46 protein-coding genes and 1 pseudogene (1 of these 47 running past the window's edge) are annotated in these 57,671 nt (G+C 39.4%); 19 read left to right on the top strand and 28 right to left on the bottom strand.

Translation table 11 applies throughout. From position 1 onward, the window contains the following. Both upp and I6E78_RS08720 read right to left on the bottom strand, forming a co-directional pair. Positions 1 to 5, bottom strand: partial view of a uracil phosphoribosyltransferase gene (upp, locus tag I6E78_RS08725; RefSeq protein WP_011330005.1) — the start only. The gene continues 625 nt to the left of window position 1, outside the view; only the first 5 of its 630 coding nucleotides appear in the window; its start codon is at positions 3 to 5; its stop codon lies off the left edge, out of view. A gap of 145 nt (positions 6 to 150) precedes the next feature. Beyond that, on the bottom strand, positions 151 to 1,107 hold the full coding sequence (locus I6E78_RS08720; RefSeq protein ID WP_197182304.1) for a phosphotransferase: 957 nt from the start codon (positions 1,105 to 1,107) through the stop codon (positions 151 to 153). A gap of 456 nt (positions 1,108 to 1,563) precedes the next feature. Here I6E78_RS08720 and I6E78_RS08715 point away from each other — a divergent pair, with 456 nt between their 5' ends. Then, entirely contained in the window at positions 1,564 to 2,115 is a 552-nt protein-coding gene (locus I6E78_RS08715) for an outer membrane beta-barrel protein (RefSeq protein WP_089369233.1), read from the top strand. Positions 2,116 to 2,235: 120 nt separating this feature from the next. On the opposite strand, the gene I6E78_RS08710 is transcribed toward I6E78_RS08715, so the two are convergent. The 5 genes from I6E78_RS08710 to I6E78_RS08690 form a co-directional block, all read right to left on the bottom strand. Continuing rightward, on the bottom strand, positions 2,236 to 4,491 hold the full coding sequence (locus tag I6E78_RS08710) for an acyl-CoA dehydrogenase (RefSeq protein WP_011330002.1): 2,256 nt from the start codon (positions 4,489 to 4,491) through the stop codon (positions 2,236 to 2,238). A gap of 302 nt (positions 4,492 to 4,793) precedes the next feature. Continuing rightward, positions 4,794 to 5,822 (bottom strand): zinc-binding dehydrogenase, encoded by a 1,029-nt coding sequence (locus I6E78_RS08705; RefSeq protein ID WP_193038590.1) that lies wholly within the window; start codon positions 5,820 to 5,822, stop codon positions 4,794 to 4,796. Positions 5,823 to 5,831: 9 nt separating this feature from the next. Further along, positions 5,832 to 7,244, bottom strand: a complete 1,413-nt coding sequence (locus I6E78_RS08700; RefSeq protein ID WP_197182303.1) for a TolC family protein — start codon at positions 7,242 to 7,244, stop codon at positions 5,832 to 5,834. Then, a complete protein-coding gene (locus I6E78_RS08695; RefSeq protein WP_089369231.1) occupies positions 7,237 to 10,389 on the bottom strand; it encodes an efflux RND transporter permease subunit in 3,153 nt (1,050 codons plus the stop codon). Before I6E78_RS08695 ends, I6E78_RS08700 begins: the two co-directional genes overlap by 8 nt. A gap of 9 nt (positions 10,390 to 10,398) precedes the next feature. Then, positions 10,399 to 11,568 (bottom strand): efflux RND transporter periplasmic adaptor subunit, encoded by a 1,170-nt coding sequence (locus tag I6E78_RS08690; protein WP_197182302.1) that lies wholly within the window; start codon positions 11,566 to 11,568, stop codon positions 10,399 to 10,401. Between the two features lie 118 nt (positions 11,569 to 11,686). Between I6E78_RS08690 and I6E78_RS08685 the strand changes: the two genes are divergently transcribed. After that, positions 11,687 to 12,625, top strand: a complete 939-nt coding sequence (locus I6E78_RS08685; RefSeq protein ID WP_011329997.1) for a LysR family transcriptional regulator — start codon at positions 11,687 to 11,689, stop codon at positions 12,623 to 12,625. A 3-nt stretch (positions 12,626 to 12,628) separates the two neighbouring features. Here I6E78_RS08685 and I6E78_RS08680 read toward each other — a convergent pair whose 3' ends face one another. Together I6E78_RS08680 and I6E78_RS08675 are read right to left on the bottom strand one after the other, a co-directional pair. After that, entirely contained in the window at positions 12,629 to 13,660 is a 1,032-nt protein-coding gene (locus I6E78_RS08680) for a GGDEF domain-containing protein (protein ID WP_192532311.1), read from the bottom strand. Positions 13,661 to 13,791: 131 nt separating this feature from the next. Then, positions 13,792 to 14,655 carry a DUF6279 family lipoprotein gene (locus I6E78_RS08675; protein ID WP_197182301.1) on the bottom strand — a complete coding sequence of 288 codons (864 nt, stop codon included), beginning with the start codon at positions 14,653 to 14,655 and terminating at the stop codon, positions 13,792 to 13,794. Between the two features lie 512 nt (positions 14,656 to 15,167). Here I6E78_RS08675 and I6E78_RS08670 point away from each other — a divergent pair. Then, positions 15,168 to 15,893, top strand: a complete 726-nt coding sequence (locus tag I6E78_RS08670) for a tetratricopeptide repeat protein (protein ID WP_193038794.1) — start codon at positions 15,168 to 15,170, stop codon at positions 15,891 to 15,893. Between the two features lie 118 nt (positions 15,894 to 16,011). Here I6E78_RS08670 and I6E78_RS08665 read toward each other — a convergent pair whose 3' ends face one another. From I6E78_RS08665 to dnaK, 10 genes are all read right to left on the bottom strand, one after another. After that, positions 16,012 to 17,433, bottom strand: coding sequence for a coniferyl aldehyde dehydrogenase (locus tag I6E78_RS08665; RefSeq protein WP_197182300.1), 1,422 nt, complete (start codon positions 17,431 to 17,433; stop codon positions 16,012 to 16,014). Between the two features lie 178 nt (positions 17,434 to 17,611). Continuing rightward, complete coding sequence (locus I6E78_RS08660; protein ID WP_197182299.1) at positions 17,612 to 19,087, bottom strand: SLC13 family permease; 1,476 nt, start codon at positions 19,085 to 19,087, stop codon at positions 17,612 to 17,614. A gap of 11 nt (positions 19,088 to 19,098) precedes the next feature. Beyond that, positions 19,099 to 20,058, bottom strand: a complete 960-nt coding sequence (locus I6E78_RS08655; protein WP_197182332.1) for a porin — start codon at positions 20,056 to 20,058, stop codon at positions 19,099 to 19,101. A gap of 188 nt (positions 20,059 to 20,246) precedes the next feature. After that, complete coding sequence (locus I6E78_RS08650) at positions 20,247 to 21,611, bottom strand: sigma-54-dependent transcriptional regulator (RefSeq protein WP_011329990.1); 1,365 nt, start codon at positions 21,609 to 21,611, stop codon at positions 20,247 to 20,249. Further along, positions 21,604 to 23,334 carry a sensor histidine kinase gene (locus tag I6E78_RS08645; RefSeq protein ID WP_011329989.1) on the bottom strand — a complete coding sequence of 577 codons (1,731 nt, stop codon included), beginning with the start codon at positions 23,332 to 23,334 and terminating at the stop codon, positions 21,604 to 21,606. The genes I6E78_RS08650 and I6E78_RS08645 overlap by 8 nt, the downstream gene beginning before the upstream one ends. 149 nt (positions 23,335 to 23,483) lie before the next feature. After that, positions 23,484 to 23,747 carry a CBU_0592 family membrane protein gene (locus I6E78_RS08640; protein WP_041454922.1) on the bottom strand — a complete coding sequence of 88 codons (264 nt, stop codon included), beginning with the start codon at positions 23,745 to 23,747 and terminating at the stop codon, positions 23,484 to 23,486. A 164-nt stretch (positions 23,748 to 23,911) separates the two neighbouring features. Then, a complete protein-coding gene (locus tag I6E78_RS08635; protein ID WP_041454920.1) occupies positions 23,912 to 24,163 on the bottom strand; it encodes a hypothetical protein in 252 nt (83 codons plus the stop codon). A 56-nt stretch (positions 24,164 to 24,219) separates the two neighbouring features. Continuing rightward, positions 24,220 to 24,681 (bottom strand): Cys-tRNA(Pro) deacylase, encoded by a 462-nt coding sequence (gene ybaK, locus I6E78_RS08630; RefSeq protein WP_086995751.1) that lies wholly within the window; start codon positions 24,679 to 24,681, stop codon positions 24,220 to 24,222. Positions 24,682 to 24,758: 77 nt separating this feature from the next. Continuing rightward, positions 24,759 to 25,901, bottom strand: a complete 1,143-nt coding sequence (gene dnaJ / locus I6E78_RS08625; RefSeq protein WP_182677957.1) for a molecular chaperone DnaJ — start codon at positions 25,899 to 25,901, stop codon at positions 24,759 to 24,761. A 189-nt stretch (positions 25,902 to 26,090) separates the two neighbouring features. Next, complete coding sequence (gene dnaK, locus I6E78_RS08620; protein ID WP_197182298.1) at positions 26,091 to 28,007, bottom strand: molecular chaperone DnaK; 1,917 nt, start codon at positions 28,005 to 28,007, stop codon at positions 26,091 to 26,093. Positions 28,008 to 28,261: 254 nt separating this feature from the next. Between dnaK and I6E78_RS08615 the strand changes: the two genes are divergently transcribed. The 4 genes from I6E78_RS08615 to I6E78_RS08600 all read left to right on the top strand — a co-directional run bounded on the left by I6E78_RS08615 (position 28,262) and on the right by I6E78_RS08600 (position 32,730). Then, positions 28,262 to 29,077 carry an acyl-CoA thioesterase gene (locus tag I6E78_RS08615; protein WP_011329984.1) on the top strand — a complete coding sequence of 272 codons (816 nt, stop codon included), beginning with the start codon at positions 28,262 to 28,264 and terminating at the stop codon, positions 29,075 to 29,077. Positions 29,078 to 29,234: 157 nt separating this feature from the next. Next, positions 29,235 to 30,464 (top strand): paraquat-inducible protein A, encoded by a 1,230-nt coding sequence (locus I6E78_RS08610; RefSeq protein ID WP_197182297.1) that lies wholly within the window; start codon positions 29,235 to 29,237, stop codon positions 30,462 to 30,464. Then, complete coding sequence (gene pqiB, locus I6E78_RS08605) at positions 30,461 to 32,116, top strand: intermembrane transport protein PqiB (RefSeq protein WP_179807142.1); 1,656 nt, start codon at positions 30,461 to 30,463, stop codon at positions 32,114 to 32,116. The genes I6E78_RS08610 and pqiB overlap by 4 nt, the downstream gene beginning before the upstream one ends. Beyond that, positions 32,116 to 32,730, top strand: a complete 615-nt coding sequence (locus I6E78_RS08600; RefSeq protein ID WP_011329981.1) for a PqiC family protein — start codon at positions 32,116 to 32,118, stop codon at positions 32,728 to 32,730. The genes pqiB and I6E78_RS08600 overlap by 1 nt, the downstream gene beginning before the upstream one ends. Positions 32,731 to 32,746: 16 nt before the next feature. Here I6E78_RS08600 and I6E78_RS08595 read toward each other — a convergent pair whose 3' ends face one another. After that, on the bottom strand, positions 32,747 to 33,253 hold the full coding sequence (locus tag I6E78_RS08595) for a GNAT family N-acetyltransferase (RefSeq protein WP_089369217.1): 507 nt from the start codon (positions 33,251 to 33,253) through the stop codon (positions 32,747 to 32,749). 334 nt (positions 33,254 to 33,587) lie between these two features. On the opposite strand from I6E78_RS08595, the gene I6E78_RS08590 reads away from it, so the two are divergent. Next, positions 33,588 to 34,970, top strand: a complete 1,383-nt coding sequence (locus I6E78_RS08590; protein ID WP_011329979.1) for a Na+/H+ antiporter NhaC family protein — start codon at positions 33,588 to 33,590, stop codon at positions 34,968 to 34,970. Between the two features lie 89 nt (positions 34,971 to 35,059). Here the strand turns inward: I6E78_RS08590 and I6E78_RS08585 are convergent, their stop codons facing one another. Further along, positions 35,060 to 37,942: an insulinase family protein gene (locus I6E78_RS08585; protein ID WP_197182296.1), complete on the bottom strand. Its 2,883-nt coding sequence runs from the start codon at positions 37,940 to 37,942 to the stop codon at positions 35,060 to 35,062. Between the two features lie 176 nt (positions 37,943 to 38,118). On the opposite strand from I6E78_RS08585, the gene I6E78_RS08580 reads away from it, so the two are divergent. After that, a complete protein-coding gene (locus I6E78_RS08580) occupies positions 38,119 to 38,538 on the top strand; it encodes an MAPEG family protein (RefSeq protein ID WP_086995727.1) in 420 nt (139 codons plus the stop codon). A gap of 71 nt (positions 38,539 to 38,609) precedes the next feature. On the opposite strand, the gene I6E78_RS08575 is transcribed toward I6E78_RS08580, so the two are convergent. Further along, the gene (locus I6E78_RS08575) at positions 38,610 to 39,332 is read right to left on the bottom strand and encodes a peptidylprolyl isomerase (RefSeq protein WP_197182295.1); all 723 of its coding nucleotides are present in this window, start codon (positions 39,330 to 39,332) and stop codon (positions 38,610 to 38,612) included. A gap of 249 nt (positions 39,333 to 39,581) precedes the next feature. Here I6E78_RS08575 and I6E78_RS08570 point away from each other — a divergent pair, with 249 nt between their 5' ends. Further along, entirely contained in the window at positions 39,582 to 39,761 is a 180-nt protein-coding gene (locus tag I6E78_RS08570) for a hypothetical protein (protein ID WP_041454917.1), read from the top strand. Positions 39,762 to 39,843: 82 nt separating this feature from the next. Beyond that, positions 39,844 to 41,460, top strand: coding sequence for a bifunctional UDP-sugar hydrolase/5'-nucleotidase UshA (gene ushA / locus I6E78_RS08565; RefSeq protein ID WP_197182294.1), 1,617 nt, complete (start codon positions 39,844 to 39,846; stop codon positions 41,458 to 41,460). 393 nt (positions 41,461 to 41,853) lie between these two features. Here the strand turns inward: ushA and I6E78_RS08560 are convergent, their stop codons facing one another. After that, positions 41,854 to 42,801, bottom strand: coding sequence for a hypothetical protein (locus I6E78_RS08560; protein ID WP_197182293.1), 948 nt, complete (start codon positions 42,799 to 42,801; stop codon positions 41,854 to 41,856). Further along, on the bottom strand, positions 42,798 to 43,688 hold the full coding sequence (locus tag I6E78_RS08555) for a hypothetical protein (RefSeq protein ID WP_231617964.1): 891 nt from the start codon (positions 43,686 to 43,688) through the stop codon (positions 42,798 to 42,800). The genes I6E78_RS08560 and I6E78_RS08555 overlap by 4 nt, the downstream gene beginning before the upstream one ends. Positions 43,689 to 43,900: 212 nt before the next feature. On the opposite strand from I6E78_RS08555, the gene I6E78_RS08550 reads away from it, so the two are divergent. The 3 genes from I6E78_RS08550 to I6E78_RS08540 all read left to right on the top strand — a co-directional run bounded on the left by I6E78_RS08550 (position 43,901) and on the right by I6E78_RS08540 (position 51,437). Then, complete coding sequence (locus I6E78_RS08550; protein WP_197182291.1) at positions 43,901 to 44,767, top strand: S1/P1 nuclease; 867 nt, start codon at positions 43,901 to 43,903, stop codon at positions 44,765 to 44,767. Between the two features lie 28 nt (positions 44,768 to 44,795). Beyond that, entirely contained in the window at positions 44,796 to 48,002 is a 3,207-nt protein-coding gene (locus I6E78_RS08545; protein ID WP_197182290.1) for a TonB-dependent receptor, read from the top strand. Between the two features lie 321 nt (positions 48,003 to 48,323). Next, positions 48,324 to 51,437 (top strand): TonB-dependent receptor, encoded by a 3,114-nt coding sequence (locus I6E78_RS08540; RefSeq protein ID WP_197182289.1) that lies wholly within the window; start codon positions 48,324 to 48,326, stop codon positions 51,435 to 51,437. 55 nt (positions 51,438 to 51,492) lie between these two features. Here the strand turns inward: I6E78_RS08540 and I6E78_RS08535 are convergent, their stop codons facing one another. Further along, positions 51,493 to 51,924, bottom strand: coding sequence for a MarR family winged helix-turn-helix transcriptional regulator (locus I6E78_RS08535; protein ID WP_197182288.1), 432 nt, complete (start codon positions 51,922 to 51,924; stop codon positions 51,493 to 51,495). Positions 51,925 to 52,090: 166 nt separating this feature from the next. Between I6E78_RS08535 and hmgA the strand changes: the two genes are divergently transcribed. Beyond that, complete coding sequence (gene hmgA, locus I6E78_RS08530; RefSeq protein WP_193038806.1) at positions 52,091 to 53,392, top strand: homogentisate 1,2-dioxygenase; 1,302 nt, start codon at positions 52,091 to 52,093, stop codon at positions 53,390 to 53,392. Between the two features lie 6 nt (positions 53,393 to 53,398). After that, complete coding sequence (maiA, locus tag I6E78_RS08525; protein WP_086995698.1) at positions 53,399 to 54,031, top strand: maleylacetoacetate isomerase; 633 nt, start codon at positions 53,399 to 53,401, stop codon at positions 54,029 to 54,031. Positions 54,032 to 54,066: 35 nt separating this feature from the next. Here the strand turns inward: maiA and I6E78_RS08520 are convergent, their stop codons facing one another. Then, positions 54,067 to 54,300, bottom strand: a complete 234-nt coding sequence (locus I6E78_RS08520) for a TIGR02647 family protein (RefSeq protein ID WP_011329965.1) — start codon at positions 54,298 to 54,300, stop codon at positions 54,067 to 54,069. A 206-nt stretch (positions 54,301 to 54,506) separates the two neighbouring features. On the opposite strand from I6E78_RS08520, the gene I6E78_RS08515 reads away from it, so the two are divergent. Next, entirely contained in the window at positions 54,507 to 54,809 is a 303-nt protein-coding gene (locus I6E78_RS08515; RefSeq protein WP_011329964.1) for a YnjH family protein, read from the top strand. Positions 54,810 to 54,863: 54 nt separating this feature from the next. After that, positions 54,864 to 55,172, top strand: coding sequence for a VF530 family DNA-binding protein (locus I6E78_RS08510; protein ID WP_011329963.1), 309 nt, complete (start codon positions 54,864 to 54,866; stop codon positions 55,170 to 55,172). A 42-nt stretch (positions 55,173 to 55,214) separates the two neighbouring features. Here I6E78_RS08510 and I6E78_RS08505 read toward each other — a convergent pair whose 3' ends face one another. After that, complete coding sequence (locus I6E78_RS08505; RefSeq protein ID WP_197182287.1) at positions 55,215 to 56,843, bottom strand: diacylglycerol kinase family protein; 1,629 nt, start codon at positions 56,841 to 56,843, stop codon at positions 55,215 to 55,217. Positions 56,844 to 57,152: 309 nt separating this feature from the next. On the opposite strand from I6E78_RS08505, the pseudogene I6E78_RS08500 reads away from it, so the two are divergent. Then, positions 57,153 to 57,359: pseudogene (locus I6E78_RS08500) on the top strand (HupE/UreJ family protein); the annotation flags it as partial. Between the two features lie 51 nt (positions 57,360 to 57,410). On the opposite strand, the gene I6E78_RS08495 reads toward I6E78_RS08500, so the two are convergent. Then, the coding region (locus I6E78_RS08495) for a zinc ribbon domain-containing protein (RefSeq protein WP_197182286.1) at positions 57,411 to 57,671 on the bottom strand (261 nt) is incomplete at its 5' end.

Genomic DNA, 57,671 nt, shown 5'->3' with positions numbered 1-57,671 from the left:
GCCATATTAAAAAAACCTAGTGATAAAATTTGCGATATTTTATAGTAAAAAAGTGCATTTGGCCTGCAGTTTTCGTTAAGTTTTCACAATTGCTGCCAAATAACATTATTTTGCCTGATATTAAGGCAATATACCTAATTCAAGCGTTAATTAAATGTGTTTTTTTAACTCACTCTTTACGTGAAGCAACATGTAACTGTTTATTTTTTTATGCTCTGGACTCCACCCTGCTAAAAAACGATAAAAATCGGCCCATGCAACACTCCATAAATTGCGCCAATCGTTAATCACTTTACTTGCCTCTACCTTAGGATGATAAACGCCTAATGCTAACTTCAATTCGCTAAAATACCACTCTAAACAACTATCAGCATGCTGATGCAATTGTGTTTCGTTAAAGCAGCTTGTCATAAAATACATCACGTCTATAACCCCAACACCAGCACCTACATATTGAAAGTCGTACCCTAGCACGTGCTGCTGTTTGTTTATGGCAAAATTTGCCAGCTTGGCATCACCATGAATTACTGTTTTATATGCACTATTGCATAATGTCGTATTTAGCTTAGCTGCAACCTGCTTAATAGCTGATTGCTGGAGCTTTGTAAGCTCATCGGGACGCGTACTTAAATGCCAATAATTGCCCTGTGGCCATAACTTTTCAGCCGCGTGAGTAACAGCTTCAATTGTTAGATTAAACGCATGAAAATGCGCTAACCATTTAATAACCTCGCGATAGTCTTGAGGCAAAGCTTGTACATAGCCCTGCTGGGTAAAATCGTTAAACGCCAGCACATATTGCTGATCATTTTGGATTGCGGCTAAACAGCCAATAGCAGCAGCGTTATTAGGTAACTGCTGGCTGCAATCATTATAAAAGTGGTATTCAACATTATAAGATTTACGCTTACGATTAACAGCAAACGCCGTTTGTTTAATCTTTGGGTGATTTATAACCTCAGGAATATTCACCGCCTTTATAACACACGCCTGACCATCAAGCTCACAAGCCACTATGCTGCCACAACCACTCCACAAAGAAGTCAGCGTAGCCCCCACTTTTATCTGTTTAAACTGTTGCTGTAATAAAGAAAGGTAAAAAGCCATAGCCGCACTTAATATTAATAAATTTTAGTTAGTTTAACGCAAAGCGTTGTTATTATAAAAAGTGTTATTTAATAGTAAAAACTACTTAAGTGACAAAGAACAATTTTATTTATAAATTTATTTTCATTAACGTTAGCTATTACCTCTATTCATCTTTAAATCAAAAAACAGAAAACAATTAGCAGCATTGCTCAATACACGCTCACATACCGCTCACAATTAGTATGATAAGTATCCCAACCACACCACCATTGCAAATAACAAAACAAATACAACAACTTAACATTAGACACTTGCTTTTGTATGCGCTATTCTCTCGCCGATTTCATCTCTATAACATCATACATGCTGCTTACTTGGTGTAACGGGCTAAATTTTTTAGTCGTTAAAACCTGAATATGCTTTATGAGAATTATCTTTAAATCGTACTTTTAAAATATCAAAATAGGAAAAATAATGAAAAAAACATTCCAGGGAACTTTGCTGCTATCTTCTTTATTACTAGGCTCTTTTGTACAAGCGAATGAGCTAGAACCAGTACCTCAAAAACATTGGAGTATTGGAGCGGGTGCTTACGCGTTCACATTAGCCAATGACAATAGCTCAAGCGAAGATTTGGATTTTAGTGGTTTTAATATAGCTGCTGGTTATGCTGTTAATAATCACTTTCAAATTAGAGCTACCTACTTCTCATTAGAAAATGACGATTTTTCAGCGATAGAAAGTGATGGATTCGACCTAATGGCTTACGGGGGTGTGGGTTTGTCTAAAAAAGGCTTTAGGGGCTATGGCGGTGCTGGTTTCTTTTCAGATAAGTGGAGTGCCTTGGGTGAAAATGAAACTATGTCAGGCTTTCAACTTGGTGGCGGCTTAGGCTACAACTGGGGCCCTGCGGCTTTAGATTTTGTTTTAACTCTACGCCAAGCTGATGAATATGAAGATTTTATGTACCGCACAGGCACCTACGTTGCTGTATCGGGTAACTTAACTATTTCTTATTTATTTTAAATAGCTCCTCATTAAGTTACAAAAAGCCCCCTCAATTAACTTTTGGGGGCTTTCTTTAAAAACGTAAAAAGCGCCCAAACTACAGGCGCTTACATTGTTGAATTTATTTACACCGGGTGATTACTGGTTTACAACACTTTTAAGTGGGTTAACCGGTTGTGCGTTGTCGTCAAGTAAGTTCATATCAAAATCGAACTCATCTACACGAATCGCTTTTTCGCGCTTAGTGTTGTAATCAATAAGCTGAGTATGTTCAGCTGCTGTAATTACATTAGCCGCAAGTGCGTTATCAAGTGTGATTGAAAAACGAATACCCGCTTTAATTGTTTTAGCACGCAGTGCTTTTTTAACTTTAGCCAACTCACCAAGCGATGCCATTTTAGCTTTGTACGCTTGCTCGTTAATGTAATGTCCGTCACCTTTAACTGGCTTAACTAAATGCGTAATTTGCGCTTTAAAGGCCGTATCTAGCTGAGCTTGCTTAGCTAGTTCACGAATTAAGTCGTCGCTAATTTTTGGCATTTTAGTTGAGTAATTCATGGTAATAAAACGCATGAACTTACGCGTGCCACTTGCAGGGAAGTTATCTAAAAACTTGTGCAGCGCTTCTTCAGCACTTTGTAGTGCAAAGCGAGTAGCATAATGAAAATACGGTGCTGCTTGCTCACGTTCACTACTTGATACTTTTTGCTCGTAGTATTTAATTGACGCCATTGCCGCGTATAAAAAGCTCATTACATCACCTAAACGTGCCGACAACATTTCTGCTTGCTTAAGCTTACCGCCAAGTACAAGTAGCGAGAAATCTGCATATACAGCTAATTTAGCTGACAGTTTATGTGCTGCTTTTTCGTATTCACGTACTTCTGGTAACGTTGAACTTGCACCTGCTGTAAATGGTAATACACCCAAGCGGAACGCACGTAAGCTGTTTGCTACGCTGTAACTTACTGTTTTACGTAAAATACGGTTAAATTCTTTATCTGCATTTTTATCTTCGCTATGAATTGATTCAACCATAGATTGTAAGTATGGATGACAACGCATTACACCTTGACCAAAGATCATCAGGTTACGAGTAAGAATATTCGCGCCTTCTACCGTAATAGCAATTGGCTGTGCTACATAACCGCTTGCTAGCGTGTTTTGTGGGCCATTTTGAATTGCTTTACCCGCTTGAATATCCATTGCAGAGTCGAGTACATCACGGCCCAACTCAGTCATGTGGTATTTAGCAATTGCAGTTACTACCGATGGTTTTAAGCCCATGCCTAAGCCTTCCGTTGTAAGCACTCGCATTGCTTCTTGTAGGTATGTTTTACCTGCAATATCGGCAAGCTTTTCTTGAATACCTTCAAACTGGCCTATTGCTAAACCAAATTGCTCGCGCACAGCAGCGTACTCAGACGCTGATTTAAATGCAACTTGCGCCGTACTTACACCCAGTGCTGGTAATGAAATACCACGCCCTGCGCCTAAACAACTAACTAGCATTTGCCAACCGCGACCAATGTTTTTCTGGCCACCAATGATAAAGTCCATAGGTACAAATACTTTGTTACCACGCGTAGTACCGTTATAAAAACGAATATTCATAGGATCATGGCGATTACCTAACTCTACACCCGGGTGCTCTTTAGGAATAAGCGCACAGGTAATACCTAGGTTTTCTTTGCCGCCAAGCAAACCATCAGGGTCAACAACTTTAAATGCTAAGCCTAATACAGTCGCAATAGGCGCCAGTGTAATGTAACGCTTGTCCCACGTAATTTCTAAACCTAGTACTTCTTCGCCGTTGTACATGCCTTTAGTAACTGTACCTAAATCTGGAATGCCACCTGCGTCAGAACCCGCTTCTGGGCTAGTTAATGCAAAACATGGAATGTCTGTACCATTTGCTAAACGTGGTAGGTAGTGTGCTTGTTGCTCTTGCGTACCAAAATGCAGTAATAGCTCACCTGGGCCTAACGAGTTAGGTACCATTACTGTTACCGCTACTGCAGAGCTTTTAGTGGCAATAGTGGCTACAATTGTTGAGTTAGCGTATGGGCTGAACTCTAAACCGCCAAACGATTTAGGAATGATCAGCGAGAAGAAACGCTCTTTCTTTAAAAAGTCTAAAATGTAATCCGGTAAATGAATGCCATTTTGAATTTCGGTGTCATCAATCATACCCAACAAGTCTTGCAGTGGGCCATCAATAAAGGCTTTTTCGTCTGCGCTTAATACTGCAGCTGGCACGGCGCGTAGTGCACTAAAGTCAGGTTTACCTTGATAGATAGACCCTTCTAACCATACATCGCCGGCGTCTAGCGCTTCTTGTTCAGTAATTGAAATACTTGGTAATACTTTTTTTAATTTTGTACGTAAACTCATGATTGAACTCATCCGACCAGATAATAATAACTACATTACGTCATAAAAATTCGATTAGATCAATTACTCTATGCAAATAATTAACAGTTTTTTCAATTTATTTTCTTTACGTGAACGTAAACTGTTTAAACACAAGGGCTTACGGCTATGCGCTGAAAAACATTATTTTTCTTCATTTGGCTAATTAAACAACAAAACTTAGCTAAATCACGCCTTAAAGATAAAGCGACTTTAACGGGCATAAAAAAACGCAGCATAATTATATGCTGCGTTAATTAGTATCCGCTCAATTATAAAATTAACTAAGTGCTTATTTTAACCACTTGTTTGCCGGTAAAACCGCCGTCTAATTGTTTATGCAGTGCTGCTGATACTGCTTGTGCGTTAAAGTCGACAGCTGTAATTTCGGGTGTTTTAATGTCACCACTCAAAGCACCTTCTATCAATAAGTTACCCATAAAACTTAAACGTTGCTGGGCACATAAACTATTTGCTAACCAAGCACCTCCTAAGGATACAACACCAATATTGGGTGCTCGACGATACATTAGCTCTTGTTCAAAATGTGGCAATGGGTTTAAACAAGCAATTCGCCCACAAAAACGCATTAGTTCTATATTGCGTATTGTAGAGGCGCCACCAACGGTGTCTATTACCGCATCAAAGCCTTGTGGGCCAAGCTCTCGGCGAATTTTTTCGCATAAGTCTTTATCGTGGTAAGCAAATACCACATCGGCGCCTAATTGTTTTACCAATTTATGATTACGCTTAGCTGCTGTGGTAAATACGTCGGCACCGCGCTGCTTTGCAAACTGAATGGCAAACTGCCCTACAGCCCCTGCGCCGCCGTCAATTAATACGGTATCGCCCTCGGTAATATTAATTTTATCTAGGCTTATAAGTGCAGCCATACCGGCACAAGGTAAAGTAGCCGCCATATCGCCTGCAAGCTCAGCAGGAACAACCGATACAGCGTAGTTAGCTACTTTGGTATATTCACTCAACGCCCCTTGATCGCCAATACTGGCATGCCACATTACACGCGTGCCAACACCCGGAAAAACACCTTTACCAGCCTTTACCACTACGCCAACGGCATCAAGCCCTAAAATATGTGGATATTGCCACTTACAAAAACCCGATTTAGCAAACAAGCCATCAACTGGGTTTAAGCCAACATATTCAACTTTAATAAGCAGCTCGTTGTCTGCACACTCAGGAACAGCGTACTCAACATCGGCTAAACAAATTTTTTCATTAGGCTCAGGCAATACAATTGCTCGCATAGTCTGCGGTAGCGTGTATTGCGGTGAAATATCAGTATCAGACATCAAAAAACTCTACTGGTTAGTATTATTTAACGCATAACTCCATCGCCCGTTAAATGATTGGTAAGCATTTACTTTAGCGAGCAGTGATGAAATCGTTGAATCAACAGCATTTTCTTGAGCTATTAGAACATCCCGACGCGCATCTAACAACTCTAAGTAAGGAATTTGCCCTTCTTCGTACATTGCTTGCGCTTGTAAAAATGCATTATTCGCAAACTGATAACGCTGCTCAGCAAAGCTCTTTTGCTGAGCTTGGTTGACCAACAATTGCAAAGAAAGTTCACTTTCGCTCAGCGCTTGGAGTATCACTTGTTGATAATCGCTATAAGCCGCTTGGGTTAAAAACTGCTGTGCGTCGCGCTGCGCTAACAATGCCGGGTAGCTCAGTATTGACCACTGAATTTGCGGAGCCACCTGCCATTGCTGCTGTGTATCACTAAAGCTATTACTACCAATACTAAGCACGCCTGCAAAACCACTTAAGCTTATATCTGGTAATAACGCTTTACTTGCAGCAACACTTAAACTATTTGCTTGGCTAAATGCATAAAGTGCTTGGCTAATATCGGGCCTAAGTGCGATAGATTCATTAGCATCATTTAACGATACGGTAAATTTATGATCTAAAATGGCTTGCTCATTAGTGAGTTTAACATTTTGTGCTAGTCGTCCGCTAAGCACAGCCAGTGTAGATAAATCGCGATACTTAGCGTATTCAATTGCCGGCATTAGTGCTTGTTGTTGCTTAAGTTGTGCCATAGTACGGTTTAAATCAAGCTCGTTTGCTACGCCTTCATCAACCTGGGCTTGAAGTACCGCAATACTTTGCTCTAGTGCGTCTATTTGCAACGTAACAATGTGCTGCTTTTGTACATTACCTTGATAGCTCACAAAGCCTTTAACAACCGACGAAACCACTTCAATTTGCAATAAACGCACTTGCTCGGCTTGGCTCATGGCCGATGCATTCGCTGCATCAACCAATGCCGTAATACGACCAAATAAATCGAGCTGCCAATTAAGTGCTAAATTAGCACTCGATTGACGACTGTTAGTATCGCCTAAACCACTGCGCTGCGCGCCAATTTCTACCCCGCCTTGCGGTAAATACTGCGCTTGTTGCTCACCTAAGCGCGCCAAGGCGCTTTTAAGTACTAACTGACTGGTTTGTAAATTGTGGTTATTGGCTAATGCGTCTGTAACCAACTGATTTAACTGAGCTGATTCTAGCTTTTGCCACCAGTTTGTCTCATCAATATTATTAAGCTCGCTGGCTATATTGGCACTAGCTATAAACTCACTAACCACGTTTTGCTCGCTGGCAGCGTCAATTTTAGCGGCGCAACCCGATAACATAGCAGCAATCAATATAGCGCTTGTGGTAAGCGACGTTTTAAGGTTTTTTTGCACTAATTTAATCATGTGATACCTGCTGTGCTTTTTGCTTTTTATTGGCTACTAACATATAAAATACCGGGGTAAATAATAAGCCGAATACGGTTACTCCTATCATGCCTGCAAATACAGCATTACCCATAGCGTGGCGCATCTCGGCTCCCGCACCCGTTGCTAATACTAATGGTACAACGCCCGCGGTAAAGGCTATTGAGGTCATTAATATGGGGCGTAAGCGCATTCGACATGCCGCTAACATGGCATCTAAATGTGATAAACCGGTTTCGTGTTGATCTTTGGCAAACTCCACCATAAGTATCGCGTTTTTAGAGGCCAAAGCCACCAGCACAATTAATGCAATTTGCGTAAATATGTTGTTGTCTGAGCCCACAAACCACACCCCAATTAGCGCCGAAAATATGGTCATAGGTACAATCATTATAATTGCCAATGGTAAACGTAGGCTTTCGTATTGTGCAGCCAGCACCATAAATACCAGTAGTACCACTAACGGAAATACATACACCATAGTATTACCCGCAAGTACTTGCTGATAGGTTACTTCGGTCCACTCGTATTCAATACCTGAAGGTAGCGTATCGGCAAGTACTTTTTCAATCGCAACTTGCGCTTGGTCTGAGCTATAACCTGGCGCTGGGCTGCCATTAAGTTCTGCACTTGGGTAGCCGTTGTAATGCATTACTCTGTCTGGGCCTATGGTAGGAGTTACCGTTAACACTGATCCTAATGGCACCATATTACCCGCACGATTTCGTACTTTTAAATGCAATATTTGTTCTGGATCAACGCGATAATCGGCGTCAGCTTGCGCATTGACTTGGTAAGTACGGCCAAATAAGTTGAAGTCGTTTACATACACTGAGCCTAAATATATCTGTAGCGCATTAAACACTTCATCCAGTGGTATGCCTTGAATAAGCGCTTGTTCACGGTCTATATCTATATCCATTTGTGGTACTTGAATACGAAAACTTGAGTACAGGCCAACTAATGCAGGGTCTTGTTGCGCTTTGGCTATTACCGCCTGTAGGCTATTAAATAATGCTTCAAAGCCTTTGTTTGCTCTATCTTCAATTTGTAATTTAAAGCCACCTGTGGTGCCTAAACCTTGAATAGGCGGCGGCGGAAATACCGCTACAAATGCTTCGTCAATTGCTGCAAAGCGCTGATTAAGTTGCGCTGCAATTGCCATGGCAGATAGGCTAGGATCAGTCCGCTCACTAAAAGGAGCTAAAGGCGTAAATACAATACCGCTGTTAGGGCTGTTGGTAAAACCGTTAACCGATAACCCCGGAAAGGCAACCGTATGGGCAACGCCGGGCACTTCTAGCGCTATTTGTTGCATTTGTTTAATAACCGCTTCGGTACGATCTAGGCTCGCAGCATCAGGGAGCTGTGCAATCGCCACTAAATACTGTTTATCTTGCTGAGGAATAAAGCCACCGGGTACAGAGTCAAATAACTTAATAGTACCGCCCACTAAAGCAACGTAAGCAACCATGACCACCACGCTCATGCGGATCAGCTTTTGTACCAGTTTTTCGTAGCCTTTAGCGCCACGATTAAACACGCGATTAAAGGGTGCAAATAACCAACGGCCAAATAGTTTATTTAACAACCGCGTAAAAGCGTCTGGCTTTGCGTCATGGGGTTTTAATAATAATGCAGCGAGTGCTGGGGATAAAGTCAGCGAGTTAAAAGCTGAAATAATAGTAGAAATAGTAATGGTTAAGGCAAATTGCTTATAAAACTGCCCAGACAACCCGGTAATAAATGCTGTAGGAATAAATACCGCACTAAGTACCAAGGCAATTGCAATAATAGGGCCGGTTACTTCACTCATGGCAACGCGGGTTGCTTCAAGTGGCGACAGACCTTTTTCAATATTACGCTCAACGTTTTCTACCACTACTATGGCATCATCTACCACAATACCTATGGCCAATACTAAACCAAACAGCGACAAGGTATTAATAGACACTCCCAGCAACTGCATCACTGCAAAAGTACCAATGAGTGAAACAGGCACCGCAATCAATGGAATTATAGATGCACGCCATGTTTGTAAAAATACAATCACCACAATAACAACCAATGCGATTGCTTCTAGCAAGGTAGTAATTACCGCATCGATAGAGCCGCGTACAAATACTGTAGGGTCGTACACTATGTCGTATTCAACACCGGTAGGAAAGTCTTTCGCTAAACGCGCCATGGTTTCGCGTACTTGATCAGAGAGCTCAATTGCATTAGAACCCGGGCGTTGGAATATTGGCATAGCCAGTGCTGGTTGATTATCAAGCTCAGCGCGCAGTGCATAAGTGTCTTGCCCTAAATCTACACGAGCTATATCAGATAAACGGGTTAACTGCCCTTGCTCACCTACTTTAATAATAACTTGTTCAAATTCTTCAATACTGTTTAAACGACCTTTAACATTTAACAATATTTGAAACTGGCTGTCGTTCGAAATTGGCTGAGCGCCTAAGCTACCCGCAGCAACCTGCTGGTTTTGTGAGCGCAGTGCACTTACTACATCCGATGCGGTTAACTCGCGCGATGCTAAAGCATCGGGATTAAGCCACACACGCATAGAGTATTTACCGCCACCAAACAGGCGAATATCACCTACGCCCGATAAGCGTGCAATTTCATCTTTAATATTTAAATCGGCATAATTTGATAGATACGCCGTATCGTGGGTGTTTTCAGGAGAATATAAATGCACCACCATGGTTAAGTCGGGCGATGACTTTTCGGCTACCACGCCTAAGCGCTGTACTTCTTGTGGTAAACGCGGCAATGCGCTATTTACTCGGTTTTGTACTTGTACTTGTGCTCGGTCTAAATCGGTGCCAAGCGCAAACGTCACCGTTAAGGTCATACGACCATCACTAGTGGCTTGTGAAAACATATACAACATGTTTTCGGTGCCATTAATTTCTTGCTCTAATGGCGTTGCTACCGTTTGTGCAATAACGGTTGGGTTTGCCCCCGGGTAACTGGCTGTTACCACTACGGTAGGTGGAACAACTTCTGGGTATTCACTTACTGGCAGTTGAAATAATGAAATTCCCCCTGCTATTAAAATGATTAACGACAACATCGCCGCAAATATTGGGCGCTGGATAAAAAAGTGCGAAAACTTCATCAATAAACCTTATTGTTTAGCGACTAACTGGTTGTTGCTATTACCTAAAGTAAATGCAATTCCACTGGTATCAATAGTGACGGTATTAGGAGAAATTGGCATACCAGGTCCGACGCGAGCGGGGCCATTTACAGCAATCACATCACCCTCTGTAAGGCCTGCAGTAATCGCGCGTAATGAGCCATAACGCTCTCCAACGGTTACTAATTTATATTGCAGAATATTGTTTTCGCCGACCGTAAGTACAAAGCGATTTTTTAAATCTGTACCTATTGCTCTATCTGGCACTATCACTGTTTCAGTAATTGCATTAGCGGCTAACTTAATACGCGCAAACGAGCCTGCACGTAACTGCCCGCTATTATCTGCAAACACTGCTCGCACGCGTAAAGTACCCGTAGCGGCGTTAATTTGGTTGTCAATAAAGTTGATGTAACCTGAATAAGCAAAATCATCTTGACCTACCTTTTGCATTACCACAGGTTGGCGGCTTGCTGCACTAACATCATTAAACGATGAATTCCAAGTGCGCTCGTCTATATCAAAATAAGCGTACATTTTTTCATTTGAAACAATCGACGTTAATACGCTTTGCCCCGCTAAAATATTATTACCTTTAGTAATATTAGCGCGCGAAATAATGCCATCTATAGGCGATACAACTGAGGTAAATTCTAAATCAAGCTGCGCCGATGTTAACTGTGCTTGTAGCGCCGCTAGTTGCGCTTCGCGTTGGCGCAGTGTTGAAGTACGTGCTTGTGCTTGCTCAGTTGAAATAGCTTTACGCTGCGTTAAGCGTACCGCACGGGTTGCTTCACTGCTTGCTTGTTCAAGCGCTGCTTTTGCACTGTTAACTTGCGCCTCAAGGCTGGCAACCTTGGCTGTAAATGAACGGTTATCTAATTGAAATAACACGTCGCCCTTATTTACCAACTCGCCTTCGTTAAACTCGATGCTGTCGATAACACCCGATACTCGTGGCATTAAAGCAACTTCTTGAGGCGATTCTAAGCGAGTTGTGTAGGTGTGCCAGCTTTGTACCGGTTTAACAATAACCTTGGCAACATCTATTGGCTGATGTTGCGCTGTTGGAGCCGACTGAGTCGTGCTTTCATCGGCACAACTTGTAAGTGTTAAGGATGCTGTAGCCAGTGCTACAGCAATTAAATGTTTGTTCATTACGACGCTCCTTTATAATTAGCGTTGCATGGTACGGAACAATCGTGCTGACAAAAATAATAGATTTCTAAATTCATTAATGCCAAAATGGCATCAATGAACTATTTTAGGTAATATTATGGATACAACTAGTCGACTTTTAATGTTACTTGAAGTGGTTGAACAAGGCTCATTTGCCAAAGCAGCTGAAATACGTAATATTGACCGCTCCGTTATATCAAAACAAATTAGCCGTTTAGAAGATGAGCTTGGCGTGAGGTTGTTAAACAGAACAACACGTTCTTTTTCGCTTACTGCAGCGGGCGCCGAAATGATAAAAAAAGCAGCCGACCTTAGAGAGCTGCTAGGTGAAACCCTGCGCATGGCCGAAAACTATCACCAAGAGCCGCGTGGATTATTAAAAATAACAGCGTCAACCATTATTGGTCGCCGTTATTTACAACCTGTTATTAATGATTTTCAAAAACGCTTTCCACAAGTAGAAGTAGAATTACGTTTAGATGACCGCTTGGTCGATATAGTATCTGAAGGGTTTGATTTAGCATTTAGAATTGGCGAGCCAAAAGATTCATCGCTCATTGCGCGTAAAATTGCCCGTAATCGTTTATTAATATTAGCAACACCTGAATTTGTAAAAACCTATGGCATGCCTAAAACTATGAGCGATCTGGCTCAATTACCGGCGGCAAGCTATAAAAGCAATGCATTTAGAGTGGATGCAATAAATTACTATAACGATAAAGGTGAGGCTTGCGAGCAAAAAATAAGGAGTGTGTTTCGGGCTAACGACGCTGAAGTATTGCTAATGAAAACACTCTCTGGCACCAGTTACTTTTTGGCGCCTGCATTTTTACTCGATAACGAAGTTATTGATGGCGAGTTAGTGCCATTACTTACCAATATAAAAATAATGGACCACAGTGCTATGTATGCGTTATATCCGCATCGCGACTTGCCGGTCAGAACGCGACTATTTTTTGATGCTGTGCGCGAGTATTTAGGCAAAGATAAACCGATTTGGGAAAACAGTATCCCAAATTTTGATCACATGTATTAATCGTTATATAAGCGCTGTTTTGTCACTTTTAACCGCTGGATAATAAACGCTATTGCGCCCTAAATCTTTGGCTTTATAAAGCTGTTTATCGGCTGCTTTAAGCAATTCATTGAGTGATTGTTGGGGTTTATAATTTGCAACGCCAATACTTGCTGTTAGGTTTATTTTATAGTTATCAACGTTTATGTATTTATTTTCCAGTGCAGCTCTTACTTTTTCGGCAACAGCAAGCGCTGCATGCTCACTATTAAACGAGCTTATAAGTGCAAACTCCTCGCCCCCGACCCTAAAAACATAACCTTTAGCAAAAGTAACTTTTAATAGCGTGGCTACTTCTATCAATACTTTATCGCCCACATCGTGGCCGTATTTATCATTTATTTGCTTAAAATAATCTAAATCAACTAAAAACAAGTAAAGCTGGGCACGCTCACGTAACTCAACCGAAAAATAATGATTCATTGCCAAACGATTACCCGCTCCGGTCAGAGGATCAAGCATGGCAAGGTTTTTAAGTCTTTTTGAAAACTGCGAGCGGCTACTTTCAAATGTATGTGAAATAGCCCAAATAACAATATAAGCAAATAATATATTTAAACATAAATTAAGAGAAGTAAAAGGAGCTAACGAGGATTTATTAATTAATACAATACTTTGCAAGCTGAGCAAAACAATGGAAAAAATAAATCCATAGTTTTTTCCTAGTAATAAATAATACAAAGTAGGCAGCACAAACGCCCAAACAAACACCCCATTACTAGGTGCGGCTATATAAGCTCCAAAAACCACAATAAAAGAAATAAAGGCACACATAACAACAGACTGCCAAACTTGCACCGGGTGTTTACCCAAACGAAAATAAATGCAAAAACAATACAGCGAAAAAACAACTTCAAAATAACCAAGCACACTTAAATTATTCACAGTAAGATTAAAACCTGCAAATACCAACGCCAAGCAACCAAAGCATAAGCTGACCCATTTGAGAACATTTTTCCTTAAAAACTCTGTACTATTAAGTGCTGCTATATCCATTTATGAAACTTGATAAAAAATAAAAAATTAGTTTAACGTGAAACATAAATATAACAAAACAGCATGCCCATAACATTAGGCATATTAGTAAATAATTATATACAAATTCGTTACTGTACTGCGTAAAAAACCTAATCAGCAATAAGATCGTCCACCGTCTCTATCAACTCAGCAAAGTGCTTATTTACGTGGCGGCGTTGTTTATCCGATAAAGTACTATTTAAACTAACAAGCAAATTTACATGAGCCATTAAATTAGCTTGGTTTTTGGCCGCTAATTCTTCACTAATAAAATATTCACGATCGGTAATTATAATGCTCATTTGCTGCTCAAACTGCTCAACATTACGCAACTCATAATTAAAAGCCTGTTGCAGTGCGTTTAACCTATTTTGCTTATAACGCTGCCAAAGCACAAAGGTATTAATATGCTGCTCGTTAGCTACTGTTATAAGCTGTGTTTGCTGCTTAGTTAATTTCCCTAACCAATCTTTATAATAACTAAGCTGCTCTTTTAGGCGCTCTTCGCTAAGTTGTTGCGTCGTTTGCTCTTGATACTGTTTTAACTCGTCAGCTAAGTTAGCTTGTATGTTAGTTACAAGCTCTTGTTGTTGCTTGGTACTGAGTGTTTTAGCCAATTCTATTAAAGGCGCTTTAACCTGTACTAATAAATTGCTCCAATGCAATTTAGCTACAGTAACCTGCTGTGTTAAATCGCTGATATTAAACTCACTATTAAATGTTTTTTGTAACTTGATAAGATCTTGCTTGTACTTAGGCAGCTCTACCTGACGATGCCAATTACGGGTTTGTTTAATTATAATTTTAAGCTGTTTTGCTTGGCTACTGTTTAGGTCTATGTAGTCATCTACCCAAAATGATGATAGCCAAGGTAAATTGTTATAAGCAAAAGAAGTAGAGCAGCTAGCTAAAAGTACAAAGCTGATGACTACCATTGCATGTATTATTTTTTTTGTATTTATTTTAATTAACATAACTCTCCTGCGCACACACAAACTTGATAATAGTTTTTATTTGCATTTGACTTTAATTTAAATCTAACTGATAATCACTCGCATAAGTTAAATGTACCGACCTCAGTGCCCAAGGATGAACTTTAAGCACGGATGCTGTTATTTTATTTAAGCACGTAATACTTATGTAGCTCAGGTTTTAATAAACAAAGTTTAGCTTACATCTTCATTTTTCATATTAGTGACGGTTGATATGACCCAAAAGCCCGAAAGGGCTTTTTTTACTGCTTTAAATTTTTTGTAATATCTGTATCTTACACTGCTAAAACAACTCTGCTCGGCTTTAAGCTATAATAAGCGTACTTTGCATTTGCTAATGCGGTGCTTAATACTAAAGCCAGCGTAATGCATAACAAGCAATAAACTTTGCACTTAATTTTTAAACGTTGCATTACCTCATTTAGCGCAAAATTTTAAATAGAATAATGTTTAAATAGTACACATTGCAACTATCACTTATTGGAGACATTCTTATGTCACAGTTTAATTTTAAAACCTTACTCCTAGCTGGCATTTTACTTAGTAGCCCTTTCGCTCATGCTGGGTTAGAGGAAGGGATCAAAGCCGCTAATGAAGGCGAATTTGCACAAGCACTAAAAGAGTTTAATTACCTAGCAGATAAAGGCTTTGCCCCTGGTATTTATGAGCTGGGTAAATTGTATGAAGGTGGGTATGGTGTAACGCGTGACTACCGTAAAGCTGCTCAACTTTATCAACAAGGGGTAGCAAAAAATCACCCCGATTCTATGTTTGCTTTAGCCGTTTTATACGATGAAGGCAACGGGGTAAAACTCGACAAACAAATGGCAATAAAGTTATTTGAACAAGCGGCAAACAAAAACCTACCCGCTGCACAATTTAACCTAGGCGTTATGTATGCCAATGGTGATGGCGTAAGCGTAGATTATGAACTTGCTAAAACGTGGTATGAAAAAGCTGCAGCCAATAATTATACTTTGGCGCAATTTAATTTAGCTTTAATGTACTTTGAAGGCTTAGGCATGCCTAAGAATTTAGAAAAGTCATATATTTGGAACACCATTGCCGAGTATAACGGCAATATGCAAGCAAGCCATAGTCGCAAGCTCGACGAGCAAAAAATGCTGCCCAAAGAAGTGGAAGAAGCAAAAGAAAAAGCCGACGCTATTTATACCAGAATTTTAGCCGGCACTTACGCTGGTGAAGGGCGGTTGTTTTAATAAACTGCTTTAAACGCTGTTTTAATTAATTGCTCTAAAACAGCGTTTAAATAACAAGGCTAAGCTCGCTAATACTAACTAATACAGTAAGATGAGTTTAGCCTTTTTGTTATATTCACTACTTTTTAATATAAAGCCACTTTAATAACTTAATTAGTACTTTGCTTTGTTTAAGTAGCATGCCGATACGTGGATTGAATGATCCAGAAACCAGCGTGTTTTTAGCATGGCTAAAGGTTAAAAACCCTTCATCAGCATGATAATGCCCCATTCCAGAATGCCCCACTCCACCAAACGGCGCATCATCGGCAGTTACTTGCACTAAGGTGTCGTTAACCGCAACAGTACCACTTAGTGTTTGCTTTATAATATATTCTTGAATTTGTTTATTTTGCCCTAAAATATACAAGGCTAATGGGTGATGATGCTGCTTTATATAACTTATTGCGTGCTCTAAGTTGGTGTAACTCATTACAGGTAATATTGGGCCAAATAGCTCATCTTTCATTAATTGCATGTCATCGGTTACTTGGGTGACAATATGTAGCCCCATTCGATGTTTATCTGGGTCTTGCTGGTTATCTTCAAGAGGTTTAATTATGGTTGCGCCTAGCTGCTGTGCTTGTTCTAAATAACCAGATAAGCGTGCATAGTGAGCGTCGCTTACAATAGAGGTTAAATTTTTACCTTCTACCCCTTGTTTGTAGTGTTTTTTATATAATTCACACAAGTGTTGCACCAATTGATGCTCAAGCTCTTTGGGTACAAATACATAATCGGGGGCAACACAAATTTGCCCAGCATTGGCCATTTTACCAAAGAGTATTGCTTGCGCCGCTTTTTTAATATCTGCTTTTTCAGTAATAATAACAGGCGATTTACCGCCAAGCTCTAAGGTAACTGGCGTTAAATTAGCACTTGCAGCGCCCATTACTAACTTACCTACCGCAATTGAGCCTGTAAAAAACAGGTGTGCAAATGGCAGCGATGAAAACTCACTAGCAACGTCACTCCCCCCTTGTATTAATTTACAATGCTGCTCTAGTTCACCACTAAATAGCTTTTCAAGCACTTGATTGGTGTGGGGGGTAAACTCACTGAGCTTCAACATTGTACGATTACCCGCTGCCAATGCGGTAATAACAGGCACAATGGCAAGCTGTATTGGGTAATTCCAAGGCGCTATAATGCCAACCACGCCTTTAGGCTGGTATGTTACGCTCACCTTTGAAGGCCATAAGCTTAAACCTACTGATCGCTTGCTTGGTTTAGACCACTTTGGTAGTTTTTTTATAGTGTGCGCTAAGGCTTGCATGGTGGGTAATATATCGCCTAGCAAGGTGTCAAATGCGGTGCGATAACCAAAGTCTTTTGATACTGCGTCTATCAGCTCTTGCTCAAACTCTACAATACGACTGCGCAATTGCTTTAACACTGTGATGCGTTTATTAATCGACAAGTAAGGAGTTTTTATAAAGTACTGTTGTAACTCATCAAATTGTGTAGTTAACGAAGGTGTTTGCGGTGCGTCGATAGTCAAAATAGATTACTCAAATTTTAAAGTTATTTGAGACTATAACCTTGTTCTGTAATACGAGCAATAAAGAGTAATTTTGCATAGTATTGAACTATATACAAAACTACTCTGGTTTTGGTTGGAACTAAGTGGTAACTGTTGCAGCTATTGGCTGTTGTTTAGCAGCCAATAGCTGCGTAATTTAAAAGCCAAATACTTGCGCTGCAATTGTCATTGTTACTAAGGTAATTAAAACAATTGCCACAATATTAAGCACAAAGCCTGCGCGTATCATGTCGCGCATTTGTATTTGCCCTGAGCCAAACACAATTGCGTTTGGCGGGGTGGCTACTGGCATCATAAATGCACAACTACAGGCAATCGCCGCCGGAATAACCCACACAAGTGGTGAGCCTGCAATGGATTCTGCAACGGGGCCAAGTAAGGGTAAAAAACCAGCCGCGGTGGCGGTGTTACTGGTGATTTCGGTTAAAAATGTTATTAATGCAACGACCACTAAAATACTCATAACGAGAGGAATAGCACTCGCGCCTTGAATCATTTGTGCAATATATTGCGCCAAGCCCGATGACTTTATTTGCGAGGCAAGTGTTAAGCCACCACCAAACAATAATAATACGCCCCATGGCACTCTAGCAGCACTTTCCCAATCTAAAATACGCTCGTTAGTGCCTTTATTTGCAGGCAATACAAATAATAATAACGCCGCTGCAATCGCAATAGTGGTGTCAGAAATACTCAAACCACTAAACTCGCCTAGCATAGGTCTAAATATCCAACACGCGGCAGCAAGCACAAATACAAATAACACGCCTTTTTCGGCGCGTTGCATTTCACCAAGTGCTTTTAATTGTTCAGTAAATACAGCTTTGGTGTCTATTTTTTGATTATTTTTAATACCTGCGTCTACTTTATATGCAAACTTTGTAAGCCAAATCCAACTAATAAACAGCATACTTACCGCCAGTGGTACACCGACTAGCATCCACTGTGCAAAGCCAATTTCTATTTGGTAGCTATCGGACAAGTAAGCTGCCATTAATGCATTAGGCGGAGTACCGATTAATGTTGCAATACCACCAATACTGGCACCATAAGCAATAGAGAGTAGTAAAGCTTTACCAAATCCTTCATTGCTAGGATCTGACTGCTTTACTAAATGTGTAATAGACAAAGCTATTGGTAGCATCATCACTGCAGTGGCTGTATTTGACATCCACATAGATAAAAAAGCCGTAACCAGCATCATAGCTAATATTTGTAAGCTAGGCTTAGTGCCTGCATACAACATGGTGCTCAGTGCTATGCGTTTATGTAACCCCCAGCGCTCCATTGCGATAGAAATTAAAAACCCACCTAAAAATAAAAATATTAATGGATGAGCATAAGGCGCGGCTACACTTTTCATACCTGCTATACCAGCCAGTGGCGATATAACAAGTGGCAATAAAGCAGTCGCCGGAATAGGCACTACTTCGCTTACCCACCACGACGCCATCCAAAATGCTAACCCAGCAGTTTTAAACGCTGCACTGGACATGCCCGTAGGGGGATCGAGTAAACAGGTCAATAGCATTATGCTTGGCCCAAGTAGCAGTAATAACCATTGCTTAAATTGGTTTTTAGGCGCGTTATTTTGCAAAATTTGTTGTGTCATTTATCTAAACCTTAAAATTTGTACCTAAGACCAAGCGCTAAGCTGCTATCGGCGTTTTCTTCTAAGTCTAAGTCTGTATATAAAAGATAAGCCGTGGTTTGTTTATCAAATATATAGTCTAAACCTGTACTCCACTGAGTGGCTTCTGACTCTTGACGCAGTGCTGAGTCATCTTTTGCAAACTGTAATTTAGGAACCCATTTATCTAATGTATAGCTTGCACTTAGTACATAGCCATTGCCTGATTTAGTGCCATCTATTGACTCTGAGTGTTGATACAAAGCACCTAGCTGTAACTGCTCAAACTTATAAACACCTGCAATCCGACTCGCTTTAATATTATTAAGTGAGTCAACATGGCTTAAAGAAATATAATATGGCGTATTGTTTAAATTACGATCACCGTAAATAAGTGTAGCGGCAAAACCCGCTTGGTTATCTTTATTATCGTCTTTGGGGGCATAAGTAAATGAAAACTGAGCATTATGCCAATAGTTTGATGTGTAAGTTATGGTATCGCCAAGGCGGTCTTGCCCAGCAATAACTTGTGCTATATCGGCTTGTGTTTCGTTAAAATTATCCAGCTTACCTTCTGAGTATTTAAAGCGGGTATCGTTTCTACCGACAACTATTTCACCAAACGCACCTTTTAAACCTAAATAGGTATTACGCGCTGCAAACGGCTCGTTAGTATCGTCATGTTCAAAGCCCTTTACTTGTACTTCGTATTTAAATACTGCGCTAACGTACTCGTTAAGTGTGTGTTGTCCTTTGATCCCTATGCGTGAAAATGGCGCATCTATTTGTGTGCCTTCATCGGCGTAGCGCATAACGCCTGTATCGGTTTTAGCTATTTGTACTTCTGCTTTACCATACACAGAATATTCAGCAGCTAATACCATATTAGGTAAGGCAGTTATGCTACACAATAAAGCAAGCGCAGAGCGTTTAACGTGTGTGTTGTTTATCATCATGTGTCCTAAAAATTAGAATCTACTTATTGTTGTACACCCATTAAAGCAAAATGGTGGCCAACTACTAAATAAACATAAATTTCAGCAAGTTAAATGATTAACACTGTTTTTAAAGCAAAAAAGTGTGCGGATATCCGCACACTTTTATTTAAAAACATCACCTTTATCACACACTACTACATGCCCTAATCAGTAAACATATCCCGATTTAGACCATATTTACTCATTTTGTCATACAAGGTTTTACGCGCAATTTGCAGCGTGCCCATGGTGTTTTTTATACTGCCATGGTTACGCTCTAACGCTTCTTCTATTAAAGATTGCTCATAATAACTGACCTTTTCGGCCAAACTTAAATCTTGTGATAACACTTGTTGATCAGCTGAATCACTTTGCGCAAATGCTAATTCAGGCCCTAACAATACTGCTCGTTCTGCTTGGTTTCTTAGTTCACGCACGTTACCTGGCCAGTCATAGGCTAATAAACGTTGTTCTAACTCTACATTTAATGCCCCAAGTGGTTTATAAAACCGCGTTGCCGCAATTGAGCTAAAATGCTTAAATAATAAAGGAATATCAGCTTTTCGATCGCGCAGCGCTGGAATGCTTACTTTGACCAAACTAAGGCGATAATATAAATCGGCTCTAAACCCACCTTCATTCACCAATGCCAGCAAATCAACTTTAGTAGCAGCAACAATGCGAATATCTAAGTTAACGGTATGATTAGCGCCAACCGGCGTTACCTTTCGCTCCTCTAGTACACGCAGTAACTTTACTTGTAACGACAACGGGGTGCTTTCTATTTCATCTAAAAAAACAGTGCCACCTTGGGCAAATTCAAATTTACCCTTTCTATTTTTTGTGGCCCCAGTGTATGCACCGCTTACAGCACCAAACAGTTCACTTTCTATGAGCTGCTCTGGCACAGCACCACAGTTAATCGCCACAAATTGACAGCTTGAACGGTTACTGTGGTCGTGTAAGTAACGTGCAACCAGCTCTTTGCCAGTCCCAGTTTCACCTTCAATTAATATATCTGCAGGAGTATCTATCACAGTATTAAGCAGCTTCATCATGTGCTGCATTTTAGGCGTATCACCTAAAATACGCACACCCGGCGCTGAGGTTTTTTCTACCGCGCGTTTAAGAGCGCGGTTTTCCATTACCAGGCTGCGTTTATCGCACGCTCTAGCAATACAATCTATTAAATGCTCGTTAAGGGGTTTTTCAAATAAATCATAAGCGCCTAACTGCATCGCTTTTACCGCCACCGACACATCGGCATACCCAGTTAAAAATATAACCGGTAACTCACTATCAAACGCTTTTATTTGCTCAAGTAACGTAAGCCCGTCCATTGCTGGCATATTAATGTCGCTAAGGACCACGCCGCTATAGCCTCGGCTTAAGCGACTAAGCGCCGTTGCCCCATCACTAAAACATTGAACTTGGTAGCCTTCCAAAGTGAGTAATTGATTTAACGAATCGCGGATCATCGCCTCATCATCAATAACCATTACCTGTTTACAAAGCAGTGGCTCAATCATGTTGTGACTCCGCAGTACTCCAAAGACAAATAATAAACTGCGCCCCCCCTTCTGGGCGATTATGCGCACTTAAACGACCATCAAACGAGTCGATGATTTGCTTAGATATTGATAAACCAAGGCCTAAACCGGTACTCGACTTGGTACTATAAAATGGTTCAAAAATAGAGCCTAAAGTATGGTGTTCTATGCCAGATCCTGTATCTAATATCGACAGTTTTACGCGTCCATCAAAGCATTCAACTTCAAAACTTAATTGCCGCGTTGCGCAGTTACTCATTGCCTGCGATGCATTAGTAATAACGTTAACTAATACTTGTTCAAACTTAAGCGAATCGACCAAAACGGTAATATTTTGCTCAAACTGCGGAGGAATAACGCTAATATCATCTTGTTTTAGTTGTGAATGAGTGATCATTAAAGCGTTATTTAATAATGCCGACAAGGGGTGCGGCCTTAGTTGCATTTTTGAAGGTTTACTAAAGTGTTTTAATTGCGCAACAATTTTATGCACCCGCTCTACTAAGCCCTCAATAATGACTAAGTTCTCGTTTAATGCTGTTAACTTACCTTTATTTAGCAATATTTTTGCACTGGCTAAATAAGCGTTCATGGCACACAAAGGCTGGTTAATTTCATGGTTTATGCCTGCGCTTAATTGCCCTATGGTGGCAAGTTTTGCAGACTGTACTAAAGCGGTTTGAGCTTTTTCAAGTGCTTGGGTACGCTCAATCACTTTTTGCTCTAAACTGTGCCTAGAATAAAGTAGTTTTTTATAACCAGCAAAACGTGCAAGTAAGCTATAAACGATAAAAATAAACACACAATAAAAAATCATCAACCATAACAACCGAGGTAGCTGCATGGCTGCTATGTTAGAAACATCTACTAATACGTTCATTTGGGCATTAAAGTGTTTTAATGGCTTAGAGGCCACTACATATAAACGCTTAGCAATTTTAAATTGTGCAATGTTTTGGCTATTAAATTGTTGTAAAGGAATAAGACCCGGCTGGTAGTCTAAATAAGCACGACGTTGATTTATTTCCCGCCTGGCTGCAATATCCAGCTCTTGAAAACTGTTTAAACGCCAATTAGGCTCATCCGACATAGCAATAACATTATCTGCTAATTGTAAATAAAAATGACTACCTGCTGCCGTATTAAGCAGCGATCTGTCGTCTTCAAATTTAGCAACATTTACTTTTAGCGCCACAACCCCAATTGCTTTACCTTCATGATAAATAGCCTGCGAAAAATATAATCCACGCTCTTTTGAACGCTGACCAAGCGCAAAATAAGCTACCTTTTCACCCGCAAATGCTTGTTTAAAATACGGTCGAAATGAAAAGTTACTACCTAAAAAAGTATAATCGGCCTGCCAATTGCTGCTCGCAACAACCTCGCCCTGAGTATTAAGTATATAAATATCAGATGCGCCACTGGCTTTTTGTATATCCGCTAAGTAGTTGTTAATAGCGCTATAATGCTCTTCTTCGTTATTAGTAAAGCGAATGAGTAAGTTGTTATTGGTGAGTAATTGCGGGATCGCAGCAAATCGAGCAAGCTCATTATCAATGTAGTTATTTAATTGGCTTACTTGTTGGTCGGCTTGTTTTTTTGCTTGCTCTAAGTCATGTATTCGACCAAACCAAAAAGTGACTGTTAACAACAAGAGTAGCAATAAAAATGCGAAAATAATTTTTTTAGGAATGAAGAACATAAACGCCTATAAAACGGGTAATGTTAGCTATTAATAATGGGGTATAGTTTATCTGCATAATGCAAAGAGAGATATAAACTTTTTGTTAACAATTGTATTAAAAACATAAAAACCGTGAAATAAGGCAATTTCACGGTATAAAAGTATAATTAAGCTTTGCCTAGCTTTGGTTTATTTTTAACATATTTATATAAACCAATTAAAGAGGCTGCAATCCAAAATATTTCAATTACAAAACTGGCTAAATTAAAGTTATAACAAAGACTAATAAGCAGCAATATAGCGCCGGTTAAGTTCATCATGTTATAAAGCAAACTCGCTGGTGATACTTTATTTAGTTGTAACAAAAAAAATGAACCCACTACTAAAGCAGTACCCGTCATACCTACAATATCAAATAAAAGTGCAATCACACGTCTATCCTTTTCCATTTTAAAAACCCAATTGACTGGCCCGATCCGTGGGGAGGGTATTTTTCAATCATTGAAACAGCAAAACCGGTTAAGTTTATCAATGTAGCAAATTCAATCAAGGGCTTATGTCCGCCCTAATCGGAATATTGAAATAAACAGATGCCTTATTTAAAAGTAACTTTTCCACCAATCATTTTATACGCAGCAGTGCCTTTAATAATCGCGGGCCGCGCAAATGGGCGTTCGCATTTTGGGCAAATACAAGGCTGCTTAGTATAATCTTGGCTAATGCGCTCAATAAAACATTTAACTAACGCACCTTTTCCCCCTTTACGATACTTAAATAAAGGTGCCCTGCAGCTTGAGCAAAATATATCGACCGTTTTGGTTGGCCCTTTTTTATTTGGCTTTGCCATTTGTCCTCCATTTTTGCAGTAATTTAATTAACTAAGCGTTATAAAATCAATGCTGATTAAAACTCCCCCAACACTGCTGCTGTTAATTTGGCTAACTCATGGGGGTTAATTGCAATGTCTAAGCCTCGTTTACCGGCACTTACATAAATACATGCAAATTGTGCAGCGCTGCTGTGCAAAAAAGTAGCAAGACGTTTTTTTTGTCCCAATGGGCTCACGCCTCCTAATACATAACCTGTGCTTGCTTGCACTTTTTTTGCCGCAGCCATAGCTACCTTTTTAGCGCCACACAATGAGGCAAGCAGCTTTAAGTTAACTTGCTGAGAAACAGGTGTAATGGCGACTATGAGCTGTCCATCTTGGTTTTCCAGCACTATGGTTTTAAACACCTGATCCCTATTAAGGTTGAGCTTTTGGGCTGCTTCAAGGCCAAAGTTAGTGGTGTTTGGATCGTGCTCATAGCTTAATAATTCAAAACCAATTTTTTGTTTTTTCAGTAACTCTATTGCTGGTGTCATATGTTGCTACGCTATTATTTTAAGCAAAAAAAAACGACGCTCTAAAAAGCGCCGTTTAATATTATAAAACACATTAATTATTTAGTTAAATCATCAAAAAACTTTTTAACACCATCAAAAAAGCCTTGCTCTTTAGGACGGTTTTTTGAGCTATCTTTGCCCATGCTTTCTTCTAATTCTTTTAATAATTCACGCTGACGTTCGTTCAGGTTTATTGGTGTTTCAATAACCACTTTACAAATTAAGTCGCCTATTGCACCACTGCGAACAGATTTAACGCCTTTGCCACGCATACGGAACATTTTGCCCGTTTGTGTTTCAGAAGGAATTTTAAGCTTAGCGCGACCATCAAGTGTTGGCACTTCAATTTCGCCACCAAGACCCGCTGTAGTAAAGCTAATAGGAACTTCACAATGTAAGTTATTTGCGTCACGTACAAAAATACGGTGTTCACGAACAGATACTTGCACGTACAAGTCGCCAGAAGGCGCACCATGCATTCCCGCTTCGCCTTCGCCAGTTAAGCGAATACGATCGCCGGTATCAACACCCGCAGGAATTTTAACCGATAAGGTTTTCGTTTTTTCTACGCGGCCTTGTCCATGACAGCTGTCACAAGGGTTAGATATAATCTGACCTTGCCCCTGACACGTAGGACACGTTTGCTGAACAGCAAAAAAGCCTTGGCGCATTTGTACTTGCCCAGCACCATGACACGTAGTACATGTTTTAGGCTTAGAGCCAGCCTTTGCACCGCTGCCATCACATGGATCACAACCTACCCAGGTTGGTATTTTAATTTCGACTTCTTTACCACGAACCGCTTCTTCTAAGCTTAAGTCCATGTTGTAACGCAAATCAGATCCACGTTGCTGACGAGATTGACGTCGACCACCGCCGCCACCAAAAATATCGCCAAAAACATCACCAAAAACATCGCCAAAGTCGCCATGACCGCCGCCAAAACCACCATGACCACCACCGCCGCCACCTTGCTCAAAAGCTGCATGGCCGTATTGGTCGTAAGTTTGACGTTTTTGCGCGTCAGTTAATATCTCGTAAGCTTCTTTTACTTCTTTAAACTTTGTTTCAAGCTCTTTGTCGCCTGAAGTACGATCTGGATGATATTTCATCGCTAAGCGTTTATACGCTTTTTTAATGTCTCGCTCACTCGCATCTTTGCTTACGCCGAGGACTTCGTAATAATCGCGTTTTGACATATCTACCACACTACTCTTTTCTATTTGCAGCTAGGCTGCTTGATAAACCGATAAATCGTATCGATTTACCACCTAATTCTCATGCAAAAGGCGCGTCAAGCTATTGCCTGCGCGCCTCAATCGTTCATTCTAACTTAAACACTTAACTAAGTTACAGTGCTTTGTGTTAGCTAGAAGCGTAAGCAACAATTACTTGTCGTCTTTAACTTCTTCAAACTCTGCATCAACTACGTCGTCATCTTGCTTAGCAGATTGTTGTTGCTCGCCTGCGTCAGCTGAACCTTGTTGAGCTTTAGCTTGTGCAATTTCCATAAGCTTTTGAGACTTTTCAGCAAGCGCTTGAGTTTTAGCTTCAATTTCGTCTTTCTTGTCACTCTTAATAGCAGTTTCAAGGTCAACTACAGCCGCTTCAATCGCTTCTTTGTCTTCACTTGGAAGTGCATCGCCAGCTTCTTCAATTTGCTTGCGTGTACCGTGAACCATTGCATCTGCTTGGTTACGAGTCGCTACTAGCTCTTCGAATTTTTTGTCATCTTCAGCATGCGCTTCAGCATCACGAATCATTTGTTCAACTTCTTCATCACTTAAGCCTGAAGATGCTTGAATCGTAATTTTTTGCTCTTTACCTGTATCTTTATCTTTAGCAGATACATGTAAGATACCATCGGCATCCACATCGAATGTTACTTCGATTTGTGGTGTACCACGTTGTGCTGGACGAATACCTTCTAGGTTAAATTGACCTAGAGATTTGTTGTCGCTTGAACGCTTACGCTCACCTTGCAGTACATGAATTGTTACTGCAGACTGATTATCTTCAGCTGTTGAGAAAGTTTGCGATTTCTTAGTAGGAATCGTGGTGTTCTTCTCAATTAGTGCTGTCATTACCGAGCCCATTGTCTCAATACCTAGAGATAATGGAGAAACGTCTAGTAATAGTACGTCTTTAACGTCACCAGCTAGTACACCACCTTGAATTGCCGCGCCTACTGCAACAGCTTCATCAGGGTTAACATCTTTACGTGGCTCTTTACCAAAGAACTCAGCAACTGTTTTTTGTACAAAAGGCATACGTGTTTGGCCACCAACAAGAATAATGTCGTTGATGTCGCTTACTGATAAATCAGCATCAGCAAGTGCACGTTTTAATGGTTCAATTGACTTAGTTACTAAGTCTTCAACAAGTGACTCAAGCTTAGCACGTGTTAGTTTCACGTTCATGTGCTTAGGACCTGTCGCATCTGCAGTTACATACGGAAGGTTTACTTCTGTAGATTGTGCAGAAGATAGTTCAATCTTCGCTTTTTCAGCTGCTTCTTTAACACGTTGCATTGCAAGTGGGTCAGTTTTTAAGTCTAGACCTTGGTCTTTCTTAAATTCAGCTACTAGGTAGTTGATTACGCGGTTATCGAAATCTTCACCACCTAAGTGCGTGTCACCATTTGTAGCAAGTACTTCAAACGTGTGCTCGCCTTCAACTTCATCAATTTCAATAATTGATAAATCGAAAGTACCGCCACCTAAGTCGTATACTGCAACAATGTTTTCACCACGGTTTTTGTCCATGCCGTAAGCAAGTGCTGCAGCAGTTGGCTCGTTGATGATACGTTTAACTTCAAGGCCAGCAATACGACCCGCATCTTTTGTAGCTTGACGCTGTGAATCGTTAAAGTATGCCGGTACTGTGATAACTGCTTCAGTTACTGCTTCACCTAAGAAGTCTTCAGCCGTTTTCTTCATTTTTTTCAGGATTTCAGCAGAGATTTGTGGTGCAGCGCGTTTTTCGCCGCCCGCTTCAACCCATGCATCACCGTTATCGGCTTTAACAATTTTAAATGGCATGATGCCGATATCGCGCTGTACTTCTTCGTCTTCAAAACGACGACCAATTAAACGCTTAATAGCAAATACTGTGTTTGTTGGGTTAGTAACCGCTTGACGTTTAGCTGGCTGACCAACTAAAGTTTCACCGTCTTGCGTATAAGCAATAACAGACGGGGTTGTGCGATCGCCTTCCGCGTTTTCAATAACACGTGCTTTGCCACCATCAAGTACTGCAACACAAGAGTTTGTAGTACCTAAGTCTATTCCAATAATTCTACCCATGAAATTTCTCCAACTTCAATATTCGTTAATACGTTCGATGACTAGTTAATAGGGATGCTGCAAACTTAATTCAACTGTAAAAATGAAAAAAATATCATTTTTTTTGATTTTTTTACAAAATAAGCTAAATAAAGTGCAATATTTGCTAGCAACGCTGGTTTTTACGCCGTTTGTATTGAACTTTAATTGCTGGTCTGACAAGTTTGGCTGTGTTATATATTTAGTAATTCGTACTTTTAAGGACACGCTAACTAATGAATTTCGATCATTTACTGCAACAAGCCGCTAATATTAATAATCAAGACGACACTAATAATGTGGCAAACACCATGCAGTTTGAAGCTAATTGGTGCCAAGGGCGCACCGCTTTTGGTGGGTTATCTGCAGCACTTTTATATCAAGCAATGAGAGCTCAAGTAAATAGTGAGCGCCGGTTATTATCTTTAAGTACTAACTTTGTTGGCCCGCTGCTTGCCGATACGCCATTTTCTTTATCTGTAGAAATACTGCGTGAAGGCAAAAGTAGTACTCAAGTACTGGCCAAAGCAATTCAAAATGAACAAGTGTGTGTCATTGTACAAGCCTGCTTTGCTAGTAACCGCAACTCAGCTATTAATGTACCCGTTGCAAAGTCGTTAGGCTTACAAGAAGTTAATGAGCGCCATACATTGCCATTTATACAAGGGCAAATGCCGGAGTTTTTTCAACATGTTGATTTATGCCCACAACAAGGTGCTATGCCTTTTAGCAGTGCAGAAACCTCCCATTTAGGTGGGTGGATGCGCTTTAAAGAAACTCCAGCGGCCATTACAGAAGCACATGTTATAGCGCTAACCGATGCATGGCCTCCTACCTTATTACAAATGTTTAAACAACCAGCGCCTGCTAGTAGTATGTCGTGGTATTTAGAGTTTGTGCAAGCGCCTAACTTAACTCCTGGTCAATGGTTGGGCTTTGAAGCAATTACCCATCATGCAAAAGGTGGTTACGGCTTAGAAGACGGCTGTATTTGGTCGCAATCGGGTGAGCTGATTGCCCTTACTCGCCAAACAGTGGCATTATTTGATTGATGTATAAGCAGTGGTATTAGCTATATATAATGTAGCGAGTGCCACTGCAATGCACTCTTAACTAATAATTAATTACGCTCAACAACAGTTATAACATTTGTATTTAGGCGATAATTATAGCAAAATTTAACTCTTTGTTTAATTCTAAGCGAACACTTTGCAAATAGCGTGTCCTTGTTGCGACTATATTATTGAGGTCCCCCTGGTTGAGGCTAAAAATGTCGCAACGTGCCCCCATTGCGGGCATAAGGTTTCTGACTCAGATACAGATCACGACAGCCGAGTTGTAGCCCTGAGCTTTAGTGCCTTGTTAATGCTACTCAGCAGCATGTTTTATCCTTTTATTTCGTTTAGCAGCAGCGGTATTACGCAAACTATAACCTTGCCCGATGCCGCGCGTATTTTATTTAATTACGATAGTAACTTGTTAGGGCTATTTATTGATTTAAGTATTATAGCCCTGCCTATGAGCTTACTTATTATACTAATACCATTACATTTAGGCGCGCTTAGAGCGCTACCTCAAGGTATTGCTCGACGATTATTAAAATTTACCCTAGCGCTTGAACCTTGGATTATGTCGGAGATTTTTCTCATTGGCGTACTTGTCAGTATGGTTAAAATAATGTCTCTCGCGGATATTAGTTTTGGGGTGAGCTTTTGGGCTTATGTGGGCTTTGTTATTTTATATATTAGTGCGTTAACACATTTAAACCGCCCCCGCTTGTGGGCACAAATTGGCCCAGTAGAAAAACTTGAAAATATAAACCTTACTCACCGCGCCATTGATAACGATATAAAAGCTTGCCATGTGTGCCATCAACTATGCACGCAAAGTGTTTGTAATCGTTGCCATAGTAAAACCTATCTTAGAAACCCCAACAGTGTACAAAAAGCTACGGCTTGGTTAATTACCTCTATTATTTGCTATATTCCAGCCAATGTTTTACCCATTATGTATACCACCAGTTTAGGTGATGAAAGCCCTTCAACCTTAATTGCTGGTGTTATTGCACTGTGGCAAAATGGCTCATACCCTATTGCCATGATTATATTTATTGCCAGTGTTGTAGTCCCACTTGCAAAGGCTTTAGTATTGAGCTTTTTGTGCTTTATGGTTGCCAAACCCGCAAATGATCACACCATAGGGTATACACGTATTTATCAACTAACTGAATTTATTGGGAAATGGTCTATGATTGATGTGTTTGTTGTGGCCATTTTAGTTGCTTTGGTACAATTGGGTAACTTAATGTCGGTAACGCCCGGCTTAGGCGTTGCCTTTTTTACTGTTATGGTACTATGTCAAATGATGGCAGCTCACGCCTTTGACCCACGTTTGCTATGGGATTCACCTAAAAATAATAACGCAGAGAATAATGCATGACCGAAACCGCTAATATTACACAAAAATCAAAAATTTCTGCAATTTGGATTATTCCCGTTATTGCCCTGTTTGTGGGTGTTTGGATGCTTTATCAATACCAAACTAATTTAGGCCCCACTATTTATATAACCATGCCACAAGCGGAGGGGATAGTTGCGGGAAAAACCGAGATTAAAGTACGCAGTGTTAAAATTGGCCAAATAGATCATGTGCGTTTATCCGACTCGCAAGACAGTGTTATTGCCCGCGCTCAAATAGATAAAAACTACGATAACTTACTCACCGAAGATGCCAAAATTTGGGTGGTAAAACCGCGTATAGATGAAACCGGCATTAGTGGCATGAGTACGCTTTTATCAGGTGTATATTTAGAGTTTTCGCCTGGAGAAAGTAAAAAGAAAAAAGAAAAGTTTGAACTACAAGACGAGCCTGCCTTAATTGGTAAAGATGTTAAAGGCGGACGCTTTAAGTTATTGAGCTACAACGCTGAGGTACTTGAAGTAAGTACCGGTATATTTTTCAAAAACTATAAAATTGGGCAAATAGAAACCGCGACATTTGATTGGAAAAACCAAGCCATGAAGTACGGTATTTTTATTAAAGCACCCTACGAAAACCTGATCACCTTAAATTCTATTTTTTGGGTTAACTCTGGTATAGAAATTGACCTTTCTGCTGATGGCATAAACATTAATACCGGATCGCTTAGTAAACTTTTAAAAGGCGGTATATCGGTGGGCTTACCCGATCAACAAGCACCTGGCGATATTGCCCAAAATGAGCATAGCTTTTCGCTTAGTCAAAGCTATAAAGAAGCACTAGAAGAGCGCTTTTACGACTTTGACTACTATCTTATTGAGTTTGAGCAATCAATTCGCGGCCTGCGCGCTGGCGCTCCGGTTGAATACCGAGGAACTCGAATTGGTACAGTAGTAGAAGCCCCTGCCAATGTGATTATTAACGGCAAACCAGCTCACTTTAAAAACCAAAATACGGCTGTACCTGTGCTTATTAAAATAGAATATGGGCGCCTATACCACGATAACGATTTAGCTAAAGAGTATTGGCAAACGAGTTTAAATGGCTGGGTAAACAATGGTATGCGCGCTTCGCTTAAACCGGGTAATTTACTTACCGGTGCTGTGTATGTCGACTTTGATATTTATACAGATGCGCCTGATGCAAAACTAGAAAAACTGGCTCAATATGATGTTTTTCCAAGTATATCTAGCGGTATTACTGTATTAGCCGATCAGGTTTCTGATGTACTTAATAAGGTAAACGAGCTAAAAATCGAAGATAGCTTAGCACAAATGCAAGCCACTTTTAGCGACTACCAAGGGTTGGCCAACGACATGCGCGATTTGCTAAACCAAAAAGACACACAAAATTTACCGGGTGACTTTAATCAAAACTTCAAAAAAATGACCAAGAGTATGGAACAATTTGAAGTCACTATGCGCCAATTTGATAAAACCATGGCCAGCTACCAAGCAGGTTCGCAGTTTAATAATCAGCTACAGCAAACCTTGCAAGAGTTTAAACGTTTAAGTGAGCAGCTACAGCCGCTAACTAAAGGCCTAAATGAGCAGCCTAATATGTTTATATTTGATAAAGCATTACCCGCAGACCCAAAACCAAGGAAGCAATAATGGTTAAATCATCTTTTTTTGTTATTTTACTCGTTTTACTGCTTAGTGGTTGCAGTTCATCAATTCAAACTGCCATCGCGTATTATCAGTTTGAACAACCTATTGTTGCCTCCTCAAGAGATGTAAGTGCAACTGATGCGCAATTAAGAGTACAAACAGTTGTACTGAGGGGCGCCTTAAATAATCGCGGCATTGCTATGAAAATAGATCACAATCAAATTCATGCTGCAAACTATCACTTATGGGGTGAGTCACCTGATTCGATGCTCACCGTAAGTGCCCAACAAACACTCTTTAATGCCCTACCTAACTGGATGGTAATAAAAGGTTTACCGGTGATCACCGAGCTAGATCAACAAACTTTTTATGAATTAGAATATGAAATTCATCATTTTAATGGCGACCTACAAGGCAACGCAGATATATCTGGGCTATGGCGTTTATATTATACCCATCCCGAAACAGGCCGACGCTTATTAAGTTTGCACAATTTTGCTAATGTAACGCAACTCGACGGTGACGGCTATGATGCGCTGGTAGCAACGCTTGAAAAAACCTGGCAAGAAATCAACCTAGCAGTAGCCAAGCAAATTGAACAAACGCGGTTTAAATAATCATTACTAAAATTATTTAATGATATAAAAATAAAGAAACAACGCTGCGGCTTTCTTTATCTATTATTACTTGCCCTTGTGGCTTAAAGCCAAGCTTAATTAACACATTTTGTGATGCGCTATTATCTATTGAGGTAATGGCGCATAATTTATTAATGCCATATATACTTTTATTTTCAACTAACGCTTTTGCAGCTTCGTAAATATACCCTTGTTTTTCAAATGCTGTTAATAACGCAAATCCTATATCGGGGTGCTGCAACATTGCACGGCTATAAAAACCAACAACCCCCACTAACTGCTGATTTTTTAAAGTGATCACATAAGGGCCAAACCCTTGCGATTGGTGCGCCTCACTAAAAGCTTGCTTAATATAGGTTATAGCATCCTCAAGGGTATAAATTTTTTTATCCCCAATGTATTTTATAAAACTTTTTTGATTTACTAACTTTAATAAATCGCCAGCATCTGCTTCAACAGCATGGCGAATAATTAATCGCTCGGTATTAAATTGCCTTCGCATGTATTGTTATCCTTCTGGTTTGTAGCGTTATATTCAGCCAAATAATAAAAATGAGTCAATTAAAGCATTTATTTGTTGACTGAAGATGTAAAGCAGATTACTTTTGCGCCGATGTTTTTATAGGCATAACAAAAGCGGTTGCACTCCTTGCACCGTCTGGCGCCAAGCCAACGCATATTACTGCTGATTATTAATTTAAAATAACAGTTCCCTAGTAATATCGCGTGCAAAAGCAGTGACTTGGAAAGTGATAAGATAACTAACTTATCATCTTCTTTGTTTTTGTTAAGCAGTTTAAATTTTTAAATATGCTTTTAATTTTGTGAATACTTAAATGCTTGAACCTTCTGCGTTAAGCTTACTGCCGCCTTTAGTGGTAGTTATTTTGGCTGTAGTACTACGCCGCCCTATTTTATCTTTATTAATTGGTGCCCTTGTTGGGCTCATAATGGCTGATCCCTCGCAGGTATTGGCTAATTTTGCCAGCACCTCACTTAAAGTAATGAGTGACGAAACCATTGGCTGGTTAATATTGGTGTGTGGTGGTTTTGGTGCGTTAATCGCCTTATTAGTCCGTACCGGTGGTGCTTCTGCATTTGGTAAGTTGGCACTTAAATACACTAAGGGCAAACGCTCTTCATTATTTATGACCTTTTGCCTTGGATTAGTTATTTTTATTGATGACTATTTAAATGCGCTTACTGTGGGTGAAACCATGAAACGCATTACCGATAAATTTAAAGTAAGCCGTGAAATGCTAGCCTACGTTGTCGACTCAACTGCGGCACCAATTTGCGTACTTGTGCCCCTATCTACGTGGGCGGTATTTTTTGGTGGTTTACTCGTAGATAACGGTATTGCTGAAGAAGGCAAAGGCATTGCTGTTTACATTCAGGCTATTCCGTATATGTTTTACGCATGGTTTGCGGTACTCGTTGTGCTGTTAGTGGTACTTGGTGTGATCCCTGCTTTTGGCCCAATGAAAAAAGCAGAACAGATGGCACAAATTGAGCAAGCACAAGTCGATCCGGCGCAATACAGTGAAGTACAAACAGCAGACGAGTACGCGGTAAAAGCAGTAGAAGAAAACTTTGAAGATGCTGATCCTAAAGGTAAATTACATAACTTTTTATTGCCTATTATTTTATTAGTCGGCTTTACCGTTTACTTTGAGATAGACGTTTATAAAGGTTTACTGGCCACTATGGCTATAATTTTGCCATTTTATGCGTTACAAAAATTAATGTCGTTTAGTGAAATGATTGAACGTATGCTCGATGGATTTAAAAGTATGATACCGGCTATAGGCACGGTTATAGCCGCGTTTATATTTAAAGATGTGTGCGATTTAATTGGCTTGCCGCAATATGTTATTAATAGTTTAAGCCCATACATGACCGCGGGTTACTTGCCTGCAGTGGTATTTATTGCAATGTCTGTTTTAGCATTTGCAACGGGCTCAAGCTGGGGAATATTTGCTGTGTCTATTCCTATTGTTATGCCGCTGGCAACGGCGGTAGATGCTAATATTCCATTAGTCATTGGCGCGTTATTATCAGCATCATCATTTGGCAGCCAAGCATGTTTTTATTCAGACTCAACGGTATTAGCAGCCCAAGGCGCTGGCTGTAACTTAATGAGCCACGCTGTTACACAATTGCCTTATACGCTTATTGCTGCAGCACTTGCGGTGATAGGCTTTTTACTAATGGCTTAAGTTTTAGTGATGGCTTAAATTAACTGAAATAAATAAAAACCCCAATGTAGCAATACATTGGGGTTTATTTTTAGCTGTATAAATAAAGCTTATTTTTGTAGTTTAATACCATTGTAATAGGCATCTAGCGTGGTGATTTTTGTTTGATTTGGTAAATCGGCGAAGTCACTTTCTATAAACTTAGTCCCGCGTAATTGCACATTTAAACGTGCCGCATTAGGGTTAAGCATTGTTTGTTGGTAATAGTCTTTAATATCGCTAAGCGTTACTTTCTCAACTTCATTTATTAGTTGTTGCTTTGAATCAAAATTAAAATTTTCACGATACCAATCATTTAATAGTGGGCTCATTTCGTCACTTAAGTTTTTAGGTTGCTCTTTAAGCGATACTAACGTGGCATTTTTAAGCTGTGCAAACGTCTCTTCACTCATGTTGTCGAGCTCAACTGCATACTCTTTTTTAAACAGATCAAAACGCGTTTGTATTTCTTTTGGCCCTTTTACTGGTGTTTGAATAAACAAACCAATCGCTGAGTAATCCTCTATGGGGCGAGCTAATGCACCAACGGCATACGCAAGTTGCTCCTCGGTACGCATTTTATCAAATGCAATGGTTCTAAAATGCCCTTGTAGCACGGCAGCTTGTGCTTTTTGTTTGTAACCCGGTGTTGGATGAACTGTCATATCAACCACGGCTACATCGGCTACATCTATATCTTTTTGTAACACTATGGTTTCACCTAGTTGTGGTAACCATGCTTTACTGCGCGCAAACTCAGTGTGTTTATAGTTACTTGGCAAAATAGCACTCAGCTCGGATGCTATTGCTGCTATGTCTTGCTGGTTATAGTTACCATAACTAAATACGCGTAAATCGTTATTAGCAAAGGTGTTTTGTTTTAAAGCATTAAAATCAGCTAAAGTTAAAGTGTTGGCTGTGCTAATTAAAGTATCAGTATCAAAGCTACCGGTACGGCTTAATTTTGTATATTCAGCAAATGCTTGCGCGTAAGGAAATTGTTTTTGCTGGTTAAGTAAATTACGTTTAAAACGATCTACAGCTTGGTTAAATGCTTGCCCACTAATATCACTGTTTAACCCACTTAATGCTTGTTTAAGCAGTACATTTTGCTTATCTGTAAAGCCACTCATAGACAAAACTAAACCATTACTTGGTGCAAGGTTTACGCTCATACCTGCAATAGCAGCCTCAGTGCTTAGTTGGCTTTGCTGTATGTTGTACAGATCGGCCCAAACAGAGTATAAAACCTCCGCTTTTACATCGTTTAGCCCCGGCTGGGTATTTATATAAACTTCAACAAGTCCCTTTGGTTGCTCGGCAAATTTTTGACTTGCCTGACGCCATATTTTCACGCCATTTTTATCATAAGCAAGCTCTGGGGATTTTTGCTGTTTAAATGCTTGGGTTTTAATAGCAAAATTTTCTGGTAATAAGTTATTTACGCTCGGTAGCGCTAAATTAAACTGGCTCGCTTTGTTCCAACTTGCAACTTCCTGTGCGCTTATGTCACTAATGCGGTATTTACCGTCGTAAAAGTGAAGCTGTGAGTCGGTTTCTTCTTGCTGCGATACATACCAAATGCGTAAAGTGTCGGCATTTAATTGTTTAAGCACTTTATTTACTGAGTCTGCATCAAACTTAGCGTAATAATAAGGCGCATTAATGGCATGATTTAACGGGTAGTCTTGCATGCTTTGAGTCAATGTACTTACATAGTTAAACTCATCACCTTTTTCTAAAAACTTAAATTGATTATTTAACGAGGTACGAATTTCGTTAAAGTATTTACTATCAACGCCCTCTTTTTTAATCAATTCAATATACTGCATTATAGTCGCCACTATCGTTTCACGATTTTGCATGCCTGTATCGGTAAGCTCTACGTTAACGTTTAACGACCCGTAGTTGCCATAGTGGGTTGGCACTGCCGATGCTGACAATTGCGATACCCACCCCTTATCACGTAATATTTGCGCTGGACTGCCAGGCATTTCATTACTTAATAAGTAGGCCACAAAGCGATTAGGCTTGAGTGCAAATTCGTTATTGTTATTGCTAATGGTAAAATCAAGTTGTAACTGTTTTACATCTTCATTAGGGGCATAAAACACGCGCTTACCACCGGCATTATCAAAGTTAAGCTTGGCGGTTACTGTTGGTTTTTCGATGTTTTTATTTTTAATATCAGCAAAGTATTTTTGTGCTTTTTGCTCCATTGCCGCAATTGGCAAATTAGAAATAAGCGCTACTTTCATAATATTTGAAGAGTAGTATTTATTATAAAAATCAACTGTTTCTTTGTGTAATGAGCTGCCTTCTTTGTCACCTAAGGTTTCTAGGTTGCCAATTAAAAAACGGTTAGCTGGGTGGTCACCCATCATTTTACGCGCTAGTTTAAACTGCCCAAAAAAGTCCATTTCGCGGCGCATTGACCACTCTGCATTTACTGCATTTTTTTCTTTGTCTGTGTATTCAGGGTATAACTTGGGTGCTTTAAAAAAATCAGCAAAACGATCTAACCCTTCATCAAACGCATCGTTGTTAATTTTAAACATATAGTTGGTAATATCGAGCCAAGTATAGGCGTTGTGTGCGCCACCATTTTTGGTCATAAAGTCAGAGTACCCTTTAGTATCTGGGTAGCGCTCTGTGCCTAAAAACAGCATATGCTCTAAATAATGGGCCATGCCTTGTTGGCTCATTGGGTCATGTAATAAACCCACTCCAACACTTAATGCCGCGGCTGATTTTTCAGCACTGGGGTCTGATACTAAAATAACTTCAATGTCGTTAGCTAATTTAAGCGTTTTATATTCGCGATTATCATTAGGGCTTACAACCAGCGAGTCTGATAATAAAACAGTTTGAGGTGCTTGAGATACAGATGATGTATTTGAACAACCGCTTAGTACAGCAAGTGCAATGGCACTAAAGCCAATAATTTTTTTCATTTTATTTCCATTAAAAGTATGTCGCAACTGCGATCTACGCTTATTTAAAAAGCTATTTACAGCCTAAATTAACATTTTAGATTAATGTTTTGCCACAATTTATCCGTTAATTGTGTAACACATTGTGAAAAACACCTTCATACTGCAACTAATTCAAATAATAATAAGGAAAAACCATGGAAAAGTTGATCATTTTAGCTATGTTCGCCCAAGTTTTACTCTCACTCATTGTAATGATTATTATGGGTAAAAGACGTTTTGCCGCAGCTAAAAATAAACACATCAATTTAACCGACTTTGCCACTATGCGTTTAGATAATGCAGGTGACAATGTGCGTGTTGCTGATAGAAACTTTACCAATCAATTTGAAATACCCGTGTTGTTTTATGCTGGGTGCTTACTTGCAATGCAACTCAATAGTGCAAGCATTCTGGTGGCTGTTTTAGCTTGGCTGTTTGTGATTTCGCGTATTTTACATAGCGTTGTTCACTTAGGCAGTAATAAAATAAGAATACGCTTTAATCTATTCTTAATAGGCTGTGGCAGTGTATTTGCGTTATGGCTGGTAATAATTTGGCGGGTATTACTGTTTTAACTCTTACATTAAACAACTAAAAACCCCGCTATTTAACACCCATAGCGGGGTTTCTTTATTTTAAGTATTTGTTATTTAGCGCGTTTTAAACGTGGTAACACTAATAATAAAGCCCCTAGTAACCAAGCCATACTACCGCTTGAATCATTACTCATTTTACCTATCAACGTATTTTCAACCGGTGATAAATCGTGTGCGGTATTAGGGTCGTCATCCAACACATACATATTATCAATGCTTACAAGGTTCACATTACTGATCGTTGCACATTGATCTTTAGTGATGCCAACTACTGGTACTTCCTCACAGTGTACTAAAGCTGCAATTTTATCTAAAGTCGCTTGGCTGTCATCCATAATTTGACCGAACACGGTAAAGCCACCATTTTGCGTATCTAATTTAGGATTACCTGCACTATTATCCTTTAAGTTAAAGAACCATTGGCTGGTTGCACTATTAGGGTTTCCACCTAATTTAGCCATGGCAATCGTGCCTTTAACATTAGAGTAAATAGGTTCGTTAATGACTGCTGGCTTGGTTGTAATTCGATCAAAACCATCAGAGTAGGTAAAACCGCCCCCTTGAATAATAAAATCTTTTACTGAGCGATGAATAACAGTTTGATTATAAGCTGCATCGCCAACATAACTTAAAAAATTAGCGACCGTTTTAGGTGTTTGTTGATCAAATAAGTTTACTTTGATAATACCTTGACTGGTTTTAATTTCGACAATAGTTGCTGAGCTGGCAAAGCTTACTGCGCTAAGTAACGAGGCTAATAAAAGCTTTTTCATCGTTTTTCCCTATTATTATTTTATTTAAGTGTAGAGTTTAGTGATACTTAGAGTAATGCGAGTAAGACTAAAAATCGACTGCAAAATAGCCCCTGATACAATTCAAACCAAGTCGGTTACAACTTAATTACATTTCATCACCTTCCTACTGAACTTATCCTTGTAAAAACGCTGTTTAATGAAAATGCACTTATAAATTGTTTTATTTTTGTTATGATTCCTCTGCAAATTCGTAAATGGAGAATTGTAATGTCAGAAAAAAACAACCAAATTTGTGATTTTGGTTTACATAAGGGAGAGCCCTACACACGCTTACCTGCTAGTTTTTTAATCTGGATGGTAGGTATTAATCATCAAAAAGCCAGATATGCCAGCGAAGAGCTAAAACGTAGAGAGTTAGCTGCTACTAAAAAATTAAAGTGTGATTAAAGAATGTAAAAGTGTGTTTTTGTAGCAAACTAGTTAAACTATGCGCCAATAAACGTAAGTGCTTTTAATCAATAGGTGTTTTATGCGCATAATTTTTTTGTTTGTCATTGCTTTTAGTCTACTTGGGTGTAGTACTACACTCACTAGCCCCGCCCCACAATATTTAACCGTACTGCATACTAACGATAACCATGGTCGCTTTTGGCACAATGAAAAAGGTGAGTATGGCATGGCTGCCCGTAAAACCCTGATTGACTCGCTACGCAATAAAGCAATCGCGCAGGGGCATACAGTACTGCTGCTCTCAGGTGGCGATATAAATACCGGCATTCCAGAGTCAGATTTACAATACGCTGAGCCTGACTTTAAAGGTATGTCGTTAATTGGTTATGATGCGATGGCCCTTGGAAATCATGAATTTGATAACCCGATGAGCGTGCTTAAAAAGCAACAGCAATGGGCTAACTTTCCTTTTTTATCGGCAAATATATTTGAAAAATCGACCGGTAAAAATGTATTTGATAGCTATAAAGTATTTAATAAAAATGGGCTGAGTATTGCTGTTATAGGTTTAACCACCACTGATACAGCCAAAATAGGTAATCCCGAATATATTCGCCAATTAGAGTTTAAAGATCCAATCGAAATCACGGCACAATTAGCACAAAAAATTAAAGCACAATATAACCCCGACATTACTATTGCGCTCACTCATATGGGGCATTATGTGGATGCCAGCCACGCAATTAATGCGCCTGGAGATGTAACACTTGCGCGCTCACTGCCAACTAACACCTTAGATATGATCATCGGTGGTCACTCTCAAGAGCCTGTATGTATGGCGGCTAAAAACGTAAATGACGATAACTTTAAACCCGGCCTAGCCTGCACGCCCGATCAACAAAATGGCACTTGGATAATGCAAGCCCACGAATGGGGTAAATATGTTGGTAAAGCCGAGTTTAAGCTTGAAAATGGCCAGCTAACCCTCTTAAATTATAAACTGCTACCCGTTAATTTATATGTTGATAAACAACACCCGGATGGCACAACGTCGAGTGTATTAGCTAACGAGTACATTACACCTAACCCACAGTTAAACGCATTTTTAGCCGAGTATCAGGAAAAAGGCGCTAAACAAATTGAAGGTAAAATTGGTTATGTAAATGCCAGACTTGAGGGCGATCGTAATAAAGTACGCTACCAACAAACAAATTTAGCTCGCGTTATTATTCAAGCGCAAATGAACAGTACCGATGCTGACTTTGGTATTATGAGTGGCGGCGGTGTACGCGACAGTATTGCTGCAGGCGAAGTAAGTTATAAAGATATTTTAAAAGCCCAACCGTTTCAAAATCGAGTGGCTTATATCGATATTGCAGGAGAAGATTTATGGCAATATTTAGAAGTTGTAACGCGTTTCCCGCCTGATTCAGGCGCTTACATGCAGTACCACAAATTATCGTTTGAGCATAAAAACAACACCTTAGTAAAGGTATTAATAAATGGGCAAGCATTAGATAAAAGTAAAACTTACCGTATGAGCATTAATAACTTTAACGCCTCAGGTGGTGATGGCTACCCTGCACTAACCACAGCAAAAGGTTTTGTAGTTACTGATGAAACAGACTCTAACGCATTGAAGCGTTTTTTTGCAGAGCACAGCCCAATAGATGCGGCCCAGTTTGCCCCTAAATAATCTATATTTTGGAGATAGTAGGAACGAGGGTCTGTTGACCTTTGCGGATTAAAATTTGTTCAAACTAGGGGCGATTTAATCACGGCGTGAGGTTTGTAACCTAGTGGGCTCGATAACTGCTCCTGCATTATTCTACTGGCTTACATTCATGTAAGAATAAGTAAAAAAACCAAGCAAAGCTTCCGCGTCCTGCTCACGCCCCTTACCTACATCCATGTAGGCAACAAAGAGTCAATCGCCCCTAGGCAGAACCCTTCGGGCAGCGCATGTTTGGCATTGATGCTACGTTATCGCCTATTTATGGGGAATAACCACATCACATAGGCTCTGCCTTGCCTAAATACCAAACATACTGCTGCAAATTCAACCTTGAAAGATAAACAGACCCTAATATTACTTGCCTACTATTTCTAAATCGCCTTTAACAATATTAACTAACCCGTAACTGTGTAGCCGCGAACGAGAACCCTCTCCAAATGCCTTAGGCGGATAAAAAATTTCTTTTTGTTGCGGGTATTCACTCAACACTTCATCTAACGCCGCGCGTATTTCGCTCAATGTTTTTTCAAGGCTATTATTAAAGTTAGGGCGCTTGCGGATCGTGTGTCCCAGCTCTACTAATCGATAAAAATATTTATTAGCTAATTCAATTAGCTCATCAGGTACATCTTTATTATGGCTGAGCACAACATCGCTATTATTGTTACAAAATTCAATAAGCGCTAAATAAAAGCTAAGTGGTTTATTTGCTAAACATACTTGGTATTGCGGATTAATATTAACTGACACCGTCTTAGTATTTAGATTAATAACTAACACGGGTGATTTACTTTCCTCAACAGGTTCAGGCTGCAGCGTAGCTAATTGCTTACTTTTTTGCTCTATTGTAATAACCGTTTTCAGCCAGTGGCTAATAAAAGCACTTAAAATAAAAATAGCGACATAATAATAAATATAACGCCACGGCCATGGCTGTGGTTTTATATCAAAAACTAAAAAAACAGGGCCAATACTGGTCGTTAAACGCGTAAAAAACTGCGCTCCGGTTAATGTGGTTGATAGCTTTTTTTCAGCGAAAATATTTAACAATAATAAATTAGTGCCGATTAGTTGCGAATTTAACTGCTCTAAATAACTATTTATATTATCTATATTACTGGAGTACTTAAGCAGTTCATTAGATAGCTCGAGTAAAGGTAAATCCAACGCTACCTGTTTTTCTATCGTGGCTATATTAAGCTTTTGCACTTGCTGCTGTTTATAGCTTACTGAGTAATAAAATACGCTACAAAGTAATAAAAAAATGAATAGCGTAATAAATGAAAATAACTGCTTACTCATATTTCATCTCGCTTATAAGTTACAACGTCATTATCACACTGCCAAAATGACTGCGCACCTTTATAGTAATGAAGAGATTGCTCTTGCGACATGGCTAATAAATGCGCCTGTACCGAGCACAATAAATCGGTATTATTATGTGGCATTTTTAAATACCAACGCGTGCCTGCAATGTTATTTTTTAGTGGTGTAATATAGTTTTTTGAAAAGCGGTTTGTATCACTTTCTTGCCAAAACGAAGCTATAATATCTACTTTTCCGTTAGCCAATAAATCACGTAAGGCATCATGAGAGCTGGCATAAATAATATTTAAGTTTTCGAGGTTAATATCCAACTCTTTAAATACTTGCTTGGGCAATGTATGGCCTGAGCGACTGGTTGGATAATCTAATAATCCAATACGCTTACCCAAAAAGTACTCTTTTGTTATTTTAGGTTTTTCTTTAGCCGAAATAAAAAATGCAGTGTAATCAGAAAACCCAACTACAGGTTGGTAGTTATAGGTAGTCTCGGCTTTAAATGCATCCATAATATTGTTTTTAGTTAAAATGAGATCGGCAATGCCTTTTCCTACAAATTCAAAGCTCTCAGTCGTGTTATAGCGCCAGTAACTTACAACCGAACCGTACTGCTTAGCTACCACCTCATCGGTACACAAGCTATGTGCTAATGTACCTGCTATTTTTTTTGATGGTGCAAAAATGATTAACTGGTTTTCATTTTTAATTGCAGATGTTTGGCATTCAATTGATGTTTCTATTAATTTTACAAAGCGTAACTCACTGCTATCAACACTTAGTTGACCGCACACCCACACCAAAACAATTAACAAATATAAAAATACAATTAACAGAATTTTATTGTAAATGACGCATTTAATGTTCAAACAAAACATCCTAATATTATTATTAGCCTATTTGAACAATTTTAATTACTTATTGCAATAAGTAATTTTACCCATTAACTATAAGCAGCTGATTTAATTAATTTACCTACAAGTTAATATGAATATTCTTAACGCCTTCCTATCCTCCAAATAAACAAGGACAATTGACCGGATTAGTGATTTTGACCCTATAATAATTTGAAGGAAACCAAATGCGTAACAACTTAATGTCCTCAGTTAAAGCAACGCTGGTCGTCAGCGCTGTATTTGTTTGTACTAATGCTCATGCATGGGGTCAAAATGGACACAGGATCATAGCTAAAATTGCAGAGTCTCACCTTAGTGAAACAACAAAAACAAAACTTTTGCCGTTATTAAATAATGAATCTTTAGCACAAGTGTCTACTTGGCCAGATGAAATGCGCTCTGCTCCTGGTGAGTTTTGGCAAAGAAAATCATCACGCTGGCATTATATTAATACATCTGCAAACAAACCTATTTCACTCAATCATTCTCATACAAAAAATAAAGAATCTGTTACCAACATTCTTGAAGGTATTCATTACTCAATTAAAGTACTTCAAGACGAGCAAAGTTCATTAGATGCTAAGCAGTTTAGCTTACGCTTTTTAGTACACCTGGTAGGCGACAGCCATCAACCTTTTCATGCTGGGCGTGCAGATGACCGTGGTGGTAACAATATTAAAGTGAAGCACTTTGGTCAAGAAACCAACCTACACAGTTTGTGGGACAGTAAGTTAATTGAAGGCGAAAACCTCTCATACACTGAATTTGCTGACTTTATCAATACTAATAATCAAACTTTAATTAGTGAGTACCTAACCAGTACCCCTACTAGTTGGTTAGTAGAATCAAACAACTTAGCAGAATCAATTTATAATAAAAATGAAACAAATATTAGCTACAGCTACATTTTCGACCATATGCCAATAATTAAAACTCGGCTGCAACAAGGCGGAATAAGACTCGCTGGTTTATTAAATAGTTTATTTGATGAATCAGCAACACCGTTAGTCAGTGCACTTAAGATGCAAACTAGCGAAAAAACAACTAACTAAGTAACTTTTAATACGGGAAAACAACATAATGAATAAACTTCGCCTTTCGAAATTAACCGGAGCAATTATTTTAGCTCTTGGTGTTTCTGCAAGTGCTATGGCTGCTGACACGTCATCTGCAATGCGCGGTAAAATCACTACTCCATCTGGTGAAAGTGCTGCAAATGTAAAAATTAAAGTTATTCATGGTCCTACTGGAACTGTAAGTGAACTTACAACCAATTCAAGTGGTACTTTTATAGCTAATGGTTTACGTGTTGGGGGTCCATATACAGTAATAATCGACTCTGATACTTTTAACGACACTACGCTTGAAAACATCTACCTAGAATTAGGTGATACTTATCGCTTAAACTCTCAGCTTAGACCATTAAACATGGAAAAAATTGAAGTTTCTGGCTATAAAATAGTACAACAATCAGGTGGTTCTAGCAGCTCTTTTGGCGAAGATACAATTCAAAACATGCCAAGTTTTAACCGCGATATTAAAGATATTGCTCGCTTAAATCCACTTGCAAATATTAACGGTAATGGAGAGCTAACCTTTGCTGGTAATAATCCACGTAGTAATAGCTTAACTGTTGATGGTATTGGTCAAAACGACGATTTTGGCTTGAGCTTCGGCGGTTACCCTACTTCGCAACCACCTGTTGCACTTGATGCAATTGAACAAATTTCTGTAGACGTATCTCCTTTTTCAGCAGCTAAAGGCAACTTTGGTGGCGGTACTATAAATGCAGTAACAAAATCAGGTACTAACGAGTTTAAGTTCTCTGGTTTTTACGAAACATCAACCCCAGATATGGCGGGTGATGTAGACAGTATTTCACAAGTATACGCAAATGGCAGACCAGCTTTAGATGAAGATGGCCACAGAACATTTGTTACTGAACAAGTAAAGCCAATCCAAACAGAAGCGCGTTACGGCTTTAACTTTGGCGGACCAATACTAGAGGATAAGCTTTTTTACTTTGTAAACTACAATGCATGGAAGAGCGAGTTAGATTTAGACTATGGTTTTGAAGGCTCTGGTGCTGCTAATGAATACGATGTAACTAAAGAAAGCTTTGATCAGTTTTTATCTATATTAGATAACGTGTACGGTATGCAAGATTCTCTTGGTGGCGATCCTAAAGACACCAATGAGTCATTATTGGTTAAGTTAAGCTGGAACATCAACGATGACCATCGTTTAGACTTTACATACCAATGGCAAGACGATAAAGACGAGCGTAATTTTGGTACTGGTGGCAGTACCGTTTCACTTGCTTCAAATCGTTACACTTACTCGACTAAATTCAACAACTTTGCTACCAAGCTTTACTCAGATTGGAATGAAGACTTCTCTACTGAAATTGGTATTGCTTATAAAGATGTAACATCTGACAGCATCACTAATTCTAAAATTGGTAGTGTTAAAGTTGAAGAATATTTCCGTGGACCAGCTTATCAGTTTGGTACTGATGAATACCGTCATGCCAATAAAGCAGCGACTGAAAATTTAACACTAACTTTTGATGGCACATACTTATTAGACGAACATCAAATTAAGTTTGGTGCTAAGTATGAATCTTTAAATTTATATAATTTATTTGCAGCAAACTCTTTAGGTTCATGGGAGTTTGATAACTTTGCAGGTTTCGAAAACCGCGAAGTAGGTAATTACAAAGGTAAACATGACTTTACTTACAGTAATGCCTATACCAACAACTCAGCAGATACTGCTTACGATGCAACGCGCAGTCAGTTTGCTCTTTACGTAGAAGATACGTTTTATGCTACTGATGATTTAGAAGTAACTGCGGGTGTACGTTATGAGCGTTTGGCATCTGACGATAAACCAACATTGAATGAAAAGTTTTTAGAAACCTATGGTTTTACTAACCAAGAAAACCTTGATGGTGTAGATATTATTTTACCTCGTGTTGGTTTCAAATATTATGCAACAGAGGCTCTTACTATCAATGGTGGCGTAGGTCGTTTCCAAGGCGGTATTCCTAACGTTTGGTATAACAACTCATTCCAAAAAGACGGTCTTACTTTTGTTGACGCACCACAAAGCGTAATTGATGGTTACTACGCAAATAACCCTGTTGATATCACTCAAGTTCCAGACGAAATAAAAGGTTCATTAGTACAAGGTGCGGGTAGCACTAACTATATTGATCCTAACTTTAAATTACCTTCAAGCATCCGTGCGCAAGTTGGTTTTGATTATGAATTTGACTCAGAATTTTTAGGTAATGGCTTTAAATGGCAAGCAGAAATTGCTTACCATAAAAAAGAAAATGAGGCTGTATGGCATAACACTGCAATCAAGCCTGTTGGAACAACCGCTGATGGCGATCGTATTATTTATGAAGGTATCTACGAAGGTGACTTAAAAGATAACTTTGATATAGCAATGACCAACTCAGCGGAAGATGGACGTTCAGTAATTTTCTCTACTGCACTTGCTAAAGAGTGGGATAACGGCCTATACATATCTACCAGTTATGCGCATCAAGATATTACAGAAGCATCTGCAGGCTCATCATCACAAGCACAAAGTAATTATAAACATAGCATAACGCAAAGCCGTAATGTTGATTTAGCACAGCGTGGCGCTTACGAAGTTGAACATAGCTTTAAAGTTAATGTGAGTTATAACACTGAGCTTTTCTCTGGCTACCAAACCAAGTTTAATATGTACTTTGAGCGTCGCTCTGGCCGTCCATTTAGCTATACAATGGGTCTTTATGAAAAAGATGATTTAGGCGATACACGTGACTTTTATTCAAACTCTGCTTACCTTGCATACATCCCAACGGGTGCTGATGATGCAAATGTAAACTGGGATGAATCTGGTTTGTCGTGGAGCGAACTTGAAACGCTACTTAACCGTGCTGGTATTTCTGAGCGTGGCCAAATTCTAAACCGTAATACAGGAACTCAACCTTGGGTTACTACTATGGATATTAGCGTTAAACAAGAGATACCAGGTTTTGCTGAAGGTCATAAAGGTGAGGTTTACTTTATGATTGATAACTTTGCTAACTTACTTAATAGCGACTGGGGTGTTGAAAAGCGTTTAGGCTTCTCTGACCAAGCTGTATATGATCTAGCTGGAATAGATGATGAAGGCCGTTACATTATCAACAATCGTCATAACGGTGCTGATGTACGTAACTATAGCCAAATTTCTACGTCATCATCTGCATGGCAAGCTAAAATTGGTGTGAGCTATAAGTTTTAATACCTAATAAAGTATTACGTTTTATATTAGTTAAACCCATTACAACTTTGTAATGGGTTTTTTCATTTAAACTCCCTTTTTTCATCTATCTGTCATAAATAGTATCTACTCTCTTTTACAACACGAACATTTCATTATTAACATTAATAATCCGTAGCATTAATCTATAAACATTAAAAAAACATTACACTTGTAGCTTATTTGTAAACATAAACTAATGTATAATATGTATAGATTTAGTACTGCATGAATTTGGTTCGTTTGTTTAGTGCAAATACTTTATAAATATAAAAAGTTTAATAAACTACATGGGAAAACAAAATGAAAACTCAACTTCGTAAAACAGCTCTATCACTCGCTATTGCAGCTTGTGTAGGCGTAAGTGGTGCTGCAATCGCCAACGAAACAACGTCTGCAATTAAAGGTCAGATAATGGGCCCAAATGGCAACCCTGCACAAGGAACTAAAGTAACAATTTTACATGTTCCTTCTGGCTCAGTTAAATCTACCGAAGTAAATGCCGCTGGTTATTTTACTGCAAAAGGCCTTCGCGTTGGCGGCCCATATAAAGTTGTTGTTGATTCAGATGTTTATGCTGACCAAACATTTAATAATATTATTTTGAATATAGGCAGTGATTACCCTGTAAATGTAACACTTGCGCCGCAATCAAATATTGAACAAATTGTAGTAACAGGTCGTGCTATCAGCACTATGTCTGGTGGTACAGGGCCAGCTTCAACATTCACACTTAATGATCTTGAAAACCAACCTGCAATTAACCGTGATTTAAAAGATATTATTCGTATTGACCCACGCGTTGCTGTTGATGACAGTCGTGGTTCAATTAACTGTGGCGGTGGTAACCCTCGTTTTAACAGTTTAACGCTTGACGGTGTTCGTATGAACGACAACTTCGGCTTAAGCTCTAATGGCTACCCAACTATTCGCGCTCCGTTTTCGTTTGACTCAATTGAGCAAGTAGCCGTTGAATTAGCCCCTTTCAATGTGCAATACGGTGGTTTTACCTCGTGTAACATTAATGCGGTAACTAAGTCTGGCGGCAACGATATTCATGGTGCCGTATTTTACGATTACACTAACGATTCAATGAAAGGCGATAAAATTGAAGGTGAAAAAGTTGATAACGGAGACTTCAGCGAAAAGCGTTATGGCTTTAACGTTGGCTTGCCACTTATTCAAGACACTTTATTCTTATTCACCTCATACGAAAAGCTTGAAGGTGTTGCACAGTTTAATTACGATCCTTTAGGTTCAAGTGTATCCAGTGCTGATTTAGAACGTATTCAACAAATATCTCAAACTGTATATGGTTATGATGCCGGTGGTATGCCTGCAAGTTCACCAGTTGAAGATGAAAAAATATTAATAAAGTTAGACTGGAACATTAACGACTCTCATCGTGCAAACTTAGTTTATAATTATAATGATGGTTACACATTATCTCAGTCAGATACGGGGTCTACTCGCTTATCTTTAGATAGCCATTTTTTTGAACAAGGCGCTGAATTCACCTCAATCGTAGGTTCATTATATTCAGATTGGAATGATAGTTTTTCAACTGAAGTTCGCCTTGGTAAATCTGAACTCGATGCACGTGTAAACTCTCTAGATGCTGCAAGTAGTTTTGGTGAATTCCAAATTGAAGCAACTGACGGCGGCACTGTCTACCTTGGTCCTGATGATTCTCGTCAATCAAATGACTTAAACTACGATACTATTACAGCTAAAATAGCAGGTACATATTATTTAGATCAGCATACTATTACTGCTGGCTTTGAATATGAAGAACTAGAAGTATTCAATCAGTTTGTTCAGCAGACTGAAGGTGAATGGCGCTTTGCATCTATTGATGATTTTGAAAATGGTTTAGCTTCGCGCATATATTATAATAATGCCGCTGGAACTAATAACCCTGCAGATGCCGCTGCTAACTTTTCTTACTCACAAAATACCTTTTATGTTCAAGATGAGTATAACTTCTCAAATATTGATGCATCATTAACCTTCGGCTTACGTTACGACAGCTACAGCAGTGATGATAAACCAACTCTTAATCAAAACTTTACTGACCGTTATGGGTTTAGTAACCAATCAACCTTTGATGGCATTGATTTAATTCAGCCACGTGTTGGTTTTGAATGGTACGCCACCGATGCACTAGAAGTGCGTGCGGGCATGGGCTTATTCTCAGGCGGTAACCCAAATGTATGGTTATCTAACTCATATTCAAATGACGGTATTACAAATATTGGTCTTCGCATTGATAATGTCGACTTATTTAACACACCTAATGTGAATGGTGGTAAGCCTGGTTTTGAAGTTCCACAAGAGTTATTTGATGGTGTAGCTGGTGTAGTACCTGGTTCTGGTGATGCATCGGTAAAAGCTGTTGATCCTGGTTTTGATATTCCATCTGAGTGGAAGTACTCACTTGGCGCAACTTATACTACTGAAGATGAATATGTAATTGCGCTTGATTACCTTTATACCAAAAAGCGTAATGCCGCTATATTAAGAGATATCGCACTTCGTCCATCTGGTGATGTAAGTTTTGACGGCCGCCCATTATACGAATCAATTGAAGGACGTGATGGCGATTTACTACTAACTAATGTAGATGGTAGTAGTGGTCAATCATCTGTTATTTCTGCAGCTATTAGTAAAGCTTATGATAATGGTATTAAAGTTCAATTTTCTTATGCTTACACTGATTCTGATGATGTAAACCCAATGACCAGCTCTGTTGCTGATTCTAACTATGGTAATGTCGCAACGGCTAATCCTGGTAACCCAGGTGTTGCATCATCTGATTATGAAATACCACACCGCTTTACTTTAAACCTTGGTTATACCCATGAATTTTTCAATGGCTATAACACGCGCTTCAACCTATTCGGTGAAGCATACAAAGGGTTACCATACAGCTTTACATTTAATGGAAGTGATAGTAAATTTGGCGATCAAAACTCAAATCGTTCTCGCCAGCTTTTATACGTACCATTAGAAAACGATCCTAATGTTATTTACAATATGAGCGCTGCTGAAATTACTGAGTTTAATGAGTTTATAGCATCACAAGGTCTTAAACGTGGTGAAATTGCTGGGCGTAATGCTCAAAATGCAGATTGGTTCGTTAAGTTCAACTTTAAGCTAACCCAAGAAATCCCTGGATTTATGGATGGCCACAAAGGTGAAGCATTCTTTGTTATCGATAACTTAACTAATATGTTAAATGATGATTGGGGTGTTCTTAAGAAAGGTCCATTTGTTGGTTCTCGTATGATTAAAACCGATATTGACGCTCAAGGTCGTTATATTTATTCGGATTTCAATCCTAATAATGCCAATACAACCGTGCAACGTGATGCTTCTCTTTGGGAAATGCGCGTAGGTGTTCGTTACACTTTCTAATAAAATTAGGTAATAATTTTATTTAGTTTAGAGCCCATCTTATGATGGGCTTTTTTTATGGCTGTAACTGATGTTTTAATTTTTCAAAAATGCTCATCATTTGCTGACGCTCATCGTCACTGAGTGTATTTAGGAGCTGCGCTTCCCATGCAAGTGCCTCTGGGGTGATTTTTTTATACAATACCTCGCCTTCATCAGATAGCATTAAAAATGCAGCACGTTTATCTTGCTCATTCACTTTGCTGCAAATAAAACCTTTAGTTATTAAAGCTTTTACCGCTCTTGATACCGTTGATTTATCCATATCAGCTTGCGTGCATAATTGTTTAGCTGTGCTTTGCCCATATTGCGCTAAGTTAGCGAGTATGCGCCACTGCGGAATATTTAAGCCAAATTCACGTTTATACACTTTGGCAAAATCGTTACTCACAAGCGTAGCTATATTGGTTAATTGATAAGGTAAAAACGTATCTAAATTGATCTTCATCGTTGTAGCACCACTCGTTGGGCCTGCGTTTTAATTCAACTGGAAATGACTGTTCATTATTATTTACAGTGAATTAACTTACGCAATTTGAAATTAGTCTCACTTGAGAGTATCTTAACCTAAATAATAACAAGATTAAACTACCCCACTCTCACAGGAGTTGCTAATGGCTACCGAATTAAAATACATGACTGGTTTTGGTAATGAGTTTGAAACCGAAGCTTTGCCTGGTGCATTGCCTATCGGACAATTTAGTCCGCAAAAAGTAAAGTACGATTTATATGCAGAGCAGTTTAGTACAACCGCGTTTACTGCGCCACGCGCCGATAATCGCCGAACGTGGCTATACCGTATTCGTCCCTCTGTTGTTCAAGGCGATTATACAGCAATGGATAATGGCTTAATTCGCACTGCGCCTATCACCGAGGTAGTGACTCCACCGACTATGCTACGCTGGAACCCTATCGACATTCCACAGCAACCAACTGACTTTATTGATGGCTTAATTACTATGGCCGCTAATGGTAGTGCAAATGGCCAAACCGGTATTGGTATTCATGTTTATGTTGCTAATAAATCGATGGACGGGCGTTATTTTTATAATGCCGATGGCGAAATGTTGTTTGTACCGCAGCAAGGTGAATTATTACTTAAAACTGAGTGTGGTAATTTAACCATAAAAGCGGGCGAAATAGCGGTTATTCCCCGCGGTATAAAGTTTCAGGTACAGCTATTAACAGCAACTGCACGCGGTTATATTTGTGAAAACTATGGTCATCAATATGTTTTAGCTGAGCGTGGCCCGGTCGGCTCTAACGGCTTTGCCAACGATCGTGACTTTCAATACCCAGTGGCTGCTTTTGAAGATATAGAAGGTGAGTTTGAATTAGTTGCCAAATTTAACGGCAATATGTTTCGTTGTGATATCGGCCACTCGCCTCTAGATGTAGTTGCTTGGACCGGTAACAGTGCGCCGTATAAATATGATTTATCACGTTTTAATGTAATGAATACAGTGAGCTTTGATCACCCAGATCCGTCTATTTTTACCGTACTTACATCGCCATCAGGCACCGAAGGTGTAGCTAATATTGATTTTGCTATTTTCCCTCCACGTTGGATGGTGGCCGAAAACACCTTTCGCCCTCCTTACTTTCACCGTAATATAATGAGTGAATTTATGGGCTTAATAGAAGGCGTTTACGATGCTAAAGAGCATGGCTTTGTTCCCGGCGGTATGAGCCTACACAATTGTATGTCGCCCCATGGCCCTGAAGCCGACGTGTTCGACAAAGCCTCTAATGCCCAGCTTGAGCCGCAACGTTATGAGAATACGCTAGCATTTATGTTTGAATCACGTTATGTCATATCCCCTACTAAATACGCTCTTGAAGGCAAAGAGCGCCAAGCTAATTACACTGATTGTTGGCGCACAATTAAAAAGCAATTTACTGGATCACAAGGATAATAAAACATGAAACTTTATAGTTATTTTCGCTCATCAGCCGCTTATCGGGTGCGTATTGCGCTTAACTTAAAAAACATTGATCACGAATTGGTTGGTGTTAATTTACTAAAGTCTGAACAGTTAGGTGCAGCCTACTTAGATAAAAATCCACAAGGCTTACTCCCTGCACTTGAAACAGCTGACGGTGTACTTGGGCAATCTCTGGCTATTTTAGAGTATCTTGAAGAAAGCCATCCAAACACAACGCCATTATTATTTGGTAACGCGTGGCAAAAAGCACAAATCCGTAATTTAAGTTACGCCATAGCCTGCGACATTCATCCGTTAGATAATTTACGCGTACTCAAGTATTTAAGTAACGAACTAGGGGTAGACGATGAGGCTAAAAACACTTGGTATCGCCACTGGGTAGAAGTAGGGTTTGAAAAAGTAGAGCATCTACTTGATAGTAATAACGCTTTTTGTGTGGGTGAGCAACCAAGCCTTGCCGATGTGTGCTTAGTACCGCAGGTATTTAATGCTATTCGTTTTAATGTAAATATGGCCGCATATCCTAAAATAGCAGCCATTTATGAGCGTTGTAATAAGCTCGATGCATTTATTGATGCCGCACCACAAAATCAACCTGATGCAACCTAGTCTAAATAATTAGCCTAGGTAATTAACCCAGAAAATTAGCCTTGTAAGGCACTGTGCACCACAGTTACATGGTCAATTAATTCTAAGCCCAGATCAGTTAAATAACCGCCATCTGGGCTATCTATAATTCCTTTATCAAATAAACGTTGTGCGGCGCTTAACAAGCTAGGCTCTGCGTCTGAATGAAGTTTAATTCCCTGCATTTTACTTTCACGCGGAAATTTAGCTAATAGTGTAAATTCATCGATCATTGTTTGGTTAAATTGCATATATTTTCACCTATTTATTGTTCTGTGTTTTACTAAATATAAATATACCCAAATCAAGAAAGCGCCTTTTTTATAAGCAGCTGTCTAATGTTAAGGTGCTATAAAATACCCAATTACGCATTTTTATGGTGTTTGTGTATACCTTACCCTAGCATGTTTTTTAGCTTAGTGTATTATTTTTAAACCCGCGACAATTTGAGACTAAAATGCGCCATTTATTAATCTTATGTTTTTATATTAGCTGCTTAAGCTATTCGCTACTCAGCCATGCTAATACAATTAAAACCCACTCTGTTATCGATGCTAATCAGTTTGTCAATACCGACACAAGTTGTTGGTACGACAATAAACGCTACAGCGAAGGAGCGTTAATACAAATACACTCATTTACACTTATTTGCGGGGCTAAATTTGTACAACATAACAACAGCCAACTAATTTGGCTTAAACTCGACAAACAAGGCAATGCAATTTACCCTACTAAGCCCGCTACAATTACAGTGAATTAGCCTCTACGAGTGAATTAAGTTACACTATGCGCAGTTTAAATAAGTAGTGTAGCTATGGATAATCAACCTAAAAACCCTTTACATGGGGTAACGTTAGAACAAATACTTGTTGAGTTAGAGCAACGACTTGGCTGGAGAACTTTGGGTGAACAGGTTAAAATTAAATGCTTTACTGATGCACCAAGCATTAAATCGAGCTTAAAATTTTTGCGTAAAACCCCATGGGCACGAGATAAAGTAGAAGCGCTTTATATTCATACCATAAATAACAAGCCAATTCGTAGACCCAAAAGTGCACCAAGGCCCACTTCCGATAGAGCACCTGATACATCGGGCTTTGTTTGGCCTTCGATCAAAAAATAAATAATAAAACGGCGTGTAATAACGCCGTTTTATAGCCGTGTATTATTTATCTAGCTGTTCTTTGCAAATAACGTTTAATGATCCAGGTGAGATTGTAATAACTAATTTGTTAGAAGTTTTCACCTCTCCATCTACTACGTATTTAATCTCTTGCTCTGCACTTACTTCCACTCTTTTAGCATTTGTATGATGCGAATTAATAGCTAAATGTGTTTGTGTAATGCTGCTAAACATAAGCTCGGCAATACTCAGTACTGTAGTGCCATTTTCTTTATTGGGTATTAACCAATTCACATCAAGAAGCCCGTCACTATGATCGGGCTGCCCGCCACCTTGAGCTAGCAAAGTAGTAAAGGGTGCGGCATTAGCAACAATAAAACTATTGGTACTCACTTGCGTTGGTTCGTTATCATCAAGCTTTATCGTTAATACTTGTGCTTTTTGTTCACCAAAAGCTTGTAAAAAACCATTTAAATAGGCCAGTTGCCCAGATTTGTTTTTAGCTTCACGGTCGGCTTTTTCAATCATGGAGTGTTCAAAGCCAATTCCTGCCAGTAGTAACATTAGCTCGTCGTTACAATAAGCTGTGTCGATTAAACTTGTTTGCCCATCAATAATTAAATCACAGGCTTGTTCAACAGGAATAAATTTTGATTTTATGCCCATTAACACATGCGCTAATGCGTTAGCCGTGCCCAGCGGAATAATACCCAACCTGCATTTAGTGTGCACTAATACACTGGCCACTTCTGTCACTGTGCCGTCACCACCACAAGCAATAATAATATCTGGCTGCTCTTTTATTGCCTGTTTAGCAAGCGCTACGCCGTTAACTTCTTTTGAGGTTGTTAATACGGTTAAGTCGTAATAAGCCGATAAACTAGCAATAATTAGGTGTTGTTTGTCTTGCCACATTTTTGTGCCCGACACTGGATTTGCAATCAAAAATGCTTTGTTTTTAATCACTAACTCACCTTTTTTATGGCGCTTAGCTAAGTGATGTAATTGACGTTTATTAAGATTAGCTGTCTCGCGGGTTTCTTTTATTTGTGCCAGTATTTGATGCACATCGGCATCTTTATTTTGGCTAAGCAAGTAGGCCGCCATTACAAACACAGAGCGCCCGCGCCCTAAAGCACAATGCACCACCACACGGCGATCTTTTTGTACATGATGATGGATCCAATTAATTGCTTGGTTTAACTGCGAATGCGTAGGAACGCTATGATCGAGTACCGGAATGTTTAAATAATTAATGTTTTCTTGCGTAGAGCTCCACTCTAAACCGTCAAACTCGCACGTTACATCAAGTATTGCGGTAATACCGTTTTCTTTTAGTGTATCTATGTCAGAGGGAAATAATCGACATGCCAAAAACAAATGTTCATTAATCTTTTGAATAGGCGGCACTTTATCGTGCTTACGAGCCCACGCATTGTATAATTGTGCGCCAAATAAAAAAGGAATAAACGCCCAGCGAATATAAAAAGGGATAACGCCGTTTTCGCGTTTTCTAAACACTTTTGCTATATCGAATATATAAGCGCCCCCCACTAAAAGTAGTGACAACGCACTCCAATAAAATACAATTGAAAAGTAAATTGAGTTAACTTCCCAGCCAATAAATATGAGTATTAATGCCAATAGTAAGTAACTAATTGCAGCCCACATGTGTTCTCCTTTTATAATATATGCTCGTTGTTGTTATATTTATTAATCATGCCTTAATATTGTAAAAGCAAATTTTACGCCAGCATTCACTTATCCCTGATTAATTATATTATTGATAATTAACACTTTAATTTTTATTTATTAAGCCTTTTTTAGTCCACTTATAAAACGTTGCTGTTTTTACACTATAGTAGGCTAATTGTTCACACTGGTATAAAGTAACAGCAATACACTTTGTTTACTTGTATTAGGCTGGATTGTAGAAGCATTTATAAAAACTTGCCATAACGCACCCTATCAAACACATACCCTAATAGCCGCTGGGTAGAGCTAGGTATTGCCCTGTCAGTACTTTTTGCTGCACTTAATAATGTATGGCCACTGGTATTGCGCTTAGGCTGGGTAACATTTGCATTTGGTTTATTGCACGACATGGGGTTTGCCAGTGTATTGGGTGAGTTGGGGCTGTCGAGCGATTATCAGCTATTGAGTATTGTGGCATTTAACTTAGGGATGAACAACTCCCACTAAACGCTGCGCGTTTTGAAGGAGTTTCAAAAAGAAAGCCTAAGCTACCTTTTTAGGCTGGTTCCCAGCCTGAATACCTAACGCCCAGTTTAAGTTAACTTGCGCACTGGCTACATCGCGGGGCTTCTCACAACCACATTCGCATGAGTGCCAGCGCTCTGCTAAGGATTTCTTCTTCCTAGCTCCGCAGTCTGGGCAGGTTTGACTTGGCTTAACTTGCTTTGTTGGTACTTCAACAAATTCGCTACTAGCTTCTTCCGCTTTGTATCGCAGCAAATTAAGAGTCATGGCTGGCGCGGT

The sequence above is a fragment of the Pseudoalteromonas sp. NZS127 genome (assembly GCF_015864805.1).
GTDB classification, from domain to species: Bacteria; Pseudomonadota; Gammaproteobacteria; order Enterobacterales; family Alteromonadaceae; genus Pseudoalteromonas; species Pseudoalteromonas nigrifaciens.
The sequence above is the reverse complement of the archived record's forward strand: the minus strand, read 5'-3'. Positions and strand labels throughout refer to the sequence as shown.

Bases quoted from the DNA above. Each gene is read 5' to 3' on its own strand.
- I6E78_RS08720 (WP_197182304.1), bottom strand. From the start codon at position 1,107: ATGGCTTTTTACCTTTCTTTATTACAGCAACAGTTTAAACAGATAAAA.
- I6E78_RS08715 (WP_089369233.1), top strand. From the start codon at position 1,564: ATGAAAAAAACATTCCAGGGAACTTTGCTGCTATCTTCTTTATTACTA.
- I6E78_RS08710 (WP_011330002.1), bottom strand. From the start codon at position 4,491: ATGAGTTTACGTACAAAATTAAAAAAAGTATTACCAAGTATTTCAATT.
- I6E78_RS08705 (WP_193038590.1), bottom strand. From the start codon at position 5,822: ATGTCTGATACTGATATTTCACCGCAATACACGCTACCGCAGACTATG.
- I6E78_RS08700 (WP_197182303.1), bottom strand. From the start codon at position 7,244: ATGATTAAATTAGTGCAAAAAAACCTTAAAACGTCGCTTACCACAAGC.
- I6E78_RS08695 (WP_089369231.1), bottom strand. From the start codon at position 10,389: ATGAAGTTTTCGCACTTTTTTATCCAGCGCCCAATATTTGCGGCGATG.
- I6E78_RS08690 (WP_197182302.1), bottom strand. From the start codon at position 11,568: ATGAACAAACATTTAATTGCTGTAGCACTGGCTACAGCATCCTTAACA.
- I6E78_RS08685 (WP_011329997.1), top strand. From the start codon at position 11,687: ATGGATACAACTAGTCGACTTTTAATGTTACTTGAAGTGGTTGAACAA.
- I6E78_RS08680 (WP_192532311.1), bottom strand. From the start codon at position 13,660: ATGGATATAGCAGCACTTAATAGTACAGAGTTTTTAAGGAAAAATGTT.
- I6E78_RS08675 (WP_197182301.1), bottom strand. From the start codon at position 14,655: ATGTTAATTAAAATAAATACAAAAAAAATAATACATGCAATGGTAGTC.
- I6E78_RS08670 (WP_193038794.1), top strand. From the start codon at position 15,168: ATGTCACAGTTTAATTTTAAAACCTTACTCCTAGCTGGCATTTTACTT.
- I6E78_RS08660 (WP_197182299.1), bottom strand. From the start codon at position 19,087: ATGACACAACAAATTTTGCAAAATAACGCGCCTAAAAACCAATTTAAG.
- I6E78_RS08655 (WP_197182332.1), bottom strand. From the start codon at position 20,058: ATGATAAACAACACACACGTTAAACGCTCTGCGCTTGCTTTATTGTGT.
- I6E78_RS08650 (WP_011329990.1), bottom strand. From the start codon at position 21,611: ATGATTGAGCCACTGCTTTGTAAACAGGTAATGGTTATTGATGATGAG.
- I6E78_RS08645 (WP_011329989.1), bottom strand. From the start codon at position 23,334: ATGTTCTTCATTCCTAAAAAAATTATTTTCGCATTTTTATTGCTACTC.
- I6E78_RS08635 (WP_041454920.1), bottom strand. From the start codon at position 24,163: ATGGCAAAGCCAAATAAAAAAGGGCCAACCAAAACGGTCGATATATTT.
- ybaK (WP_086995751.1), bottom strand. From the start codon at position 24,681: ATGACACCAGCAATAGAGTTACTGAAAAAACAAAAAATTGGTTTTGAA.
- dnaJ (WP_182677957.1), bottom strand. From the start codon at position 25,901: ATGTCAAAACGCGATTATTACGAAGTCCTCGGCGTAAGCAAAGATGCG.
- dnaK (WP_197182298.1), bottom strand. From the start codon at position 28,007: ATGGGTAGAATTATTGGAATAGACTTAGGTACTACAAACTCTTGTGTT.
- I6E78_RS08615 (WP_011329984.1), top strand. From the start codon at position 28,262: ATGAATTTCGATCATTTACTGCAACAAGCCGCTAATATTAATAATCAA.
- pqiB (WP_179807142.1), top strand. From the start codon at position 30,461: ATGACCGAAACCGCTAATATTACACAAAAATCAAAAATTTCTGCAATT.
- I6E78_RS08600 (WP_011329981.1), top strand. From the start codon at position 32,116: ATGGTTAAATCATCTTTTTTTGTTATTTTACTCGTTTTACTGCTTAGT.
- I6E78_RS08595 (WP_089369217.1), bottom strand. From the start codon at position 33,253: ATGCGAAGGCAATTTAATACCGAGCGATTAATTATTCGCCATGCTGTT.
- I6E78_RS08590 (WP_011329979.1), top strand. From the start codon at position 33,588: ATGCTTGAACCTTCTGCGTTAAGCTTACTGCCGCCTTTAGTGGTAGTT.
- I6E78_RS08585 (WP_197182296.1), bottom strand. From the start codon at position 37,942: ATGAAAAAAATTATTGGCTTTAGTGCCATTGCACTTGCTGTACTAAGC.
- I6E78_RS08580 (WP_086995727.1), top strand. From the start codon at position 38,119: ATGGAAAAGTTGATCATTTTAGCTATGTTCGCCCAAGTTTTACTCTCA.
- I6E78_RS08575 (WP_197182295.1), bottom strand. From the start codon at position 39,332: ATGAAAAAGCTTTTATTAGCCTCGTTACTTAGCGCAGTAAGCTTTGCC.
- I6E78_RS08570 (WP_041454917.1), top strand. From the start codon at position 39,582: ATGTCAGAAAAAAACAACCAAATTTGTGATTTTGGTTTACATAAGGGA.
- ushA (WP_197182294.1), top strand. From the start codon at position 39,844: ATGCGCATAATTTTTTTGTTTGTCATTGCTTTTAGTCTACTTGGGTGT.
- I6E78_RS08560 (WP_197182293.1), bottom strand. From the start codon at position 42,801: ATGAGTAAGCAGTTATTTTCATTTATTACGCTATTCATTTTTTTATTA.
- I6E78_RS08550 (WP_197182291.1), top strand. From the start codon at position 43,901: ATGCGTAACAACTTAATGTCCTCAGTTAAAGCAACGCTGGTCGTCAGC.
- I6E78_RS08545 (WP_197182290.1), top strand. From the start codon at position 44,796: ATGAATAAACTTCGCCTTTCGAAATTAACCGGAGCAATTATTTTAGCT.
- I6E78_RS08540 (WP_197182289.1), top strand. From the start codon at position 48,324: ATGAAAACTCAACTTCGTAAAACAGCTCTATCACTCGCTATTGCAGCT.
- I6E78_RS08535 (WP_197182288.1), bottom strand. From the start codon at position 51,924: ATGAAGATCAATTTAGATACGTTTTTACCTTATCAATTAACCAATATA.
- hmgA (WP_193038806.1), top strand. From the start codon at position 52,091: ATGGCTACCGAATTAAAATACATGACTGGTTTTGGTAATGAGTTTGAA.
- maiA (WP_086995698.1), top strand. From the start codon at position 53,399: ATGAAACTTTATAGTTATTTTCGCTCATCAGCCGCTTATCGGGTGCGT.
- I6E78_RS08520 (WP_011329965.1), bottom strand. From the start codon at position 54,300: ATGCAATTTAACCAAACAATGATCGATGAATTTACACTATTAGCTAAA.
- I6E78_RS08515 (WP_011329964.1), top strand. From the start codon at position 54,507: ATGCGCCATTTATTAATCTTATGTTTTTATATTAGCTGCTTAAGCTAT.
- I6E78_RS08510 (WP_011329963.1), top strand. From the start codon at position 54,864: ATGGATAATCAACCTAAAAACCCTTTACATGGGGTAACGTTAGAACAA.
- I6E78_RS08505 (WP_197182287.1), bottom strand. From the start codon at position 56,843: ATGTGGGCTGCAATTAGTTACTTACTATTGGCATTAATACTCATATTT.